The sequence below is a fragment of the Actinokineospora auranticolor genome (assembly GCF_002934265.1).
GTDB lineage: Bacteria > Actinomycetota > Actinomycetes > Mycobacteriales > Pseudonocardiaceae > Actinokineospora > Actinokineospora auranticolor.
This window is the reverse complement of sequence record NZ_PTIX01000039.1, coordinates 1-55,064: the sequence shown is the minus strand read 5'-3', so window position 1 is coordinate 55,064 and position 55,064 is coordinate 1. Positions and strand designations below refer to the sequence as shown.

Here is a 55,064-nt window from a genome sequence, read left to right as displayed (position 1 = left end):
TAGCGCGGGGCGCCAGTGCGCTCCGCGGCGCAACGCCGCTGATCAGGCGGTGCGAACACACGCCGTTCTCAGGCCCGCGCACGTAGTGTTGCGCGTTATGAGCGTGACCGAGAAGCTGGCGTCCCGACTGCCCCGCATCGGCGACCGCGGCGACCGCGCGCCGGTGGTTGCGGTGGTCAAGCTGCACGGCCTGATCACCCCGACGCCGTCGCCGGTGGCCCGGGGCGCGATCAACCTCAACACCGTGGAGTCGGCGTTGACCAGGGCCTTCGACCACGACCGGCTGGTCGCGGTGGCGCTGGCGATCAACTCCCCGGGCGGCGCGCCGACCCAGTCCTCGCTGGTCGCCGAGCGGATCCGCGAGCTGGCCGCGAAGAAGAGCGTGCCGGTGCTGGCCTTCTGCGAGGACGTCGCGGCCTCCGGCGGCTACCTGCTGGCCTGCGCGGGCGACGAGATCCACGCGCACCCGTCGTCGCTGGTCGGGTCGATCGGCGTGGTCTCCTCCGGGTTCGGCCTGGCCGGGCTGCTGGAGCGCTTCGGCGTGGAGCGGCGCGTGCACACCGCGGGCACCCGCAAGGTCCGGCTCGACCCGTTCCAGCCGGAGAAGCCCGAGGACGTGGCCTGGCTGTCCACCCAGCTCGACGAGCTGCACGAGCAGTTCGCCGACTGGGTGCGCGAGCGCCGCGGCGACAAGCTCAAGGGCGGTGCCGAGGACCTGTTCTCCGGCGAGATCTGGACCGGCGCCAAGGCGCACGAGCTCGGCCTCGTCGACGGCCTGGGCAGCCTGCGCTCGGTGGTGGGCGAGCGGTACCCGGACGCGGAGATCGCCGTCGCCGAGCCGCGCCGCCCGCTGCTGGCCCGACTCGGCCTCGGCGGCCCGCCCGGGTTCGCCATGTCCACATCGGACAAGCTGTTCGCGCTGCTGGAGGCGGCGGAGAACCGGGCGGCCTGGTCGCGCTTCGGGCTCTAGCGGCCAGCGCGATCCCGGCACGTGGGGCGACCGGGGGTGCGCCGGGGGTGAGCGCCCTGTCACAATCGCGCGGTATACGTCACCCTGTGGTGGGTGTCCGGCCGACCCACAACCGTCGGCAGGCGCGCACCCGCACCGCCCCGACCGATCGGCAAAGATTGCGCCAACCGTGAGTACAGCGAACAACACCCCTGGCCTCGTCGTCCTCGCCGTCGACGACGAGAAGGCCGGTATGGACGTGCTCGTCGAACGGCTCAACGGCAACCGGCACGTGCGCCGGGTCCTCACCGCGTTCGACGCGACCGAGGCGCTGCTGCAGCTCTCCGGTGACGACCCCGAGTTGGCGGGCCGCAAGGACCAGGGCCTGTCGGTGGTCGACGCGGTGTTCGCCGACCTGGACATGCCCGGGCTCACCGGCATGGAGCTGGCCAAGGTGCTGGCCGGGTTCAAACCCGCGCCGGTGCTGGTCTTCGTCACCGCGCACAGCCACGAGGCGGTGGCCGCCTTCGAGCTCGGCGCGGTCGACTACCTGCTCAAACCGGCCGAGCAGCCGCGGATGGACAAGGCCGTGGAGCGGGTGCTGGCCAAGATCCACCAGAACGGCGGCGGCACCCAGGCGTCGGTGCCCGAGCAGCGCGACGACGAGGTCATCCCGGTCGAACTCGCGGGTACCACCAAGCTGGTCTCGCGGGCCTCGGTGCGCTGGGTCGAGGCGCAGGGCGACTACGCCCGGCTCTACACCTCCGACGGTTCGCACCTGGTGCGCATCCCGCTCGCGCAGCTGGAGGAGCGCTGGGAGAAGGCCGGGTTCGTGCGCATCCACCGCTCCTACCTGGTGCCGATCTCACTGATCACCGAGCTGCGCATGGGCGGCTCCGGCTACTCCGTGGTCATCGGGCACGAGGAGAAGGTGCTGCCGGTCAGCAGGCGGCACACCCGCGAGCTCAAGGACCGGCTGGTGCGGGGCGGCGGGGCGTGACGAAGAACCCGGCGGGCGCGCCCGGGGACCTCCCGCAGTCGAGGCCGCGCCGCAAGAAGGTGATCCTCGCCGACTCGCGGGCACCGGTCACCGTCCTGCGCACGGTGGTCGAGCTGGAGGAGCAGACGAGCTGGGCCGAGGAGGTCGTGCGCTCGTTCATCCGGATCCAGTTCTGGACCTCGGTGCGGTTGGCGCTGGTGATCGGGGTGGCGTTCGGCGCCCTGCCGCTGGTGTTCTACCTGGTGCCCGACATGTCCGATGTGCGGGTGGCGGGTGTTTCGCTGCCGTGGTTGCTGCTGGGAGTCCTGCCGTTCCCCCTGTTGTTCGGCGTCGGCTATTGGTACAACGTGCTAGCCGAGGGCCACGAACGCGACTTCGTCGACATGGTCGAGAAGTAACGGGCCACCCGTTGTACGAGTGGGATCGGGCGAGTTGGAACTGAACCTGTGGGCCGTCGCGGCGATCCTGCTCGTCGGCCTGGCCACGTTCTCCCTCGGCTTCCGCAGCTCCCGGCAGGCCAGCACCACGCAGGACTTCCTGGTCGCGCGGCGCACGGTCCGGTCGCGGCGCAACGCGGCGGCGGTCTCCGGTGAGTACCTGTCCGCGGCGTCGTTCCTCGGTGTCGCGGGCCTGGTCTTCAAGGACGGCGCCGACGCGCTCTGGTACCCGATCGGTTTCACCGGCGGCTACCTCGCGCTGATGCTGTTCGTGGCCGCACCGCTGCGCCGCTCCGGCGCGTACACGCTGCCCGACTTCTGCGAGGCGCGGCTGGGCTCGCCCGGGTTGCGCCAGCTGTCGACGGCGTTCGTGGTGTTCATCGGCATCCTGTACCTGGTGCCGCAGTTCCAGGGCGCCGGGCTGACGGTGCACCAGATCCTGCCGTCGGTGCCGAGTTGGGTGGGCGCGGCGCTGGTCGCGGTGCTGGTGATCGTCAACGTGTTCGGCGGCGGCATGCGCGCGGTGACGGTCGTGCAGGCCTTCCAGTACTGGTTGAAGCTGTTCGCCATCGCCGCGCCGACGTTCGTGCTGTGCGTGATCTTCGTCGGGCAGGGCGGGGTCGCCGGGGTGGACCGGGCGGTCGGGCTGTCTGAGCCGCTGCCGCCGCGGTTCCCCGCCGACGCGACCGTGACCGTCGAGACCGATGTGCAGCTCCGCACGGAAGAAGGGCTGCTGCTGCGCGCGCGCGGCTGGGTGGACGGCGCGCCGGTCGACAGCATCGTGTACTGGGGCAAGGGGGTGCACGCCGTCGAAGAGGGCACCGAGCTGTGGTTCACCGCCGGGTCGCCGACGCCGGTCGTGGACCGCGCGCCGACGGACAACGCGAGCTGGCTGCGGCCGGTGAACGGGTCCGACGACCTGTTCACCACGTACTCGCTGATCATCGCGCTGTTCCTGGGCACGATGGGCCTGCCGCACGTGCTGGTCCGCTTCTACACCAACCCCGATGGGCGCGCGGCCCGCCGCACGACCCTGCACGTCCTGCTGCTGCTGGGGTTGTTCTACATCTTCCCCGTGCTGATCGGCGCCCTGTCCCGGATCTACGTGCCGGAGCTGCTGGTCAGCGGGCGCACGGACGCGGCGGTGCTGGCGCTGCCGATGAAGATCGCGCCGAACCTGACCGGGGAGATCCTGGGCGCGATCACGGCGGCGGGCGCGTTCGCGGCGTTCCTGTCGACGTCGTCGGGTCTGGTCGTGAGCGTCGCCGGGGTGTTGTCGACAGACGTGCTCAAAGGGCGGATCCGGGATTTCCGCTTCGGCGCGGCGTTGGCGGGCAGCGTGCCGTTGGCGTTGGCCTTGGTGCTGCGGCCCGGTGACATCTCGCTGACCGTGGGCCTGTCGTTCGCCCTGGCCGCGTCGACGTTCTGCCCGGTGCTGCTGCTGGGCATCTGGTGGCGCAAGATCACCTGGGTCGGCGCGGTGGCGGGGATGCTGGTCGGCGGCGTGCTGGTGCTGGTGTCACTGGTAATCACGACGGTCAGCGGGTACACGGGCAACTGGGCACCGGAGTTCCTCCAGCAGCCCGCCTTGGTGACGGTGCCCGTGGCGTTCCTCGTTGTTGTTGTGACGAGCAAAGCCACCCAGGGCCGCATCCCGCCGGACACCAACCGGATCCGCATGCGCATGCACGCCCCGGACCGCCTCGGCTTCATCCGCGACCGCGACATCGCCCGCTTCGGCACCGCCGAGGAGCGCACCCGGTTGGCGAACGGTCGCCACCGGCGCTAGCGGGCGGCGGTCGCGGGGCGTTCGGCCCGGGCGGCCTCCGGCGCGCCTTGGACGCGGATCACGCGCAGCAGCCGAACCGACGAGGGTTCGATCGGGGCCAACAGGGTGGTCAGCCGGGTGACGACGCGGGCGGTGAGCACCGCGACGGCCGCGGCGGCGAGGTCGGTGGCCGCGGACAGCAGCACACCGTCGGCCTGGGCCTGCACGGAATCGCGGAAGCGCCAGGCGATGGTCACCGCGCACAGCACGCCCGCGCCCGCCCAGGTGATCCACCACGACTTCAGCAGCGCCGACGGCCGCGGGCGCTGCTCGGCGGAGCGGCGCAGCACCGCGTGCTCCAACTCGGCCAGGACGGCACCGGGCACGACCAGGTTGACGCCGGGGATGAGCAGCCCGGGCAGCAGGTGCCAGTCCGGCCGCGCGGGCAGGTACCCGGCGGACTCGGTGGCCACCCGGCGCGCGGACCCGATCCACCACAGGCAGGTGGCCGCGGCGATCAACCCACCGGCCAGGGACAACACCGAGCCGGTGACGACCAGGCTGTCCGAGATCTGCACGGCGTCCCGCGACAACGCGCCGGTGCGGCTGGCCAGCAGCAGCCCGTACCGCCAGATCTCCGCACCCGCCGCGATCCCGGCGACGACCGCCACCACCCACAGCGCGGACACGGCCAACCGGGCCCGGCTCCGCACCCGCTCGACCGGCGGTTCTGCGGGCCCACCCGCGACCGAGGTCGGCCTGCGCCACGCGAGCGCCGGGAAACCCCAGCGCGGCGGTGTGCGGTAGGCGGGCGGACCGAGGTAGGGCAGCCGGAAACCGTGCGCCGGGGTCGGATCCGCCCCCGGCGGCGGGGTCGCCACCCACTCGAACCGCTGGCCCGGGTACACGGTCAGATGACCTGCGGGTCCGCGCCACCCTCGGCGACCACCTGGTGCCCGAGCGCGTCCCACGACTGCATGCCGCCGTCGACGTTGGTCGCGTCCCACCCGTTGGCGTTGAGGTACTGGGTCACCCGCGCGGAGCGCCCCCCGGACCGGCAGATGACATAGAGGTGCGCGTCCGGCGGCAGGTCGTCCAACCGCTCCGCCAACTCACCCATCGGGATGTGCAACGCCCCCGGCGCGTGCCCCGCGTTCCACTCGTCCGGTTCGCGCACGTCGAGCAGGGTCGCCCCGTTCGGCAGGTCGGGCACGGTCACGGTGGGCACGCTGTTGGGCATCACGCGTCGATGCTGCCACGAACCCCCGTAGCGCGCGGGTGAAGGGGCCGCACCCGGCGGCCACCCGGACGGCGACCTCGGCGGCGACTCGCCAAGTGCGTCGGTGCGCGGCCAAGGCGCTGGGGCACGCACCGCGCGGCCGGGGAGTACCACACCAAGGTGTTTACTCCGGGTGTCCCACTCCCAATACTTAACAAGTATTGGGAGGTTTCCTATATTGCCCGGCGTGGTCATGCGAGAGTAATCGCAATGCTCATTCTTGAGATGTCGATCACACCCGCTTGGTCGCTACCCGATAGAAGCCCCCGTCTATAGGCTCCTTTTTGGCGCAACTGGGGGCGCGTGAAAAGCATGTGCGAGGCTGGCGGTCGCCAGCCCTGCAGTCTTTCTGTGCCTAACCCTGTTTCGTTGCTTTGTCAACCTAAAATTGGGGACGGTAATGGCAAAGTTCAACCCTGTTAGGTATTTCATGATCGCGGCGGCGGCGGTGGGTCTGACCATCGGAACCGCAACGGCGGCGTCGGCCTCGCTCTACATTTGCGACCCGGGCGAGGTGTGCCTCTACGAGGGGTCGTACCAGGGTGGAGGCGGCGCGTTCACGACCCAGACCGCCCTCACTCCGTACACCTCCTACCAGTTCTTGAACAGCTCGGGTCTCTACGTGCCGGGCAACATCAATGACCGGGTCGGTTCCGCGTACAACAACGGAACGACCGGTGGGTACGACAAGGTCGAACTGTTCCGCGACACGAACTACACCGGTGGCCTGGTCGCGAGGTTCGCCCCGGGGCTGTGGCGGAACAACCTGCCGACCTTCCAGGACGCGGGTGTCAGTTCGCACAACTGGGCGAAGTAGTTTCAAGTCGCCATGGTAAGGTCAATGCATTTGTGAGCTTTGGTTCTGCGTTTGCAAGGTCGGCAAGGTCGCAGTGGTGAACGTGCGTGGAGTGCGGCAACCCGGGTTGTCGCACTCCACGTCCCTGGGATGACGTGCAACTGTTCTGGAGGAATCGTGCGGCGGGCGGTCTTGGCACTATCGACGTGCCTTCTTGTGGTTTCCGGTTGCAGCGGCACCGACGGCAGTGCCACGAACCAGGGCAACCTTGGGCCGGAGCCCGCGCTCGGGCCGGGCGCTGATATCAATGACAAGCAGTTCCTGGACCTCCCGCTGGACTTCTACCAGCCGACGCGCGAACAGAACGACCTCATTGTCAAGGCGCAGTTGGTGTTGGTCAACAAGTGCATGGCGCGGTTCGGGTTCGAACCGATCCCGTCGACCACCGAGGACACGCCGCGGATGACGGATGCCCGCTACGGGATCAACGTCGCGGCCGAAGTGCAGCAGTACGGCTACCACCGGGTACCCGAACAGGTCCACAAATCCTCGGGTGGGAAGAAACCGTCCGAGGCGGAGCAGAACATCCTGACCGGTCGGGGGCAATCGGTCCACAACGGGGTCCCGGTGCCTCCTGGTGGTTGCCTCGCCGAGGCCCGGTCGACGATGTCCGGCGTCAAAACCGATGCCGAATCGTATGATGAGAACGTCGCGATCGGGCTCAAGGGCGAGTCCATGGACCGGCTGCGCTCGGACTCCCGAGTGCGTGCGGCCTATGCCAAGTGGACCGAGTGCATGAAACAGTCGGGATTTGATTACCGCGACCCCTGGGCCGCCAACAACGACAGCCAGTGGACCGGCGAATCGGCGAACAAGGAAGAGGTTCGAACGGCGCTCGCCGACCTCGCGTGCCGCAGGCAGGCCGATGTGAACAACGTGAGCTACGCGGTCGACACCGCTTACCAGAAGCAGAGCATCGAGAAGAACGCCGAAGTGCTGCGCGCACAGCGTGCCCTGCTGGAGAACGTCCTGCGCAAGGCAGGCGAGATAGTCGGTGGATAGGGCGATGACGCCGCGCGTGACCGGGACTGGTGGATGACTAGCGTGAACTCAAGACGACGCCGCTTGCTCGCGGTGATCGCCGTCGGCGCGGCGGCAAGTCTCCTCGTGGTCGGCTTCTTCGCGGGTCGGTGGTTCAAATCGCCCGCGCAGGCCGCCCTGGAGGTGGCCCCACCGCCTGAAACGGAACTCACCGCGCCGATCGAGTACCGGGTTCTCCAGGCGACCATCGTCACCCGCGGTGAGGTCGGTGCCAGCGTGGAACTGGGTTTCACCCCGATGAGCGGTGGCGCGACCGCCGCGCAGCCGGTCGTGACCGGTGTGCGGGTGAAGCCCGGTGAGGAGATCGGTGCCGGGCAGGTCGTGATGGAGGTTTCCGGCAGACCGGTCCTCACGTTGCCGGGCGTTGTCCCGGCCTACCGGGACTTGCGGCCGGGCAGTCGGGGCAAGGACGTGGCCCAGCTCAACTCCGCGTTGGTCGGTCTCGGATTCGGACCCACCTCGGCGGGCGAACTGTTCGGGCCGGAGACGAAATCCGCCGTGCAACGGCTTTACGACTCCATCGGGTACCCACCTGCCACAACGGGAGAGTCGGACCAACTGGCGGTCAAGGCGGCCGAGAAGAACGTCACCGCCCTGGAAGACGCCCTCGCCGACCTGCAGGTCGCGGAACCCGGACCGGATGCCGACGGGCTCCAGAAGAAGATCTCGCGCGCCAAGCGGGACCTCAGCGGCGCGCGGTCCGAACTGGCCGAACTCCGCGCCAAGAGCGGGGCCATGCTCCCGCTGTCTGAGTTCCTCTTCGTGCCCAACTACCCGGCGCGGGTGCTGGCCGTACCTTCCCTGGCCGGGGGACCCACCGAGCAGGGTGGAGGGGGCGAGCCGGGCAAGGCGCAAACCGCGGGACTGCGGATCTCCGCGGGCGAGCTCACCGTCACCGCGAAGATCAACTCGTCCGACGGCAGGCGCATCGGTGTCGACCAGCCGGTCGAGGTGTTCTCCGAGGTGCTCGGGAAGTCGTTCACCGGCAAAGTCCTGTCCGTCGGGGAGTTGACCCCCGATGCCGGAGTCCCCCCTTACTACCCGGTGGTGGTGAGACCGGACTCCCCGCTGGAGAGCAAGCTCTCCGGGCAGAACGTGCGCCTGACCTTCACCGGGGCGCCCACACCCGCCAAGGTGTTCGTCGTCCCGATCTCGGCGCTGTTCTCCAAGGCGGACGGCAGCGTCAACATCGTGCGACGTCTGCCGGACGGTCGCCGGGACACGATCGCGGTCACCCCGGGGACGAACGCGAACGGCCTGGTCTCGGTCGAGGCGCTGTCGGCGAAGCTCAACGAGGGGGACCGGGTGCTGATCTCGTCGGCGAACCTGTCCGACACCACCGGACCCCCGCGGTGACCCGGCCCGGCGCGGTCCAGGTTGCCGCGCAGCCGGTGATGGCGCTGCGCGGGTGCGGCCTCACGTACCCGGGTGAGACACCCGTGCACGCTGTCCGCCCTGTCGACCTCGTCATCAACCAGGGCGACCACGTCGCGATCATCGGACCGTCGGGGTCGGGCAAGTCGACTCTGCTGAACATCCTGGGACTGCTGGACCGCCCGACCGAGGGAACCTACGAGCTGACCGGTATAGCCACCGGTGAGCTCTCCGATGTCGCGCGCGCCGGGCTCCGCTCACGGAAGCTGGGTTTCGTCTTCCAGGCGTTCCACCTCATCGCGCACCGCACCGCCGAGGAGAACGTGATGCTGGGACTGCTCTACGGCGGCACCCCTCGACGACTGCGGCGCGGCATCGCTCGCGAAGCGCTGGCGCGGGTGGGGCTCAGCCACCGCGTGGACGCGGTTCCCGCGCGGATGTCCGGTGGCGAGCGCCAGCGGGTGGCGATCGCCCGCGCGCTGGCGGTCCGCCCAGCCCTCCTGCTCTGCGACGAACCGACTGGGAACCTGGATTCGGCCAACGCGGGAGCTGTCCTCAGCCTGGTCGGTGACCTGAACGCCGATGGCATGACGATCGTCACCGTCACGCACGACACGGCGGTCGCCCGGCGGGCCGGTCGCACACTGACCATGCGGGACGGGCACCTGACGGAGTCGGGTCGCCCGCAGGACACGTGGTTGGGAACGGGACATGGGATTCCGTCGTAGCACGCGTGGCGATCGACCACCCACCTTCACCTTTGCCGACCTCCTCGATGAAGCGATCTCCGGAATAGTGCAGCGGCCGAGCAGAACCGCGCTGACCGCGTTGGGCATCGTGCTCGGCGTGGGCACCCTGGTGGCGGTGCTCGGCTTGACGACCACGACGGCGAACCAGATCTCCCAGCGGTTCAACGTGCTGTCGGCGACCGAGGTGCTGGTCAAGGCCCCGGAGGACACCGGAGGCGACGATGGCGCGGGCAGCTCCCGCAGCCTGCTCCCCGAGGACGCCGACGACCGCGCCATGGGCATCCTCGGTGTCGTGAACGCCGGGACGTTCCGGACCGTTCCCGCCGACTTCGTCGGCAAGATCAGCAACACCTCGGTCGACCCCGGGGGCTACCAGGACATCGATGTCGTCGCCGCGACCGCGGGCTTCTTCGACGCCGTGCACCCCACCGAGGTCCAGGGGCGGGTGTTCGACCGGGGGATGCAGGAGCGCGCGGATCGGGTGGTCGTGCTCGGGGTCAATGCGGCTCGTCGACTCGGGATCTCGAACCTCGATCGCGGGCCCGCGATCTTGCTCGGCGGGGTGCCCGCCACCGTCATCGGGATCCTCGGTGACACCGAGCGCAGACCCGAGGTGCTGTCCGCCATCCTGATCCCGATGAGCACGGCGGGCGACCTGTGGCCGACACCCGCCGGTGTGGCGGCCAACGAGCAGATGCTGGTCGACACCAAGATGGGCGCGGCTCCCGTCGTGGCGCGCCAGGTCGCGTTCGCGCTCCGCCCGGACAACCCCTCCGCGCTGAGCGTCACCGCGCCCCCCGACCCGCACGCCCTGCACGACAACGTCGCGGGTGACCTGGGCCAACTCTTCATGATCCTCGCGCTGGTGTGCCTCGTCATCGGTGGGCTCGGCATCGCGAACACGATGCTGGTGTCGGTGCTGGAGCGCACCCCCGAAGTCGGGCTGCGGCGGGCGCTCGGTGCGCACCGCAAGCACATAGCCCTGCAATTCCTCACGGAGAGCGGGATCGTGGGCACGATCGGTGGACTCATCGGCGCTTCGGTCGGCGCCGTGACCGTCACCGTCGTGTCCGTCACCCAGGGTTGGACGCCGGTGATCCAGCCCTGGGCGTTCCTCCCGGCACCGGTTGTGGGAACCCTGATCGGGCTGGCTGCGGGCACGTACCCCGCATTGCGGGCTACCCGCATCGAACCCGTCGAAGCGTTCCGCCGCTAAGCGACCTGGAGCCGTTTGAGACCTCGGATGACGAACTCCGGGCGGCGTTTCGGCGCGGTGGTCAGGTGGAGGTCGGGGAGGTGGGTGGTGAGGGCGCGGAGGGTGGCGGCGACCTCGACGCGGGCCAGCGGCGCGCCGACGCAGTAGTGGATGCCCGCGCCGAAGCCGAGGTGGTTGTTGGGGGTCCGGGTGATGTCGAGGGTGTCGGGGTTCGGGAAGACCTCGGGGTCCCGCGCGGCGGCGCCGAGGAGGGCGGCGATCTTGGTGCCGGGTCGGACGACCGTCCCCGCGATCTCGACCTCGGTGGTGGCGGTCCGCTCGAACAGCTGGAGTGGTGCGTCGTAGCGGACCAGTTCCTCCACGGCGGTGGGGAGCAGATCCGGGTTGGCCACCAAGAGGTCCCACTGGTCGCGGTTGCGCATCAGGGCCAACACGCCGTTGGCGATGACGTTCACGGTCGCCTCGTGGCCCGCCATCAGCAGCAGCACGCAGGTGGCGACCAGTTCGTCCCCGGTGAGCCGGTCCGAGCCGTCGCGGACGGCGACCAGGTCGCTGATCAGGTCGACGCCCGGCTCGGCCGCTCGGCGCGTCGCCAGGTCCTGGAGGTACTCGGTGAACTCGGCGGACGCCTGCTCGGCCGCCACCGCCTGGGCGAGCGGCAGGTCGTACTCGTACATCTTCACGATCGCGTTCGACCAGGGGCGCAGCTGCTGGCGATCCGCCTGGGGAACCCCCAGCAGTTCCCCGATCACCTCGACCGGCAGCGGTCCCGCGACCATGCCCAGCAGGTCGGCCGAGCCGTCCGCCGCGATCCGGTCGGCCAGCCCGCGCACCACCGTGTCCGCCAGTGCCTCCACTCGGGACCGCAACCGTTCCGTGTGGCCCCGGCCGAACGCCGCCGACACCAGCCTGCGGAGGCGGGTGTGCTTCGGGGGTTCGTTCTCCAGCAGGGAATCCCGGTGCAGCTGGTTGAACGCGGGGAACACCAGGCCGCGGTCCGTCCAGACGCGACCCAGCCCGCGGTCGCGCAGGACCGCCGAGCAGGCCGCGTGGGAGACCGCCACCGGGAGGCCCAACTCCTCGTGCCAGTGCACCTCGCCCGCCGCCCGCATGGCCGCGAAGGTCGGGTACGGGTCGGCGATGAACCCCGGGTCCGCTGGGTTGAACGTCACCGGCCCATTGTGCGGCCGCGGGCGCACCCGTGTCGGGTGGTCGGACCCCGTTGGGTAGCGTCCACCGCATCGCTCACCGTTATCCACGAGGAGTCCGCGCGATGTCCAGGCGATCCGCCGTGAAGAACGCCCGCACGCCCAAGGCACCGGACGCGTCGGGCATCGGCCCCCGCCAGCCCTGCCCCTGCGGGTCGGGCAAGCGCTACAAGGCCTGCCACGGTGCCGAGGGCGGCGCCGTCGACATCCCCGTGGCGCGGCCGTTCGAGGGGCTGGCCGCGGAGTGCGAGCTGATCGCGCTGCGCGAGTTCGTGCCGTCCGGTACCGCGGTGCTGCCGCTGGTCGGGGCCGAGCGCGAGGTCGTGCTGGGCACCGTGCTGCCGATGGCCGCCGCCGCGCTGGTGCGCGCAGACGGGGTCGCCTACGTCGGCCTGCAGGTGCAGACCCGCTCCAGCGACGTCAGCCGCGACTTGGCCCGCGCGGTCCGCTGGGTGCTCACCGCCAAGCCGGGTGACGTGCTCGGCGTCGTGGGACCGGACACCGACCCCGGCGACCAGCCCGAGCGGCTGCAGGACCTGGTCGACGTCGACGCCGCCATCGAGGCCGTCGTGCACGCCGACTTCGGCTGGTGGATGCCCGAGGGCAGCGAGCCGACCGGCGAGGTCGCGGTATCGCTCGAACGGGCGAACAGCGCCATCCTGCCCACCGAGCGCATCGGCCCCGCCGCCTACTGGGTGGACGCGGGCGAGCGCGCCCACCTGCGCTGGGTCCGCCCGGAGCCGGAGGAGGAGCTGCTCGCCGCCCTGGCCCGCCTGCACGCCCGCGGCGAGCTGCTGCTCGGCGAGGGCTCCCGGTACGCCGGTTCCTTCCGCGCGCACGGCCTGCTCGTGCCGGTGTGGGACCTCGACCGCGAGTCGCACGCCCGCGAGTGGACCGCGGCCGTCGAGCAGCTCGGCACCCGCCTGGCGGCCGCCCTGGCCTCGCTGGCCGACGAGCCGCTGACCTCCGACGAGCGCCGGGCCCGCGACGGCCTGCTGGGCAGGCAGATCACCATCCGATGATCCTGCACATCCGGCCCGCGGCGGACTGGCCCGCGGCCGAGGTGCGCCCGGACGGGCCCGGTTTCGTGCACTGCGCCGACCCGGGCACCGTGCACATGCCCGCCAACCGGCTCTTCGCGGGTCGCACCGACCTGCTCCTGCTGGAGATCGACACCGCCCGGCTCGGGGTCCCGGTGCGCTGGGAGCCCGGTGACCCGCCGATCCCGGACGGTCCGTGGTTCCCGCACGTCTACGGGCCCATCCCGGCGGCGGCGGTGGTCGCGGTGCACGCGTTCCCGCCGCGCGCGGACGGCACGTTCACCCTGCCGGATTCGGTCGCGCACCGTTAGTCGCAAATACGATCAGGGGTGGCTCACCCAGGTGAGCCACCCCTGATTTCGCGTTATGGGGCTAGAGCGCGCCACCCGCGGCGCGCGGGGCCAGCGGGTCGTCGGAACCGCCGTCGCCGACGCTCTCGCGGGCCAGGTAGTTCTCCACGTCGAAGAGGTTGCCGTCGGCGCGCTTGACGATGTTGAGCAGCGTGGTCATGGCGGCGACCTCCTCGACCTGCTCCTTGAGGAACCACTGCATGAACTGCTCGCCCTTGTAATCGTCCTCGTCGCGCGCGGCCTTGGCCAGCGCGATGATCTCGTCGGTGACCGCGCGTTCCTGCTGCAGCGCCAACGTGATCAGCTCGGCCGGTTCGGCGAACTCGTTGCGCACCTCGTCCACCCCCGGCACGGTGACCTGGTGGCCCGTGTCGAGCATGTACTGGGTGATCATCAGGGCGTGGTTGCGCTCTTCCAGCGCCTGCCGGTAGAAGTGCTTGGCCAGCCTGGGGAAATCCTGCCCGTCGAACCACACCGCGAGCGCGATGTACTGCTGCGACGCCGTGAACTCGTTGCGCACCTGCGCTTGCAGAAGCTTGTGGAACTTGGAGGTCATGGTTCGAACCTACCCCGGAATAGCGCTTTTGACGCGTTTAATCACCCGGGTGGCAGGCTATTTCGATCACGTTAGGCAAGCCTTGGAATTGCTTTTTCAGGATAGGCGTGCCTAACCACAAGGATAGGCATTCCTAACTTCGGCGGTCGAGTTCACCGCATCGGGTAAGTCTTCCACGCTGCGCATCCGCCCGCGAGGTGGAAGGATCGGCCGGTCAGTTCTGCTGAGGAGGTACGTGGCGATATGGAGTCCGACTGGCGTTGGCCCGCGGCGGCCGCGAGCGCGCTGCTCGTGGTGTTCGGGACGCTCGCGTTCCTCACGCTCCGGTGGCTGCTCGCCTGACCCCTAGAGCGCTGCCCGGTGCACGGGGCAGGACATGCACCGCGGCCCGCCGCGACCCGTGCCCAGCTCCGAACCGCTGATCCGCAGCACCTCGATCCCCGCGTCCTCCAGGCGCGCGTTCGTCTCCACGTTGCGCTCGTAGGCCACGACCACGCCCGGCGCCACGGCCAGGGTGTTGTTGCCGTCGTCCCACTGCTCGCGCTCGGCGGTCACCGGGTCGAGGCCGGTGTCGATGACCCGCAGCCGGTCGATGCCCATCGCGGTCGCCGCCGCGTCGAGGAACGGCTCCGGCCCGTCCACCCGCACGCCGCCCGCGCCGTCGGGCCGCAGCGAGTAGGCGCGCAGCGTGTCGCGCACCGCCGGGTACATGACCACGGCGTCGCGGTCGACCATCGTGCACACGGTGTCCAGGTGCATGGTGGCCCGGTCCTGGGCGATCGGCACGGCCAGCACGGTGTGCGCCAGGCCGTCGCGGAAGGCCGAGCGGGCCAGCGACTCGGCGCCCGCGGGCGTGGTGCGCTCGCCGACCCCGATGGCGATCACGCCGGGGGCCAGCAGCAGCACGTCGCCGCCCTCGACGGGGGCCGAGTGCGCGCCGTACGCGCGGCCCGCCGTGCGGAACCGCGGGTGGTAGGCGTAGATCAGGTCCAGCAGCGCGGTCTCCCTGGCCCGCGCGGGCATGGCCAGCGAGGCGATGGCCACCCGGTCGCCGATCCAGACCGACGAGTCGCGGGTGAACAGCAGGTTCGGCAGCGGGTCGACCACGAAGTCGTGCGGGTGGTGCATCTTGCGCACCAGCGACGCGCCCTCGGCGGCGGGCAGTTCCTCGAAGGTCATGCCGCTCATCAGCACGTCGGCTAGACCCTTGGCGTCCACAGTGGACAGGTAGGCGCTGAGCGCGTCGGCCAGCTCGGTGCCCAGCCTGCGCCGGTCGACGGCGGTGGCCGCGGCGGCGGCGTGCGCCCGCTCGTCGGCCAGCGCCACGACCAGGCTGTCCGACAGCAGCATCACCTCGACCCCGCGCCCGGTCAGCACCTCGCCGAAAGCGTCGTGCTCATCCTGTGCGCGGTCGACCCACGGGATGCTGTCGAACAGCAGTTGGTCGTTGTTGCGCGGGGTGAGACGCTTGAGCTCGTTGCCGGGCCGGTGCAGCAACACCGTGCGCAGCGGTCCGACTTCGCTGTCCACCCGGGGTGCGGGCAGGTCGGCATCGGGGACGTCCGGGATGTGGTCGCTCACGGGGTCGAGGGTAGCCAGTGAATTCGCAAACCGCCGCCTGCGCGCGGGTGAAACGGCGAAGAAAGCCGCAGATCGCCGTGCTTGCTGCCGGTTTGTTAAGCAAAGGATGGATTGCATGCGTGGTTTGTTGCGTAGAAGAGTGGTTCGAGTTGGACTTGTTGTCGCGGTGGTGGCCCTGGCGGTGGGGTTGTGGGCTTTCGAACCGTGGCGCCTGTTCACCCGGAGCACGGTGGACGAGGCGTTGCCCGATGCGTTCCAGCCGCCCGCGACCAGCGCACCCGCAACCTCCTCCTCGACGGCAACCACGGCAACCACGACGACCACGACCGTGCCGACGGGTCCCCGGGTGCTCGCCGAGGGTTCCTTCGTCAGCCAGGAACACCCGACGAGTGGCGTGGCCCGGGTGCTCGAATAGGGCGGCGCCCGCGTCCTGCGCTTGGAGGGCTTCTCCACCTCCGACGGCCCGGACGTGCACGTGTGGCTGGCGGAGACCCCCGCGGGCGCCGGCTGGCACGCCTACGACGACGCCCGCACGGTCCCACTGGGCGAGTTGAAGGCCACCGACGGCAACCAGAACTACCCCATCCCGGCCGGTGCGGACCTCAAGGGCCTGCGCAGCGTCGTCATATGGTGCGACCGGTTCAACGTCGCCTTCGGCTCCGCCCCGCTGGAGCTCTAGCGGGGGAGGCGGGGGCCCTTGGTGAGCAGGGGCGCGAAGAGGTCGCCGTGGTCGTCGATGCGGTCCAGGACGTCGTCGGCGGTGAAGGTCAGGTCGGCCGGTTTGCGGCAGCGCTCGACTTCGGGCCAGGTCAGGGGGGTGGAGACCGTGGGGAGGGGGCGGGCGCGCAGGGAGTACGGGGCGACGGTGGTCTTGTGCGGGTTGTTCTGGCTCCAGTCGATGAAGACCTTGCGGGGGCGCAGGTTCTTCGCCATCCGGGAGACGACCAGCTCCGGCATCTCCCGCTCCAGCCGCTCGGCGAGGGCCTTGGCGTACTCCGACGGGCGGGTGGTCGACGTCGTGGTGATCGCGGTGTAGAGCTGCATTCCCTTGGAACCACTGGTTTTCGCGATGGCCTCGAAGCCGTCCTCGGCCAGGAGGTCGCGCAGGCGGCGGGCCACCGCGCAGCACTCGACGACGGTGGCGGGTGGGCCCGGGTCGAGGTCGAACACCAGGCGGTCCGGTGGTTGCTTGCCGCCGCGCGGTCCGATCGTCCACTGTGGAACGTGCAGTTCCAGGCCCGCCAGGTTGGCCGCCCACACCAGGGACGGCAGGTCGCCCAACAGCGCGAAGTCCAGGCTCTCCGCGCCCGTCGAGCTGCCCGGGGTCTCGATGGTGACGGTGCGGATCCAGTCCGGGGCGTGCCGGGCGGCGTTCTTCTCGAAGAAGCCCGGCGCGGCCACGCCGTCGGGGAAGCGGCGGAAGGTGACGGGGCGGTCGAGCAGGTGCGGGGTGAGCACGGGGGCCGCGCGGCTGTAGTAGTTGATCACGTCGGCCTTGCTGAAGCCGTCGTCCGGGTAGAGGAGCTTGTCCAGGTTGGTCAGCTTCAACCGCCTGCCGTCGACGTCGACGAGCACGTCCTCAGCCATCGCCGGTCCACCTCTCCACGTCCGACGGTGCCTTGTCGACCCGCAGCCCGCGCCAGGAGGGCGCGCGCAGCCTGCCGTCGGCCGACCAGGCCAGGAACACCACCTCGCCGACCAGCGTCGGCCGCACCCAGTGCGCGACCCGGGCGCGGTCGGTGGGAACCTCGTTGTGGAACGGCGAAGTCTTGCGCCCCAGGCGGTGCAGCTTGGTCGTCAACAGGCGTAGCGCTTCGTCGGTGAACCCGGTGCCGACGTGGCCGAGGTAGCGCAGCCCCGCCGCGGACGGCTGGCCGACCAGCAACGACCCGAACGCCTCGCTGCGCTTGCCCTCCCCGGGCGTCCACCCGCCGACCACCACCTCCAGCGTGCGGATGTTGGGGATCTTGAGCCAGTCCGCGCCGCGCCTGCCCGGCAGGTAGCGCGACGCCAGCCGCTTGGCGACCACCCCCTCCAGCTCCTGGTCGCGGGAGGTCTCCAGCACCGCGGGGCCCTCGCCGGGGTAGCTGGGTGAGGTGTTCCAGTGCGGGCCGCGGATGCCCAGGCCCACCAGCAGTTCCCGGCGCTGCGCGTAGGTCAGGTCAAGGCACGGGCGGCCGTCGAGGTGCAGGACGTCGAACACGACGTAGGTCACCGGGTACTCGGCGGCCAGCTTGCGGGTCAGCCGCTCGTGGTCGACGTGGATGCGCTTCTGCAGCGCGGGGAACGACGGCTTGCCGTCGACGAACGCCACCACCTCGCCGTCGAGCCAGACCTGCGTGCTGCCCAGCTCCTCGCCCAGCGCGCGCAGCTCGGGGTAGCTGTCGGTGATGTTGTTCCCCTTGCGGGAGAACAACTGGATGCGTCCACCTGCCACGCGGGCCAGCGCGCGGACACCGTCCCATTTGAACTCGTACGCCCAGTCGTCGTCGTTCTCCGGTCGCGGCAACTGGCCGGGTACCGCGAGCATCGGCTCGAACGCGGTGGGCAGCGGCACCCAGTCGTCGCGCTGCGGCGGGTCGGAGCGGCGGACCATCCAGTCCTTGTCCGAGCGGCCCGAGCGGAAGAACGTGTACTTGCCGCGCACGCGCTCGCCGGTGAAGACCACCGCCACCTCGCGGTCGCTCCACTTCACCGTTTCGTAGGTGCCCCGGTCCCAGATGAACATGCGACCGCCGCCGTACTCGCCCTTCGGGATCTCGCCCTCGAAGGTCGCGTACTCCATGGGGTGGTCCTCGGTGTGCACGGCGAGCCGGATGTCGCCGGGTTCGGTCGGCAGCCCTTTCGGCACGGCCCAGCTCACCAGCACGCCGTCGCGCTCCAGGCGCACGTCCCAGTGCAGCCTGCTGGCGTGGTGCTCCTGGATGACGAAGGTGTCGTCGTCGCCCCGCGGGAGCGCGTCACCGGCGGGCACGGGCTCGGGGGTGCGCCCCGCGTCCCGCTTGCGTCGGTACTCGCCCAGCCCGGCCATGGCCCCTTGCTACCCGGACCGACGGCCTCCCGCCAGCCTAAACTCTTGAAACACTGTTACGTAACGATGTAATATTTCTGGCATGATCACCCTCACCGATCCCAGCCGCTACCTCGCGGGCGCGGTCCTGCTCACCATCGTCGGCATCGAGTTCGGCGGCTGGTTCCTCATGCGCGTGGCCCGGGGGCAGCAGAAGCTCACGCCGTTCCAGCAGAAGTTCGCCCGCGCGGGGCACGCGCACGCCGGCGTCCTGGTCACCCTCGGCCTCGTCTGCCTGCTCTTAGCCGACGCGGCCGGGCTCGACGGCGCGATCGGGTGGGCCGCGCGGCTCGGCGTGCCCGTCGCGGCGGCGCTCATCTCCGCCGGGTTCTTCTTCTCGTCGATGGGGCGCGGCGAGGTGACCAGGCCGAACCGGCTGATCGCGTTGATCTGGCTCGGCGCGGTGTCGCTGGCCGTCGGGGTGGTGTCGATCGGGGTGGGGCTACTGGCCGGTGGCCACTAGGACGACCGTGTTCTCGACCAGGTAGGCCGTGGTCTGCCAGCCCTGGGAGGAGAACATGGCGTCGAGGGACTTGCCGGTTCGGTAGGGGCCCGCGGGGAGGTGGCCCCGGAGACCTTCGACGACGGCGGGAGTTTCCGTGCCTTGGACATCCCCGTCGGTGATCGTCGTCTGGGGGAGGGTGACGATCGCGTCGATCCAGTACGTGGACGGTCCGGGGACGCGGTCGTCGCCCAGGGTGCCGGACATCCACACGGCTTTTGTGGCCCCGGCCAGCGCCGGGAAGCGCTTGACGAGCGGGTCGAGGTCGGTGCGGAGTTCGCCGGTGCCCGACTTCCGGGGTGCGGGAGGTGCGCTGTCGCAGGCGGTCGCGAGCAGCAGGAGCGCGACGGCGGCGATCCGGGTCACGGCAGCCATGAGACCTTCCCGCGCAGCAGGGAGTAGCCGACGAAGGCGATGAAGTCGAGCAGGGTGTGCGCGATGACCAGCGGCCACAACCGGTTGGTGCGCTGCCACACCCGGCCGAAGACCAGGCCCATGACGACGTTCCCGAGGAAGCCGCCGAAGCCCTGGTAGAGGTGGTACGAACCGCGCAGGACGGCGGCGAAGACGAGCGAGCCGTTCTCCTTGAGGCCGAGGTGGCGCAGGCGGGTGATCAGGTAGCCGACCACCAGGACCTCCTCGGCCCAGGCGTTGCCCGCCGCGAGGAGCGTCAGCGCGACGGGGCGCCACCACGAGTCGTCCAGGGTCGACGGGGCGACCGCGAGGTTGAGCCCCATGGCGTGCGCGACCAGGTAGAACGCCAGACCGGGCAGGCCGATCAGGGCGGCCAGGCCGACACCACCCGCCGAGTCCCGGCCCTTGCGGGTGCCGTCGAGGCCGATCGCGGGCAGGCGGGTGCCCGCGCGGTAGAGCAGGTACAGGCCCAACGCGCCCCACGCGGTCAGCCGGACCACGCCGAGCAGCTGCTTGAGCAGGTCGATCAGCCCGATGTCGGCCTGCGGCACGTTGATCGCGACCGACTGCTGGTCCAGCGCCACCGGCTGCAGCAGCGCGTCCACAAGGGACAGCAGGCTGCTCAGCCCGGACAGGCCGAGGGTGACGGCGAAGACGATGAGCAGCTCGATCCGCACCAGCCGCCGCTGCTCGGGATCGGTGATCAGGTCGTCGCCGGGTCGCTCCGGCGCGAGCCACGCCCGCAGGTTCGCCACCAGCGGGAAGCTACCCGGTGCGGCGCGCCGCCAGGAACGGGCAACCCACCAGGCGGCGCAGCTCGGCGCTGAGCTCACCCGGCGTGCGCACCGGGCGGGAGAAGGCCAGCCGCACGTCGTGGTCGGCGTCGATGGCCTCGACCCGCAGCCGCAGGCCGAACCGGTCCAGGCCGAGCGGGCGGACGTGGCCGCCGCGCAGGTCCTCGGGGAGGTGGCGGACCAGGGCGCCGACGACGTCGGTGTGCGAGAGCTCCAGGTGGCGGAGCCAGCCCGCCTCGAAGGTGGCGAACGGGTCGGGCTCGGCCTCGGCGAAGGCGGCCAGCGACACCGAGTGCGACCCCTCGGCGTCGGCGAGGACGAGGGAGGCGGGGACCAGGCGCAGCAGCGTGGCACCGTGGCCGACGTCGAGCAGCCGCGGGTCGGGGCGGTCGTCGGCGACCAGGACGGCCTGCTCGCGCGCCTCGTCGTCGCTGAGCGCGCGGAGCCAGCCGGTGATCCAGAGCAGGCCGCGGATGGGCTCGCGCAACGGGACGGGAGCGGCGTCGGCCAACTCGACCATCGTCGCCACCTCCCCCCGCGGTGCCTGCCACGCGGTCGCGACCAGGTGGTGGTCGGCGGGCAGCAGGACGCTCACGGAGCCGTCGCAGTGCACGTGGTGCAGCAGTGGGGAAACCCGATCGGCCGACTCGGCCTCGGCCACCTCGGCGGCGGGGACGAGCGTCGCCCGGCCACCCAACGTGGCCATCGTCCGAGCCCGCTCGGCCGGGTGCGGGGCCGGGGGACGCGGCGCGTCCGTTCTGGTCACGTCCACCTCCTGTGGTTAGGTCACCCTAACTTGCGGTTGGCCCCGAAGGGAAGCGGAGATTCGCTGTTCCCACCGATCGGTTGGCACGCCCGGCTTCCCGCAGGCGGGCATCACCCGGGCCGAACGAGCCTAGCGCCGGGTTTGGGCCCCGTGCGTGGGTAGCCGGATATTCCAGCAGTTGAGACAGGGAAAGGCTGATTGCAACATGCGGTCGGTGATCGGTCGGGCCGCGCGGGGCGGACAACCGAAAGTCACGATCAGGATGCACTGCGCATGCGAACCGGGCAAGCAGCGGCCCATCGCGGTCGGTGCTTTGCCTTGAGCGGCGGGCAATGCGGAGTTGTCGGTGTTGGCCCGCTTGTTGCCGCGGGGTTGCCGTGGGAAGTGCGGCTCCCGGCTCCCGGCTCTGCAACGCCCGAACCCGCGAGGACGCCCGAACCCGCGAGGACGCCCGAACCCGCGAGGACGCCCGAACCCGCGAGGACGCCCGAACCCGCGAGGACGCCCGAACCCCACGAGGGCAGCCCCCGCCCTTCCTCTGGGGGACGGCCCTGTTCCAGTCTATCGGCGGCGGGGCGGGGGAAACGGGTTGGCGATTCGCTGTGGATGGGTGTGGGGGATGTGGATAAGTCGTGGTTGGAGAAAGCCCAGGTGGGGAGGGGGTTGGGGGATGAGGGGGCTGGGGGTGTGGATGGAAAGCACTCGATCGGGGAGGTTGCCGGGCGGTCTGTGGGGGTGGCGCGGGTTGCTGTGCGTAGGGGAGAGCAGGGCTGCGGGGAGTGCGGCGGGATGTGAGGACCAGGCGGTCGGGGGTGAGGGGTTGGTGGGGTGGAGGGGAGCGGGCGGGGACTGGTTGAGGTTGCGATGGTTCGTGGGTTTGGTGGGGCTGGGTGGTGCGGTGGGATGTGGAGACGAGGCGGCTGTGGGGGGGCGAGGGTGGGGTGAGGGCGGGGTGCCGGCGGCGTCTTCCGCCATGCCAACCCGCGAGGTGGTGGCGGAGGGCGGGGAGGGGCTGAGGGCGGAGCCTGTCCTGGTGGGGTTTGGGCTGGCTGGGGGTGTGGGGGTGGGTTGGCTGAGTGGGTGTCGTGGGGTGGGTGGTGGCTAGGCTGCGCTGGCGTCGGCGGATGGAGGGGTGATGGGGAAGGCCAGCCAGCGGGAGGCGGCGGTGGTTGAGGCGCCGGTTGACGGGGTGGCGGTTGCCGACCCGGCTACGCGGCGGGCGCTGTCGGGGTTGCGGATGCCGTTGATCGGGTTGCCGTTGGCCGGTGTGGTGTTGGGGGTGCCCTCGGTGTGGCTCGCGATGGTGGGCGCGGGGTGGATCGGGGTTGTGGTGCTTGGGGTTTGCGCGGCGGCGTTCCTGTTCACCGCCGTGCTCGCGTTGCAGGTCACCGGGTTGTGGATCGGGCCCGCGGGGCGCCTGCTCCGCGCTCAGCCGTGGCGGGTGGCTTCGGTGAAGGTGTTTCGGCCGCGGCGGGGGGTGTTGCCGAAGGCGCGGTTGTTGGTGCGGGCCGAGGGGGAGGAGCCGGTGCATCTCCTGGCGCCGTTGTTGCCTTGGGCGGCGCAGCAGGTTTTGGCGCGGACGGGGAAGATCTGGCTGGTCGGGCCCGATGCGCAGGGGTGGGTGGCGATTCGGTCCGCCGGGCTCGTGCTGCCGCTGGGGCAGGCACGGGTCAGCCCGGCCGGGTTCACCGACGAGGTCGAGATCGACGTGGCGCAGACCGCGCCGGTGCGCATCCCGCTGGCTAGTGGGGACGCGGTTCTCTCCCGGGTCATCTCGGCGCCGCGGAAGCGGTCGCGGACGGACCTGGTGACGCCGATCCTGCTGCTCGTCTTCGCGGGCATCGTGCTGGTCGACCTGCTCAACCGGGGGATCAAGGCCGACCAGGTCGGGTTGGCGGTCGGCGTTTTCGCGGGCACGCTGGCCATCGTCGGACTGCTGGCCTGGCGCGTGCGGCGGCTGCGGTTCTGGCTCCAGGTCGACCGGCACCTCGCCGACGGCCCGTGGACGTCGGTGCCCGTCGAACTCCCCGACCTCACCGAGGCCCGCCGCGAGACGGTGGCCGGGCGGGCGACGCTGCCCGGCGGGCGCGAGGTCTCGGTGACGCTGCCGCGGGCCGGGCACGCCCTCCGCGCGAACATCACCGAGACCGGCACCCTGTGGACCGCGGGCACCCCGGCCGCCGGAAAGCGAGCGGTCGTCGGTATTCCGGGATACCCGTTCGTCGCCCTCGCGAACTTCGGCGAATGACCATCCAACAGGCGGAAATCAGACATCGATTCCCGCCCGGGTAATTCGATTCAGCCGACCGTGCGGCGGACGGTTTCCTCGGTCTCGGCGACACCCGCGCGGATGCCTTCGAGTTGGTCGGTCAGATCGGTGATCAGGTTGCCGTCGACCGCCGGGTAGTCGGCGGTGGTGGCCGACAGTTCGACCACGCGGACCACCAGACCCTCCAGGCCGATCGTGCCGGACTCCAACTGCGCCATCAGCCGCTCGTACGCGGCGGTGAGCCGCTCGTGCACGGCCAACTGCGAGCGCACCGACTCCAGCGACCGGTCCAGTTCCGCGCGCACCCCGCTGCCCGCCTGCTTGCGGGCCTTGAGCAGCCTGCGCTCGTCGGCGGCCAGCGCGGCCGGGTCGAGGCGGGCGATGGCCCGGCCCGTGGTGACCGCGCGGCTGGCCAGCCGGTTGAGCCCGCGCACCGTGTCGTCGATGCCGCCCGCCATGCCGTTGACCTGGTCGGCCAGCGGACCCGCGGCCAGCGACCCGGCGATCGAGGCGAAGTCCTCCTGCGCGCCCGCGGCCCGCAGCAGCCACTGCGCCTCCGGGGTGTCCGCCTCGATCTCGATCACCCGCGGCTCGGGTACCTCCTCCACGCGCGACGACCAGCCCGCCACGGCCGCGCGGGCGGCCAGGACGACCACCCCGACACCGAGGGTGGCCGCGACCGGTAAGTGGATGGCCCAGGCCACCCCCGTGGCGCTGGCTGCCAGCAACAGACCCCACGGGTCCGCCAGTTCTCTCGCGTAGCTCATGCCCATCTCTCGCCAAGCGGTGGGTGATGACGACGAATGATCCTAGGCGCACGACCCGATGCATTGGTCGGCACCAATACCGGGTTGTTGCCTTTCCGACACCCGGTACCACCTCCCGCCATTCTTGTTGGTGAATCCCTGGCTTTTCGCGTGAATCAGAAGTTGGAGATGACGGCGGTGAATACTTGATCGATCGTGTCCGGCTTGGACGAGTCGTACGCGGCCGCGTCGGTCGCCTCGGCGATGCGGCGCAGCACCGACAGGTCGGCATCACCACCGTAGGCGATGGTGAACAGCCGCACCGCGTCGTTGCCGCCTTCCGTCCGCAACCGGCCCAGCAGGTCGTCGAGCACGATGCCGTTCGAGTCCTCGTTCTTGCCGTCGGTGAGCACCACGACCGCGTTGATCGCCTTCGGGTCCAGGTTGGCCTTCAGGTACTCGTGCGCGGCCAGGGCGGTGTCGTACAGGCCCGTGCCCGAGGTCGGCACCAGTCCCTCCAGCCGCCCGCGTAACTGCTCGCGGTTGGTCGACATGGGACCGGTGGGCACCAGTTGCAGGTAGTCCTTCTCGCCGTCCAGGCGGGTGGAGAACATCCACAGGCCGACCTTGTCCGTGTCCGCGAACTGGCTCAGCGAGTTGATCGCGGCCTGCTTGGCCAGGTCCAGCCGGGTCTTGCCGGTGCCCGGCACATCGCTGCTCATCGAGCCGGACACGTCGACCACCAGCAGCACGTTCGCCTGCTTGCGCAGCTGCCCCCACGACGTGAGCAGCTTGTCCAGCACCGGCGGCGCGGGCGGGGTCAGCGCGTTGAGCCGCACATCGGGCAGCACGCCGTTGTCCCGGTTGACCTCGCCGTCGGCCTTGCCGTCGAAGGAGCGGAAACCCTCGTTGGCGAAGCGCTTCTGCTGGTCGGCGCCGCGCAGGTAGGCCAGGAAGTCGGCGGCCACCTGCTTGCGGGTGTCATCGGCCCAGGCGAGCACGGTGAACGGGTGGTCGGAGACCAGGGTGCCGTCGCTGGGGTAGATCGCGGCCAGCGGCACCTTCGGCTTGCCGTGCTGGCCGCGCGTCGCCGGGTTGCCCGTCGGGTTGCCCTGGTTGTACGCGACCAGGGAGTTCTCCTCCACGGCCACCGCGGAGATGTACGACAGCGCCGCGCCCCGGTCGTCGGCGCGCTGGAGGTTGCTGAGGAAGGTGAGCGTCGTGTCGCCGTAGTGCACGATCGACTGCTCCACCCCGCGCACGAACGCCTGCACGTCCGGCTGGTTCAGCACGTTCTCGGTGAGGTCCGACGACGTGCCCGTGGCCGCGAAGTACGCGCCGATCGTGGCGTTGAGGCCCGAGGTGGACAGGTTCGGGTTGGTCTTGCCCAGCCGGAAGGCGCCCCACTCCGGGTGCCCGTACTTGGCCCAGCCCGCCGGGTCGCCCGCCAGCGCCACCAGGTCGCGCCAGCCCAGCGGCTTGTCCGGCCAGCCGAGCGCCTCGGCCATCGGCCGCGGCATGGCGATCACCAGCGGCGCGGTGACGATCGACTCCGGCTTGGCGTCGGTGACCACGCCCGACCGGTCCGCCTTGATCAGCCGCTGGCGCAGCAGCGTGACCCACCCCGACGCGGCGGGCGTCCACACGTCCGGGCGCGGCCCGTCGACCGCCTCGTTCCAGCCCTGGGCCAGCGCCTGCATCGCCGCGCCGGAGCTCTTGGCCTGCACCAGCACGTCCACGCAGCGCCCGGCCACCGTGCGGCCGCTGTAGTCGGCCGCGAGCTGCTGCAGCAGCCCCGCCTTCTCCGGCGAGGCCGCCACCCGCAGCTGCACCGAGTCGCCCGCGCACTTGGTCGGCTCGGCCGCCGTCTCGTCCGAGGTCGAGGTGAGCAGGCGCAGACCGACGATGAGCCCGATCGCGAGCGCGACGGCTACGACGAACGAGATCACCTTGCGTCTGCTCGACCCAGCGCTGGTCATCCGGCCTCCCCTGGTAGACCGCCATTATGGGGTCAGCGCGGGGTGCGGGGCCGGGAGTTGTCCACAGGCTAGCCCGTCAGGCCCAATCGGGTCCCCGCTTGCTCCACGACCAGGCGTAGCGCGGGTCCTCGCTGTCCGCGGCGGCCTCGCCGAGGTCGAGCGGGCGGAAGGTGTCGACCATGACTGCGGTCTCGTCGAAGAAGTCCGCGCCGATCGATGCCTCCGCCGCGCCCGGCTGCGGGCCGTGGGTGAAGCCGGAGGGGTGCAGCGACAGCGAGCCGATGCCGATGCCGGAGCCCTTGCGCGCCTCGTAGTTGCCGCCGACGTAGAACATCAGCTCGTCGGAGTCGACGTTGGCGTGGTTGTACGGCACCGGGATCGCGTCGGGGTGGTAGTCGACCTTGCGCGGCATGAACGAGCACACCACGAAGTTCGGGCCCTCGAAGGTCTGGTGCACGGGCGGCGGCTGGTGGACCCGGCCGGTGATCGGCTCGAAGTCGCTGATGTGGAACGCCCACGGGTACAGGCATCCGTCCCAGCCGACCACGTCGAACGGGTGGTTCGCGTAGGTGAACCTGGTCAGGCCCGCGCGGTGGCGGACCAGCACGTCGACGTCCTCGCCGTCGACCAGCAGCGGCGCGGTCGGCCCGCGCTGGTCGCGTTCGCAGTAGGGGGAGTGCTCCAGGAACTGGCCTTTGGTCGACAGGTAGCGCTTCGGTGGGCCGATGTGGCCTGCGGCCTCGACGATGAAGAGGCGGACCTCGCTGTCGGGCACCACGCGGTAGGTGGTCGACGTGGGAATGACCAGGTAGTCGCCGTCCGCGACGCGTAGTGCGCCGTAGACCGTCTCGACCGTTGCGGAGCCGCCTTGCACGTAGAACAGCTCGTCGCCGACCGCGTTGCGGTAGAGCGGGCTCGGCGCGGTCGCCACTACGAACCCGATGACCACGTCCGCGTTGCCGAACAGCGTCCGCCGACCGGTGACCGCGTTGGTGTCGGCGGCGAACTTCAGGTCCTGGCTGCGGAAGTGCCGGGGCTTGAGCGGGTGGTTGGGCACCAGCGGGCCGCGGAAGTCCTCGACGACCTCGGCGTTGACGATCGCCGTCGGCAGGTGCCGGTGGTAGAGCAGCGCGGAGTCCGAGGAGAAGCCCTCCACGCCCATCAGCTCTTCTGCGTAGAGCTTGCCCTCGGGGGACCGGAACTGGGTGTGCCTCTTGCGGGGGATCTCCCCGACGCTGCGGTAGTGCGGCATTGCTCCTCCGAGATCCGAGCGAGGTGTACCGAAATTCTGTCCGGAAAGCGGACATCTTTGTTCAGTTGGCGGTACGCTACTAGCGTGTCAGCCGTGTCAAGCGCAGCTCCCCTCCCAGCGCCCGGTCCGCGAGGCATTCCGCCGCTGTTCGCGCGGCTTGTCGACGACGCAGCACTGTTCCCCCCGGGCAACGCGCCCATGCCCGACGCGGTGCGCATGCACCTCGAAGGGCGCGAGGGCGAGCACGCGGGCGTGATGGGTCTGTTCCTGTGCCAGGCCTCCCGACTCCCCGAGCTGATCACCGAACTGGTGAAGGCGAAACCCACCAAACCGGTGGCGTTGTCACTGGTGATCGACACCGGGCTGGGCGGGGTGCCCAAGGCGCTGTCGATCGTCGAGTCGCGAGCCGAGTTGCTCGCGCTGCGGATGGTCGAGATGCCCGCCCCCTCCGACGTCGACGACGTGTGGCTGGAGCGGGTCAGCGAGTTCGTGCCGGAGGACGTCATCCGGGTGGTCGAGCCGCGCCGCGGCGGCCAGGAGTGGCTCGCGGGCATCCGCCGGGTCGTCGACCACGGCAGCTGGCCCAAGATCCGCTGCGGTGGGCTGAGCCGCGAGGCCTTCCCCAGCGTGGCCGAGGTCGCCGACTTCCTGGCGGTGATCAGCTCCGGGGAGGCGTCGTTCAAGGCCACCGCGGGCCTGCACAACGCCGTCCGGCACACCGACCACGAGACCGGGTTCGAGCACCACGGGTTCCTGAACCTGCTGGTCGCCACCGCCCGGCTGCTCGCGGGCGGCGACGTGCGCGGCGCGCTGGCCGAGACCGACGGCGCCGTGCTGGCCGAGGAGGCCAAGGGCCTGTCCGACCAGGCCGCGCACGCGGTGCGCGCGGTGTTCGGCTCGTACGGGTCGTGCTCGCTGAGCGAGCCGGTCGAGGACCTGGAAGGGCTGGGCCTGCTGTGAGCTGGATCGACGACCCCGAGTTCGCCGCCGACCGGCCGTTCGGCCCGCAGACGCTGCCCTACGGCGTCGTGGAGACCGCGGACGGGCCCGCCGTCGCCGTGCGCGTCGGCGACCACGCGCTGCCGCTGCGCCCGATCGCCGACGAGTTCACCGCCGAGCTGGCGGAGCTGGTGTCGGCGGACTCCCTCGACCCGCTGCTCGCCGCCGGGCGGTCCGCCTGGTCGGCACTGCGCGCGCGGCTGGGTGAGCTGGTGAACGCGACGGCGGCGCCGGAAGGTGCAGTCCTGCTGCCGTTGGCGGAGACCCGCACGCGGTTGGCCTTTACCGTCGGCGACTACGTCGACTTCTACTCCTCGCGCAACCACGCGGAGAACGTCGGCCGCATCTTCCGCCCCGACGGCGACGCGCTGTTCCCGAACTGGAGCCACCTGCCGGTGGGCTACCACGGCCGCTCGGGGACCATCGTGGTCTCGGGGACGGACGTGGTCCGCCCGCACGGCCAGCGCAAGGGCGACGACGCCCCGGTGTTCGGCCCGAGCGTCCGGCTGGACATCGAGGCGGAGATCGGCTTCGTCTGCGGCGGCCCGGTCGCCCGGCGGGTGCCGACCTCGGCGGCGGCGGAGCACATCTTCGGCGTGGCCGTCGTCAACGACTGGTCGGCGCGCGACATCCAGGCGTGGGAGTACGTGCCGCTCGGCCCGAACCTGGGCAAGTCGTTCGCCACGTCGATCGGCGCGTGGATCACCCCGCTGGAGGCCTTCACCGCGGCGCGTGTGCCGGTGCCGGACCCGGGCCACCCCCGGCTGCCGTACCTGGTCGAGGACGCCGACTGGGGCCTCGACATCCACCTGCGGGTGGAGTGGAACGGCACGGTCGTGTCCCGGCCCGAGTTCGCGGACATGGCGTTCTCGTGCGCGCAACAACTGGCCCACATGACCGTCAACGGCGCCACCGTCCGCCCCGGGGACCTGTTCGCCTCCGGCACCGTCTCCGGCGCGGAGAAGCACCAGCGCGGCTCCTTCCTGGAGCTGAGCTGGGGCGGCAAGGAACCGCTCAAGCTGGACGACGGCACCGAGCGCACCTTCCTGGTGGACGGTGACACGGTGTCGATCACCGCCACCGCCCCCGGCCCGGACGGATCGGTCATCGGCCTGTCCGAGGTCGTCGGCACCATCGTGGCGGCGGAGGACTGACGTGCCAGGCATCCGGTCGACGGGTCCGGTCACCCGCCAGACGAGCTCCCCGGTCGCGAAGGAGAGCTCGCTGACCCTCGACCGCGGCCTGGCACTCCTGCAGGCGGTGGCCGACTCGGACACCGAGGCCCCGACCATAAGCGACCTCGCGACTGCGATCGGCGCCAGCCGGGCCGCGGTCTACCGGTTGCTCGTGCCGTTGCAGGCCCGCGGCCTGGTGCGCCGGGAGGGCTCCAAGGTCCGGCTCGGGCTCGGGCTGCTGCAATTGGCCGCGAAGGTGGCGCCCCAGCTCCGCGTGGCCGCCCTGCCCGCCCTGCGCGAGCTGGCCGAGTCCGTGGGCGCGACGGCGCACCTGACCGTCGCGGACGGGGACGAGGCCCAGGCCATCGCGGTGGTGGAGCCGTCGTGGACCACCTACCACGTGGCCTACCGGGTGGGGACCAGGCACTCGCTGTTCAAGGGCGCGGCGGGCAAGGCGATCACGCTGCGGCCCGGCGACCAGGGCTGGATCGGGTCGGTCGGCGAACTCCAGCCGGGCGCCTACGGGATCGCGGCCCCCGTGCGCGGGGTGACCGACCTGCGGGCGAGCGTGGGCGTGGTGACGTTCGAACCGCTGGACGGGACCGTGGTCGGCCCGCGGGTCGTGCAGGCCGCCGCCGCCATCGCCGAAGCACTGCGCTGACCTGGTGCGCCTTGGTCGGACCGACCAAGGCGCACCAGGTCAGGCCCGGCGGGTGGGGTCGGCGAGCAGGCCGTTGAGGTACGTGGCCCAGGCGTGGGCGCTCGGTCGGTGCGCCGGGCGGTCCGCCAAGGCCCTCGTCAGCATGTCGAGTCCAGCGGCGTCGAGGACTCCCGCAGCGGCCACCGGGTCTCGCTTCGTCGAGGTCAGCACGCCGGGCGTCAGGGTGCGCAGCACGAAGAGTCCGAGTTTGTAGAGATCGGTGGCCTGGCTGAGCCCGTCGTGGTGTTCGGGTGGGTCCCAGTCGGGGCTGTCGATCTGGCGGGTGGTGGCTGTCGAGCCGGTGGGGCGCATCTCGTCGCCGCCCGTGAACATGACCATGGGCCGGGCGCTGAGCCGGTACAGGGCGTCACGGTGGTTGATGTCGCCGACTACGATGCCGAGGACGTGCAGGAAGTCCAGGGCGTCCGCGAAGTCCGCGCACACCAGCAGCCGCTGCGTCGCCGTCGGCAGGACGCGGCCGATCCGGGCGGGTTCGACGAAGAGGTACTGCACCTCGCGCGGGGCCTTCTTGCGGTTCCCCGACGGCAGCGTGATGTCGTCGAAGTAGGAGTCGGGGATTCGCGGTACCACGACTCCGACGGTGTCGACTCCGCGTCGGACGACGCGCACCGGCCACGTGGTGATCCGGTCGAGCCAAGCCCGTGACGGCTGGTCGAGTTCGGCCCTTAGGGCCACGAGGTCCGCGGCGGAGTCCGGAACCCGGCGGTGGTGCTTGAACACCAGGCCGCCGGGTACGTCGGGGAGTCCGTAGTCGGGCAGTGCGTAGACGATGGCCTGACCGCCTCGCCCGAGCACGGGGCCGAGCCGCCCGAGTTGGTCGATGTGGACCGCGGTGTCCCCGCCTGGGCTCGGCACGTGCTCGGCGCTCCTCGGTGCGATCAGGTGTGGGCACCCATCCTGGACCGGTGGTCGCTGTGGCGGGCCCAGATGACCAGCAGGACCGCTGTCGCCAGGGCGCCGAGGACGAGCATCGGGCCGCCCAGGTGCAGGCCCCAGGGCATGCCCGGGTCCGCGGTGGGGGCGAAGTCGTTGTCGGTGGCCGCGTCCCGGGTGATGGCCCAGTACTCGCGCCAGCCGCCGACGGTGATGAAGGGGAGGGCGTAGACGGTGGTCAGCCAGGCTGCTACCAGGGAACGTCCGAGTTGGACGAAGCCGGTGAGCACCGCCAAGCCGACCACCGACACCGCGAGGACGAACACCGATACCCGCGTGTCCAGTTGCGCCACGGCCTCGCCGAGGTCGGCGTCGGGTAGGTGCTTGCGTCGGATGACCGCTGTCGCCGCGTCCCAGTGGTGCAGGGTCCACAGCGACTCGGCGATCTGCACGAGCAGGCCGACCGCCCAAACGGCGATGGCCCCCCAGACTCGGTGGATCACGCCGCGACCCTAGCTCAGCCGAAGAGGGCCTCGTAGGTCGCGAACAGGGCAAACGCCGCGAAGACGACGCCCGCGACGCGTTGGATCAGGTGCGGCTTGATCCGTTCGGCGATCTTGCGGCCGATCAGGACCGCGATGCCCGCCACGGACACCAGGGCCAGCCACGCGCCGAGGCCGACCCAGAACGGCTCCGCGTACCGGGCCGACAACCCGGCCGTGGCGATCTGGGACGCGTCGCCCCACTCGGCGGCGAACAGCACGCCGAAGGAGGTCAGGGCGACTCGGCGGAAGGACACCGGGGCGGTCGGGCCCGCGTCCTCGACCTCCTCCTCCGCCTTCGAGAAACCCTCCTTGAGCAGCAGGAAGGCGCCGATGGCGAACAGCGCCGCGACCACCCCCGCCACCACCCGGTCCGGCAGCAGCGTCAGCACGCCGCCGAAGGCCGCGGCGATCAGGCACTGGACGGCGAAGGCGGCGCTGACCCCGACGAACACCGGCCACGGCCGGTAGCGCGTCGTGAGGATCAGGGTGGCGACCAGCGTCTTGTCCGGCAGCTCCACGACGAGCACCAGCGCGAAGGCCGCGGCCAGGGCGATCAGGGCGGTTCCCATGCGGTGAACACTAGGCGGGGGTGGCGCCGCTCACGGGACCTACGTCCCGTCTCAAGAGGACTCGCGCGCCTTTAGCTGGGTCGCGCGGAGGACGATATTCATCCACGTGGACGTACTAGATCTGGCGAGGTGGCAGTTCGGCATCACCACCGTCTACCACTTCCTGATGGTGCCGCTGACCATCGGCCTCTCGCTGCTGGTCGCCGGGATGCAGACGGCGTGGGTGCGCACGGCGAACCCGAAGTACCTGCGGATGACGAAGTTCTGGGGCAAGCTGTTGCTGATCAACTTCGCCATGGGCGTGGTGACCGGCATCGTGCAGGAGTTCCAGTTCGGCATGTCCTGGAGCGCCTACTCGCGGTTCGTCGGCGACGTGTTCGGCGCGCCGCTGGCGATGGAGGGGCTGGTCGCCTTCTTCGTCGAGTCCACCTTCCTCGGTCTGTGGATCTTCGGCTGGGACCGGCTGCCCAAGCGGGTGCACCTGGCGTGCGCCTGGGCGTTCAGCCTGGCGACGATGGTCTCGGCGTACTTCATCCTCGCGGCGAACTCGTGGATGCAGCACCCGGTCGGCGTCGAGTTCGTCGACGGGAAGCCGCGGCTGACCTCGATCTGGGCGGTGCTGACGAACAACACCGCGCTGGCCGCGATCCCGCACACCATCTTCGGCACCTTCGCCGTGGCGGGCGCGTTCCTGGTCGGCATCGCCGCCTGGCACCTGTGGCGGCGGCGCGACGACGACGCGCCCGTGTGGCGGGCGTCGGTGAAGTTCGGCGCCTGGGTCGGCGCGGTGGCCTTCGCCGGGTTGGCGATCACCGGTGACGTGCAGGGCAAGCTGATGTTCGAGCAGCAGCCGATGAAGATGGCCGCCGCCGAGGCGCTGTGCCACACCGAGGCGCCCGCCGCGTTCTCGATCTTCGCGATCGGCGACGTCAGCAGGCCCGACTGTGAGAACGTCAAGTCGATCACGGTGCCCGCGCTGCTGTCCTTCCTGGCGCACAACGACTTCAGCACCGAGGTGCGCGGCATCGAGGACCTGGTCACCGAGTACCAGCAGCGCTACGGCACCAACTACCCGGTCGACCCCCAGTTGGGTGAGCTGTCGGGCAAGCCGATCGACTACGTGCCCAACCTGCCGGTGACCTACTGGGGCTTCCGGCTGATGATCGGCTTCGGCGCCATCGGCGCGCTGGTCGGCCTGGCCGTGCTGTGGCTGACCCGCGGCGGGCGCATCCCGCGCACCAGGTGGTTCCCGCGGTTGGCGCTGGCGGGCATCGCGACCCCGTTCCTGGCCAACAGCTTCGGCTGGATCTTCACCGAGATGGGGCGCCAGCCGTTCGTCGTGGTGCCCAACCCGTCCGGTGTGGACGGGGTGTGGATGTTCACCGCGCGGGGCGTCTCGGCGCTGACCACCGGTGAGGCGTGGACGTCGCTGATCACGCTGACCCTGCTCTACGGCGTCCTCGCGGTGCTCGAGGTCTTCCTCCTCGCCCGCTACGTGCGCGGCGGCGTGGCCGGGGTCATGCCACCCGAGAAGCCCGACGGCGAGAAGTCCGACGACCGACTCGCGTTCGCGTACTAGGGGAGTCCACAGTGGATCTCGCGGATCTCTGGTTCTGCATCATCGCCCTGCTGTGGCTGGGCTACCTGTTCCTCGAGGGCTTCGACTTCGGTGTCGGCATGCTGCTCCCGGTGCTGTCCGAGGACGAGACCGACCGCCGGGTCATGGTCAACACCATCGGACCGGTGTGGGACGGCAACGAGGTCTGGCTGCTGGTCGCCGGTGGTGCCACCTTCGCCGCCTTCCCCGGTTGGTACGCCTCGCTGTTCAGCTCCGCGTTCCTGCCGCTGCTGCTGTTCCTGGTCGCGCTCATCTGCCGCGGTGTCTCGTTCGAGTACCGGGGCAAGGTCGACAGCGTCCGGTGGCGCCGCAACTGGGACCTGGTCATCACGACCTCGTCGTGGGTCGCGACGCTCGGCGTGGGGCTGGTGCTGACGTGGAACGTGCTCGGCCTGCCGCTGGACGCCGAGGGCAACCGGGTCGGCTCGCCGTTCGCCGCGATCACCCTGCCGACGCTGCTCGGCGCGCTCGCCGTCGCCGGGTTCGCCCTGGTCCACGGCGCCGCGTTCACCGCGCTGAAGACCGACGGCGAGCTGAGCGAGCGGGCCCGCCGGTTCGCCGCCCGCTGGGCGCCGGTCGCGTTGCTGCCGCTGGCCGCGTTGCTGGTCCTGGTGCAGCTCCGCGAGGGTTCGGGGTGGACGTGGGTGCCGCTGGGTGTCGTGGTCGTGGCGGCCGCGACCGCCGTGGCGCGGCTGCGCGCCGGGCGTGACGGGCAGGCGTTCTCCGCGCTCGGAGTGGCCGTGGCCGCGACCGTGGTGACGCTGTTCGGGGCGCTGTACCCGAACGTGCTGCCGTCGACGATCGACGCCGCCAATTCGCTGACCGTGGCCGACACCGCGTCGAGCCCGTACACGCTGGAGGTCATGAGCTGGGTGGCGCTGTTCGGCACCCCGGCCGTGCTGGTCTACCAGGGCTGGACGTACTGGGTCTTCCGCAAGCGGGTCAGCCGGGCGCACATCCCGCCGGTGCACGTGCCGTGACCGCCAAGATCTCTCCTGGGAAGTCTCGACCCGCCAGTCGTCCCGGGAGGGGCCCGCTCGGCGCGTTGCCGGGGTTGTCCCCGTCAGCGCGCCGGGCACTGGCCCTGTGCGGTGTTCTCGCGGTGCTCACCGCAGTTGCCGTAGTGGTGCAGGCGTGGGCTCTGGCCGCTGCGTTGACGGCGGGCAGGTCGCCGACCACCGAGCTGGCGGTGCTGACCGGGGCCGTGCTCGTCCGCGCGCTGCTGGGCTGGGCGACGCAGGTCGTGGCGGCCCGGGCCGCGGCGGGGGCGAAGGAGGAGCTGCGCGGTGTCCTGCTGGACCGGGCGCTGGCCCAGGGGCCGGAGTGGATCGCCGAGCGGGGCGCGGGGGAGCTGACCGCGCTGGCGACCCGGGGGCTCGACGCGCTGGACGCCTACTTCGGCACGTACCTGCCCGCGCTGGTCACCGCGGCCGTCGCGCCGCTGGGGGTCGGCGCGGTGGTCTTGGCGGTGGACTGGCCGTCGGCGCTGGTGGTGGCGTTGACCGTGCCGCTGATCCCGCTGTTCGCCATCGTCATCGGCCGCTACACCGAGGACCGCGTGGGACCGGCCGCCGCCGCGACCGAGCGGTTGTCGGGGAACCTGCTGGAACTGGTCCGCGCGCTGCCGGTCCTCACCGCGTTCCGCCGGGCGTCGGCGCAGGCGGAGACCGTCCGCAAGGTCTCGGAGGCGCACCGCCGCGGCACGCTCGGCGTGCTCCGGGTGGCGTTCTCGTCGGCGTTCGCGCTGGAACTGGTCGCGACCCTGTCGGTGGCGCTGGTCGCGGTGGTGATCGGCCTCCGCCTGGTCACGGGCGACCTCACGCTGTTCGTGGGGCTGTTCGTGCTGATCGTGGTCCCGGAGTGCTACCTGCCGCTGCGCGCGGCGGGTGCCGCGCACCACGCCAGCGAGGACGGTCTCGAAGCCGTCCGCCGCGTCGCCGAGGTCCCGAGCGCGCCCGTGTCGACGGGTGATCGGCCCGTCGAGGGGTTCGCCGAGCTGCGGATCTCCGACCTCCGGGTCGCGCGGCGCGGGGGGTTCGCGCCGGACGGGCTGTCGGTGGTGGTCCGGCCGGGCGAGGTCGTCCGGCTCGATTCGCCAAGCGGGAGCGGGAAGTCGACCGCGTTCGGGGTGCTGCTCGGGTTCGTGGCGCCCGCGTCGGGGGTCGTGCTGGTCGACGGGGTGCCGCTGGCCGATCTCGACATGTCGACTTGGCGACAAATCGTCACGTGGGTACCGCAGCGGCCCGCCTTCGCCGAGGAAACCGTTCGTGAGGCCGTCGGCGAGCCTGGGGGTCTCGCCGGCGAACTGGGCATCGAGCATTTCCTCGACCGGCGGGTGGACGAGCTCTCGGTCGGGGAGCGGCAGCGGGTCGCGCTGCTGCGGGCGCTGGCCCGGCCCGGGACCCGGCTTCTCCTCCTCGACGAACCCACAGCCCACCTCGACCCGGCCACCGCCGCGCGGGTCACGCGGGTCATCCACAAGGTGGCGGACCAGGGGGTCGCCGTCCTGATGGCGACGCACCGGGTGGTCGAGGGCACGGCCGCGCCTGCCGCCGAAGACGAGGTCGTCGAGGTGGTGCGGGCGCCGGAGGCCGTGGTGCGGAACCGCACGCTGGTCACCCCGCGGCTGCTGGCCGGGGCGGCGCTCGGGTCGGCCGCGCTGGTCTGCGGGGTCGTGCTGACCGCGTTGTCCGCGTGGCTGATCGCGAAGGCCGCGCAGCAGCCGCCGATCCTCGCGCTGTCCGTCGCCGTGGTCGGCGTGCGGACGTTCGGGCTCGGGCGGGCCGCGCTGCGCTACGTCGAACGGCTCGCCGTGCACGACGCGGCCTTCCGGACCGCGACCGCGCTGCGGGTGCGGCTCTGGAACGCCTTGGTGGCGATCGGTCCCGCGCGGACCCTCGGACTGCGCCGAGGCGAAGGGCTGCGACGGTTGGTGGACGACGTGGACACCGTCCGAGACCTGACCCCGCGCGTGATCGTGCCGCCGCTGGTCGCTCTAGGCGCGTGTGTCGCGGCAGTGGTCATTCAGGCGGTGGTGCTTCCCAGCGCCGGGTTGGTGCTTGCCATCGCGGTCGCTGTCGCGGGAATCGGGGCGCCATTGGTCGCTGCGGCGGTCGAGCGTCGTGCGACTACGGCGATGGCCGACGGACGTCGCACGATCGCAGCCGGAGTCCTGACCCTCCTGGAAGGCGCAGCGGACCTCATCGCGTTCGGTAGGCACACCGCGCGTCGGAAGGCACTGGCTGACGCGGACACCGATCTCGCCCGGATCGCTAAGAGGCAGGCGGTAGGCGCGGGTGCGGCTCTTGCGCTAATCACGCTCGCCTTGGGTCTGGCGGCGGTAGTGAGCACTTACCTCGCCACGCAAGCCCACCTCGATCCGGTGCTCGTCCCGATCGTCGCACTGGTCCCACTCGCCCTGGCCGAGGCGCTGGCGCTGCTGCCACCGGCGGTCACCCACCTGGCCGCGCTGCGAGCCGCCCACGGACGGGTCTTGGCCCTGGAAGGCGCCGAACCCGCTGTCGCCACCGAACCGCGGCGTACCGACCACATCGGTCTCGACGGCGTCGACGTGCGCTGGCCCGGCACCGGCAAGCCCGCGCTCACCGACGTCACCCTGCGCGTCGACCCCGGAACCCACGTCGCCGTCGTGGGACCGTCGGGTTCCGGCAAGTCGACCCTGGTCGCCCTCCTGCTCGGCTTCCTCGGCCCCGAACGCGGCACGCTGACCCGTCCCGCGACCGTCGCCTGGTGCCCGCAGGAGCCCATGCTCGTCTCGACCAGCGTCCGCGAGAACCTCCGCCTCGCCGCCCCCGAGGCCGACGACTCCGTCCTCGCGGACGCGCTGACCCGGGCCGGGCTGCCCGGGTTCGACCTCGAAGCCCAGGCCACCGCCGTCTCCGGCGGCGAAGGCCAGCGGATCGCGCTCGCCCGCGCCCTGCTCGCCGACGCCGACGTCGTCCTGCTCGACGAGCCCACCGCGCATCTGGACGTCCCCACCGCGAACGCCGTCCTGGCCACGGTTAGGGAAGCGCTGTCCGACCGCATCGTGGTCCACGTGACGCATCGCCCCGAAGAGGCCCGGCAAGCCGATCTGGTCCTAGAGGTGAACGGGGGCGCTATCCGCCAAGCAGTGGGGACGTAACCTTCATGAAGGCCATGGACCCCACTCTTGCGGCGCGCACCCTCACTGCGTCCACCGAGATCGCGACAGCGGCGCTGGCGGGCAACGACCCCGACGCGGTGCTGCACCTCGTCGTCCGCGCCGCCGCCGAACTCGCCGAGGCCGACCTGGGCCTGCTGATGGCCGCCGCCGAGGACGGGTCGCTCACCGTCGAGGCCGCGCACGGCGCGCGCGAGCCCGACCCCGTCGGCCTGGTCCTGTCGCCGCGCTCCTCCGCCGCGAGGGTCGCGCGCGGCGGCGTCCCGATCGTGGCCGACGACGTCACCACCGACCCGCGCACCGCCCCGTACGTCCCCGCCGAACTACGCGTCTACGGCCCGTTCGCCGCCGCCCCCTTCGGCACCCGCGAGACCCGGCTCGGCGCGCTCACGGTCTACCGCAGGCGCAGCGCGAAGCCGTTCACCAGCGCCACCGTCGAGGTGCTCACCGCGTTCGCCGCGCAGGCCGGGCTGCTGTTCGTCCTCGCCGAGGGGCACAACGCGCGCGAACGCGTCGGCCTCTACGAGGAGCGCGAACGCATCGCCCGCGACCTGCACGACGTCATCGTCCAGCGCCTCTACGCCGCGGGCATGCAGCTCGACCTGCTGTCCCGCCGCTCCCGGCGGCTGGCCCGCGCCGACGCGACCCGGCTCGCCGACGCCGTCGACCAGCTCGACGCGGCCATCGCCGACGTCCGCTCCGTGGTCCGCACGCTGCGCAACCCCGACCCGAAGCCGCCCGCAGCGGACCTCGCCGAGTCGGTCCGCGCGGAGGTCGCCACGGCGCGCGAGCTGCTCGGCTTCGAGCCGTCGGTCGACCTGACCGACGACATCGCCGACGTCCCGCCCGAGATCGCCGACCACTTCCGCGCCGCGCTGCGGGAGGCGCTGTCCAACGTCGTCCGGCACGCGGGCGCGCTGCGCGTCGCCGTGCACCTGCGCCGCGACCGGCACAACCTCCGCCTCACCGTGGCCGACGACGGCTGCGGCATCCCGCGGGGCGTCAGCCAGCGCGGCCTGAAGAACCTGCGGGAACGCGCCGAGCAGGTGGGCGGTGTCTGCGAGGTGCGCTCCTCGCCCCGCAGCGGCACCACGGTGACCTGGCAGGTCCCCCTACCGCGGGCCTGACCCCTGCTGCCTGCGGGCGAACCACGCTACCGCCTGCGTGCGCCGCTCCAGCCCGAGCTTGGCCAGCACCGAGGTCACGTAGTTCTTCACGGTCTTCTCCGCCAGGAACAGCCGCTCGGCGATCTCCCGGTTCGACATGCCCTCGCCGACCAGCTCCAGCACCGCCCGCTCCCGCTCGGAGAACGACGCCAGCTCGTCCTTGCGGCGCATCCGGTCCAGCACCCGCGCGGTGGTCACCGGGTCCAGCAGCGACCGGCCCGCCGCCACCTCCCGCACGGCGTTGACCAGGTCCTGGCCGCGCACCTGCTTGAGCAGGTAGCCCGCCGCGCCCGCCATGATCGCCTCGACCAGCGCCTGCTCGTCGTCGAAGGCGGTCAGCACCAGGCACGCGGGCGCGGGGTCCAGCGACCGCAGCGACCGGCACAGCGACACCCCGTCGCCGTCGGGCAGCCGCACGTCCACGACCGCGACGTCGACCGGGGTGGCGGTCGCCCTGGTCAGCGCCTCCGCGACGGTGCCCGCCTGGGCGGTGACCTCGATGCCGGGTTCGCCGTCGAGCAGGTCGCGCAGGCCCCGCCGGACCACCTCGTGGTCGTCGACGAGCAGCACGCGGATCACGGGATCAGAGCTTACGGAGCCGGACGCGGCTGATCCGGTGGTCGGGGCCCTTGCGCAGCACCAGGGTGGCCCGCGGCCGGGTCGGCAGGATGTTGTTGATCAGGTTCGGCTCGTTGATCTGCCGCCACAGCGTGCGGGCCTCGGCCTGGGCCTGCTCGTCGGTGAGCCGGGCGTAGTGGTGGAAGTGCGAGGCCGGGTCCGCGAAGGCCGTGCCGCGCAGGGCCAGGAACCGGTCGATGTACCAGCGCTCGATGTCCTCGGGGTTGGCGTCGACGTAGAGGGAGAAGTCGAACAGGTCCGACACCGCGAGCCGGGCGGCCGGTTGCAGCACGTTGAGGCCCTCGACGATCAGGATGTCCGGCTTGCGGACCACCTGCTCCTCGCCGGGCACGATGTCGTACGCCAGGTGCGAGTAGACCGGCGCCCGCACCTCCTCCGCGCCCGCCTTCACCTCGGAGACGAACCGCAGCAGCGCGCGCCGGTCGTAGCTCTCCGGGAAGCCCTTGCGGCTCATCAGACCCCGGCGGGTCAGCTCGGCCGCCGGGAACAGGAAGCCGTCGGTGGTCACCAGGTCCACGTGCGGGTGGTCGGGCCAGCGGGCCAGCAGCAGGCGCAGCAGCCGGGCGGTCGTCGACTTGCCGACCGCGACGCTGCCCGCCACGCCGATGACGAACGGGACCTTGGGCGCGGTGCGGCGGTCCTCGCCGAGGAACTCGACCGTGGCGTCGTAGAGCCGCTGGCGGGCCGCGACCTGCAGGGAGATCAGCCGCGAGAGCGGGAGGTAGACGTCGACCACCTCGTCGAGGTCGACCGGGTCGCGCAGGCCGCGCAGCGCGACCAGCTCCTCCAGGGTCAGCGGCAGCGGTGTTGCCTCGCGCAGCTCCCGCCACTGCTCGCGGCGCAGCTCGACGTACGGGCTCAGCTCGCGCACCCGCGCCATGTGCGCCTCCTCGCGCTGGGAAGTGGGGCCTACCCGCGTCAACGTAGGCGCTCCTGTGGGTCAAGCGCTGTGACGCACTGCACCGTCGGACGGACTGGAGGTGTGGCGCACGTGACGTGCGCGCGTATTTGACATGGCGCCCGCGCGGCGGGGCGTCACGCCGCGCCGAACACGGCGTCCCAGGCCGCCGCCACCTGTCGCCCGCACACCTGCGGGGGTACCCCGCCGACACCGGTGCCCAACCCGGGTGTCGCGATGGTGCCGACCACGGCCCGCACGGGCGTGCCGTCCTCCAGCGCGCCGTCGCGCCACAGCCGGAACACCGCGCGGGCCGCCAGGTACGGGTGCACGGTCTCGGCCGCCAGCGACTCGCTGGGCTCGCGCATGGTCGGCGCGGTGATCAGCCAGGCGGGCTCGTCGGTGCCGGTCGGCACGATCAGCGCCTCGCCCACCGGCAGCTCGCCGCCGTGCAGGGCCAGGACCGCGCTGCGCACGTGCTGCTCCACCGCCGGGAACCGCTGGGCGTAGACGGCGTCGATGCCACCCCGCATGTACCCGTACGAGTTGGCGGGCGACACCACCGCCTGGGCGGACACGTCGAGGACGGAGCCCCGGTGCACCCGGATGTCCGGCCGCTGCGCGGCGACCTCGTCCCAGACGTCGGCCAGCGGTTCCTCCCGCGCGCACAGCACCAGCTCGAGTGCGCCGGCGACCCGGCGGGGCGCCGCCGCCATCCCGGTGTCCGAATCCGCGGTCACGGTTCCAGCATGGCACTTGTCGGACACCCGGGTAACCGCCGTTTGGCAACCGCCACACCCGTTCCGCGCCCACTGCGTACTGTGGTCGGGTGCCGAGCATCGCCTACTTCGGGCCAGAGGGAACGTTCACCGAGCAAGCCGCCCGGGCGCTGGCGCCCGACGCGGACCTGCTGCCGATGCCGACCATCCCGGACGCGGTGGCCGCGGTGCGCGCGGGCAGGACCGACCTGGCGTGCGTGCCGGTGGAGAACTCCATCGAGGGCGCGGTGTCGGCCACCATGGACTCGTTGGCCGCCGACCTGCTGACCACGGACACAGCCACCCGGCCGGTGGTGGCGCTGGCCGAGCACCTGCTGCCGATCCGGTTCTCCGTGCTAGTCCGCCCCGGCCTCGCTGCCGCGGACGTGCGCACGGTGGCCAGTCACCCGCACGCGTTGGCCCAGGTGCAGCGGTGGGTGCGCGCGAACCTGCCCAACGCCGAGCCGCGCGTCGCGGCCTCGACGGCCGCCGCCGCGGTGGGCGTGGTCAAGGGCGAGTTCGACGCCGCCGTGACCGCGCCGGTGGCGAGCAGGCACTACGAACTCGACGTGCTGGCCACCGGCGTCGCCGACGAGTCGGACGCGATCACCCGGTTCCTGCTGCTGTCGCGCCCCACCGCGCCGCCCGCGCCCACGGGCGCCGACCGGACGTCGGTGATCCTGGTGGTGTCCCACCGACCGGGTGAACTCGCGGCGGTGCTGGCCGAGCTGGCCACGCGCGGTCTCAACCTGACCCGCATCGAGTCCCGCCCGCTGCGCGACCGCTTCGGCGAGTACCGCTTCTACCTGGACCTCGATGGCCACATCGGCGAGCAGCGGGTGGCCGACGCGCTCGCCGCGCTGCGCAGGCGGAGTCAACACGTGTTGTTCCTCGGCTCGTACCCGAAGGCGGAAGGCGTTGCGGCGGCCGTGGAATCGCCCTTCCGCGACTCGGACTACGCCGATTCCGCCGCGTGGGTAACGGCGATAGCGCGCGGGGAGAACGTATGACCGTGCGCCTGATGCTCACCCGCCACGGGGAAACGCCGTCCAACCTCCGCCACGCCCTCGACTCCCGGCCGCCCGGCCCGTCGCTGACCGAGATGGGGCACCGGCAGGCGTCGGCGCTCGCCGACCGGCTCGCCGGGGACCGGGTGGTGGCCGTCTACGCGAGCATCGCCGTGCGGGCACAGGAAACCGCCGCGCCGGTGGCCCGGCGGCACGGGCTGGCCGTCGAGGTCGTCGAGGGCATCCACGAGCTGCAGGTGGGTGACCTGGAGGGACTGTCGGACGAGGACTCGTTGCGGCGCTTCGGCCTGGTGTACGACCGGTGGACGCGGGGCGACCTCGCGGCGTCGATGCCCGGTGGGGAGTCGGGGGAGCAGCTGCGCGCGCGGTATCTGTCCACACTGGAGCAGATCTGCGCCAAGCACGACGACGGGCTGGTCGTCGTGGTCAGCCACGGCGGGATCATCCGGCTGGGCGCCGAGTGGCTGGCCGACAACGTCGGCGCGCGGCTGGCGGGCGCGAAGCTGCTGCCGAACACCGGGCACGTGCTGCTGGAGCCCCGGGACGCGGGCTGGCACTGCCTGGAGTGGACCGGAGTGGACCTCTAGCGAACCCGGCGTGACCACCCGGTCGGGGTGATCGGCCTTGTGGGTTATGTCCGGTGTGGGAAAATCGCACCGCGTTTGTCAGTGCGCGGGTCTACCCTGCTGGCCCGTAACCCAATCGGACTATCCAGGGAGGGCACATGCCCCCGCCCGCGTCCTCTATCGCCGTGCGCGCGGAGGCGCTGGTGAAGACCTTCGGGTCCACCCGCGCCCTCGACGGAGTCGACCTAGAGATCCCCGCAGGCACAGTCCTCGGTCTGCTCGGCCCCAACGGCGCCGGGAAGACCACAACCGTACGCATCCTGACCACGCTGCTGCGACCGGATTCCGGCCGGGCGTTCGTGGCGGGCCACGACGTGCTCGCCGACCCGGACGCGGTCCGTCGCTCGATCGGGTTGTCCGGGCAGTACGCGGCCGTCGACGAGCACCTGACCGCCAACGAGAACCTGTACATGGTCGGCAGGCTCTACGGGATGAGCACCAGCGACGCCCGCGCCCGGGCGAAGGAGCTGGTCAACCGGTTCCGGCTGCAGGACGCGGCCGACCGGCCCGCCCGCACCTACTCCGGCGGCATGCGCCGCAGGCTCGACCTCGCGGGCGCGCTGGTCGCCGAGCCCGCGGTGGTCGTGCTCGACGAGCCGACCACGGGGCTGGACCCGCGCGGTCGCCTCGACACCTGGGAGGTCATCGGTGAGCTGGTCGCCGACGGCGCCACCGTGCTGCTGACCACCCAGTACCTGGAAGAGGCCGACCAGTTGGCCAACACGATCCTGGTCATCGACCACGGCAAGGTCATCGCCAACGGCAGCGCCGACCAGCTCAAGGCGCAGGTCGGCGGCGAGCGGCTGGACATCGTGGTCGCGGAGGCGGCCGAGCTGCCCGCCACGGCCCGCGTCCTCGCCGAGGTCGGCGCGGACGAGCCGGTCGTCGAGGAGCACCAGCGGCGGGTCCACGTCAAGGTCGAGACCGGGCCGAAGTCCCTGGTGGAGGCGCTGCGCAGGCTCGACCAGGAGAGCGTGAACGTGCTCGACGTCGCGCTGCACCGCCCCACCCTCGACGACGTGTTCCTCTCGCTGACCGGCCACGCGGCCGAGGAGGAGCAGCCCGCCGAGCCGGAAGGCAAGAGCAAGGGCAGGAAGGCGAAGTCCCGATGAGCGTCATCACCGCGGGCGCCCGCGACAGCAGTGTGGTCACCTGGCGCAACCTGATGAACGTGCGCCGCCAGCCGGACCTGCTGCTCGGCGCCACCCTCCAGCCGATCATGTTCGTGCTGCTGTTCGCGTTCGTGTTCGGCAACAGCATCGGCGACGACCCGGACGCGTACCGGCAGTTCCTGATGGGCGGCATCTTCGCCCAGACGGTCGCGTTCAACTCCGCCTACACCACCATCGGCATGGCGGCCGACCTGGAGAAGGGCGTCATCGACCGGTTCCGGTCGCTGCCCATGTCCCGCTCGGCCGTGCTGATCGGGCGCACCACCTCCGACCTGGTGGTGAGCGCGCTAGGGCTGGTCGTGATGTCGATCTGCGGCCTGATCGTGGGCTGGCGGATCAGCGGCGGCTTCCTGGAGGCGGTCGCCGCGTACGCGATCATGCTGCTGTTCTCCTTCGCGATGTCCTGGATCGGCGCGTGGATCGGCATGGTGTCCGGCAGCGTCCAGGTCGCGCAGAGCGCCGGGTTCATCTGGATGTTCCCGGTCAGCTTCATCTCGTCGGCGTTCGTGTCGGCGTCGAGCATGCCGGGCCCGCTCAAGGTCATCGCCGAGTGGAACCCGATCACCGCGGTCGCCGACGCGGCCCGCGACCTGTTCGGCAACCAGCGGCCGGGCGTGCTCGCGACCTCGGACGTGTGGCCCGCGCAGCACGCGGTGCTGTACGCGATCCTGTCGTGCATCGGGGTGCTGGTGATCTTCGCGCCGCTCGCGGTGTCGAAGTACCGCAAGGTGGCCAGCAAGTAGGTCCGCGGCTTGGTCGACGGGGGCGGTGCTTCGGTGCCGCCCCCGTTGCTATGCCCCGGCTGTCGCGCTCTCGTCCGCGACGGGTTCCCTGGCCGGGGTGGGCTCGGGCCGCGTCGGTTCCGGGGTGGGCGCGGGCATGACCTGCTCGTGCCGGATCGGCTCGGGGTCGTCCGGTTCGGGTTCGTCGGCGTCGAGCGCGGCGATCTCGCGCTGGTAGTGGCCCAGGACCAGCCACAGCGCGCCCGCGAGGCCCAGTTGCAGCACGCCGGAGACGAGGAAGACCGCGCGCACGTCCAGCCAGGCGGCGAGCGCGCCGCCGAGCAGCGCGCCGACCGGGATCGCGCCCCAGACCGCCGTCCGCCACACGCCGAGGACCCGGCCGAACAGGTGCTCGGGGATCAGCGCGTGCCGCAGCGCCCCGATGATCACGTTGAGCACCACGATGCAGGCGGCGAAGAGGCCGAACAGGATGCTCGCGCTGATCGGTTCGGTGACCAGGCCCATGGCGGTGAACGCGGCGCCGCAGCCGACGACTGACAGCGCCAGCACCGTGCGCCGCGGCATCGCCCTGGTCAACCGCGCGGTGAGGGCCGCGCCGAGCAGACCGCCGACCCCGCCGACGAGCGCGAAGACGCCGAACGCGGCCTCGTTGAGGCGCAGCCCGTCCAGCGCGTAGAGCACCAGCAGCGCCTGGGCCAGTTCGGAGATCGCGGCCAGCGCGGCGGCGAAGACGAGCAGCCGGACCATCAACGGGCGTCGACGAACCCAGCCCAGGCCCTCGCCGAGCTGCGTGCGCAGCCGCGGGGCGGGCCCGACGACCCGGGGCCGGTACTGGCCGCGGATGGCGAGCAGGAACAGCGCGGCGAGCGCGAAGCCGACGGAGTTGAGCAGGAAGGGCAGCGACGCGCCCGCGACGAAGGTGAGGCTGCCGAGCGGGCCGCCGAGGAAGGTCTGGCCGACGATCTCGGCGGACTGGAGCTTCCCGTTCGCGGACTCCAGTCCGGACCGCGAGACCACGGCGGGGATCAGCGCCTGCGCCGCGCTGTCGGCCACGGTCTCGACGGTGCCGATGAGCAGCGCCATGACGTAGAGCAACCAGATCGTCGTCGCGTCGAACAGCACGAGCAGGGCCAGCGCGCCGACCAGCGCGGCGCGGGCCGAGTTGGCCAGCAACATCGCTCTACGCCGGTCGACGCGGTCCAACATGGCGCCGCTGACCAGGGAGAACAACAACCAGGGGAGGAACGCGGTGGCGGAGAGGCCACCGATGAGCACCGGATCGCGCGTCAGGCTGGCACCCAGCAGCGGGAAGGCGGTTTTCCCGATGCCGTCGCCCAGGTTGGACAGCGCGCTGGAGGACAGCAGCCACCCCAGCCGTCGATCAGGTGAACCCCTCAAGCCGCCGCCCCCCTGCTAGCGACGGGCGATAATCGTGTCGACGCAGGTCCCGCCATGCCGCGACGCTACTGTCCGCGCTCAGCGGGTAACTACCCCCGAATGGGCGGCAATTCTTACCAAGCCCGGTTCACCGTTGTGAACCCCGCCCAGGTGGCGGTCAGTGGAAGAGTGGCCCATCGTGTGGTCATGAGGTGGGCAACCAACCGCTTGGGGATCGGGACCGCGCTGGCGCTGACGTGCCTGGTGGCGGGCTGTGGCAAGCAGCAATCCGCCACGCCCCCACCATCGGTTCCGATGGTCAGCGCCACCGCGACGACAGCCGCCCCACCCACCACCACCGAGGGCGCCGCCCCCGGGGGCGGCGACGAGAGCCCGGCCGAGTGGTACTGCAAGGTCGACGACCTCACCCTGACCCTCCGCGACGGGGACGCGGCGGCCGGAACCGTCTACCGAATCCTGGTCTTCACCAACAAGGGTGGACGAACCTGCGTCATCCAAGGCTTCCCCGGGGTGTCCTATGTGGCAGGTGAGGACGGCCACCAGGTAGGCCCGGCCGCCTTCCGCGAGGGAGCCAAGGGCGGCCCGATCACCCTGGCCCCAGGCCAAGACGCCACGGCGGCCGTCGGTTTCGTCAACGTAGCCAACTACGACCCGGCGGTCTGCAAACCAACGGAAGTCCGAGGCCTGCGCGTCTACCCACCCCACGACACGGCATCGGCCTTCGTCCCGATCGCAGGCACCGGTTGCGCGGGCACACCCCCGGGCAACCAGCTGACCGTCCACACGGTCGTCTCGTAACCCTTCCCGCCCAACCCGTCGAGTTGTCCACAGGCTTGATCATCAGCACCCGCTTCTGTCGGTACCCGCCACTGGCATGGATACCGGGGCCAGAGGTGCGCGTCGATCAACACGACAGGTCGCGGCCACGCCATCTCGCACGAACCGAGCGACCGTGCCCACACCCGAACCGGTTGTCCACAGGCTTGATCATCTTTGGCCGAACCTGTCGGTGCCCGCCGGTAGAATGGAAATCGGGGGTCGGAGGCACGCCTTGATCAATTGCCGCCCATCAGCTGCGGAGCAAGCCCGCGCGCCGCCAGAGGCGTTTGGACGGGCCGCCGATCATGTCGGTCTCCGTCAGGAAGTCGATGACCTTCTCGACCATCCAGCGCCTGGTTTCGCGGAAGTGAGGGTTGGCCAAGGCTGCCGCTCGTCCTTCGCGCGGGTCGATCCCCACCGAGCGGTAGACCCGTGGGTGTACCAAGGCGTCCATCACCGCGATGGCGGTTGCCGCCGTCATAACGCGGTGCCATTCCAGTTCCGCGCGGTTGAGCTTCGGTGTCGAGCGGACCACCTCTTCCCGCGCGTACCGGACGTGCCGGGCCTCCTCGATCACGTGGATCCGGTTCACCATCCGGATCAGCGGTTGCATCTCCGGGTCGTCCATAGTGGACCGCTGTAGCCGGTCTGTCGCCTCTTCCGCCACCAGCACCGAAGCGAACATCGACGGCCCGCCCGCGATCGTCTTGTAGACGCGGCCCAGGTTGTGCAGGAGTCTTCCCGGGCCGTAGTTCGGGACGCCGAAGCGTTCGATGGCCTTGGCGAACATGATCGAGTGGCGGGTCTCGTCGCCGACCTCGGTCAGGGCGTACTGGGCGTGCGGGCTGCGCGGGTCCAGGTCGTAGGCGTAGCGGACGAGCAGTTGGATCAGGATGATCTCGAACCACAGGCCCACGCTCGCGATGCTGGCGATCTCGTGCTTCGACAGCTCGATCCGCTGCGCAGGCGTCAGCCGCTCCCACAGCGCCGTGCCGTACAGCGACACCCGCTCCAGCGGCATGTACGCCTTGTCCGCCGCCAGCGGCGCCGCCCAGTCGATGTCCAGGTGCGGGTCGTAGGTGTTGCGGACCGACGCTTCCAGCAGGCGGGCGCCGACCTGGTCGCGGTCCTTGGGGCGTAGCGCACGGGCCATGATCGCCTCACATGTAACTAGTAGTAACAGTTACTTGTCGTCCAGGTTGATCGGTCCCGGGCCGGTTGTCAAGCGGTCGACCACCGCCGCGGCGACTAGCGTTGACCGGCATGAGCACTGCCACGAAGGTCCTCGACACGGTGCTCGACCGCACCGTGGTGCCCGGCTACTCGAAGATCGGGTACGCGGTGCGCAGCCGGTTCTGGCCCGCCGACCCGGCGCCCGGCGCTCTTGCGGGCAAGACCGCGCTGGTCACCGGTGCGAACTCCGGGCTCGGCAAGGCCGCTGTTGCGGGGTTGGCCCGGCTCGGTGCGAGCGTGCACCTGGTCGTTCGCAACACGGAGAAGGGCGAGCAAGCCCGGCAGGAGATCGTCAACGAGATCCCGCAGGCGCACCTCGAAGTGCACCGTTGCGACATCTCCAGCCTCGCCGACGTCCGCGCCTTCGCCGAGGGATTCGCCCCGGACACCCTCGACGTCCTCGTGCACAACGCGGGCGCGCTGCCGCCGTCGCGCGCGGAGACGCCCGAGGGCAACGAGACCACCCTGGCCACGCACGTCCTCGGCCCGTTCCTGCTCACCGGCCTGCTCCGCCCCGCCCTCGCCGCCGCGCGTGGCCGGGTAGTCTTCGTCAGCTCCGGCGGCATGTACACCGCGAAGCTGCGCAGCGACGACCCCCAGTACCGCGAGGGCGAGTACGCGGGCGCCAAGGCGTACGCGCGGACCAAGCGCATGCAGGTCGTGCTCGCCGAGCAGTGGGCCGCCCGCCTCGCCGACGACGGCGTCACCGTGCACAGCACCCACCCCGGCTGGGCCGACACCCCCGGCGTCACCGGGTCGCTGCCCGGCTTCAACAAGATCATGGGCCCGCTCCTGCGCACCCCCGACCAGGGCGCCGACACCATCGTCTGGCTCGCCGCCGCCGACGAGCCGACCCGCGCGTCCGGCCACTTCTGGCACGACCGCCGCGTCCGCCCGACCCACTACCTCCCCTGGCAGCACGACACCCCCGAGGCCCGCAAGCGCCTCTGGGACCTCTGCGTCGAGGAGACCGGCCTGGTGATCTAGTCGGCCGGACCTGGTCGCTCGACCGGGTGACCCCGGATTGCGAGCCCGCCCCGGCCGTCTGACGCTCGATCGCATGAGACGACACCTTGTTCATGCGGTCGGGGCGCTCGCGCTCGCGGCCTGCGCGTTGCTGCCCGCCCAACCCGCGGGCGCCCGACCCGCCGTGGTCGACCAGGCCGCGGTGCACGAGCAAGCGCTGCGCACCTCCGACGGCGAGTTCCTGCGGACCATCGAGCCGATCGCGCGGGCCGTGGCCGGGGAGTTCCGCGTCCCGGCGTCGGTCACGGCGGGCCAGTCGATCCTGGAGTCGTCGTGGGGGCAAAGCCGGTTGGCGGTCAACGACAGAAACTTCTTCGGATTCAAGTGCCTGGGCGACAAGCCGGGCCCGATCGCCATCGGCTGCCACGACTACCCGACCTCCGAATGCACCCCCGACTGCCACCAGGTGCAGGCGCTGTTCCGGGTCTACGACTCGCTGCAGGCGTCCTTCCGCGACTACGGCCGCGTGCTCTCCACCAGCGCGAACTACGCCGAGGCGCGCCCGCTGGCCGGTGACCCGCGGGCCTTCGTCACCGCGGTGGCGCGCAAGTACGCGACCGATCCGAACTACGCGGCGAAGGTCATCCGGATCATGGACGAGAACGACCTCTACCGGCTCGACCGGCCGCTGCCGTAGGCATTTCCGTACCTCTCGGTAACCGCTTCATCGCTTTCCGTCTAAAAGTAACGAAGACGTGACGAACGCGCCGAAAATAGGGCCGGTCGTCCTGTATTTCGTCCGGGGCACCGCGCTCTGTTAGGGGTGAGAGACAACGCCCTGGCGCGGGAGGAACGCGATGTTGTGCACGGTGGAGCTGGACGATGAGCTTGCCGCCCTCGAGGCGTCGCTGGTCAGCGTGCCCGAGCAAGCCACCTACGGGGTCCGCACGCCGACCCCCGCGGACCGCGACAACCTCGACACCGTCGTCGCCGCCGCGATCACGGGCGACTCCTGCGCCACCGAGCAACTGCTGATCTTCCTGCGACCGCTGGTCGTGCGCTACTGCCGCGCCAAGCTGGGCAGGCTGCCGCACTCGTTCAGCAGCGCCGACGACGTCGCCCAGGAGGTGTGCGTCGCGGTGTTCCGCGCGCTGCCGACCTACCAGCAGCTCGGCAGGCCGTTCCTCTCCTTCGTCTACGGCATCGCCGCGCACAAGATCGCCGACGTGCACCGCGCCAACTCGCGCGACAAGTCCGACCCGATCGCCGAGACCCCGGACACGATGAGCCTGGACGACGGCCCGGAGCAGATCACCCTGCGGCACGAGCTGGCCGAGCAGACCGGCGCCCTGCTGCGCACGCTCACCCAGCGCCAGCGCGACATCCTGATCATGCGGGTGGTCATGGGCATGTCCGCCCAGGAGACCGCCGACGTCGTCGGCACCACCGCCGAGGCGATCCGCGTCGCCCAGCACCGCGCGCTGAACCGGCTGCGCAAGACGGTCGCGCGGGTCTGAGGCAACGCGGGGTGCCGCCGGGACGTCACTGAGAAGACCCGAGGGCGGGAGACCGCCGGTCGTGGCCCGAGCGGGGGAGGCCGGGCCACGACCGGCGCGGGAACCGCACCGCGCCGGTCGCCTCGCTACCCGGTCAGCTGTCCCGCTCGACCTTGTCCAGCGCCCCCTTTCCCACGCCCGCCGGGAAGCGGACCTCATTGCGGTCGATCTTGGCGTGGCCCGCGGCGAGCAGGTCGACCCCCAGGACGTCGGCCAACCGGACGAGGTAGAGCAGCACGTCGGCCAGCTCGTCCTCGATGCGGGCACGGGTCGCCGGGTCGTCCGGTGCGGCGGTTGCCTCGTCCGGGGTGAGCCACTGGAACAGCTCCGTCAGTTCGCCCACCTCCCCGGACAACGCCATGACCAGGTTCTTCGGGGTGTGGAACGGGCCCCAGGCGCGGGCGTCGCTGAACGCGCGTTGGCGGGCGGAGAGCTCTTCCAGGGTCACGCGCCCATCTTGGCGCACGGGCTACTCGGACTTCTTCTTCGACCGCAGCAGGATCTTGTCCGACTGCGGGATCACGGTGCCCGCCGCCGGTACCTGCTCGACGACCACCCAGTTGCTGTCGTTGATCAGCAGCCTGCCCCGGCCGGTCGCGTCCTCTTCGGTGAGGAAGTAGAAGCCCGCGGCCTGCATCGCGTCCTGGGCCTTCTGGTGGTTCATGCCGACCACGTTCGGCACAGCGGCCGCCTTGGCCGAGGTCCCCGGGAACGAGACGGGCGGCATGGTGGCGCTGGCAGGCGCGCCCCCGGTCGGCGCGGTAGTGCCGGGCGGGCCGGGTTTGCCGTCCACGCACCCGGCCAGTGCGACGAGGGCGAGCGACAGGACAGCGCACATGCGGCGCATAGGACCCCCTAGGTCGAGGTGGGGACCCTTCCATGATCACCGATGGTGATCGTTCCCGCCACCGATCCCGTGCTCAGCCGCGGTGATCGTTCCCGCCACGACCCCGCGCGCCCGGCGCTTGGGGACGATCGTCGGCCCCCAGGCCAGCACCATCAGCAACACCACACCCAGTCCGATCCAGCTCCACAGCATGTCGTCCCCCGAAGGCTCGTAGTTCGTCCTGCTCACAGCATGTTCGGAGCGGGGATGCGCGCGAATCGGCCGATGGCCCATTCCCGCCTACACCGCTCGGCCGGGCCCGGTCGCGGCCGGGTCAGCCGATCGGCCGATGCGGACGCGCCGCACGACTGAGGCGGGCATCGGCCCGTGGTCTTACTTTTGTGGCTCATGGAGCTCCTAAGGTCCGCCCGGCTGTGGGTGGCGGGCGCGGTGGCCGCGGCGTACCTGTTCGACTTGGCGCAGTTCACGCTGGGGCAGGTGAACGCGGTGACGGCCTTCGTGCCGGTACCGCTGCTCATGTGCGTGGTGTTGGCGCTGTACCAGCCGGTGTGGGGTGCGATGGTCGGCGCGGCGTGGGTGATCGCCGGGTCGGCCGCGATGCACGCCCTCGGGGCGGTCCCGTCCGGCCGGTTCACCATCGATCACCTGACCATGCCGGAGGTCGTCGGGGGTGCCTCGCTGGTCGTCATGGTGGTGTGGCGGTGCCGGGGGTGGGTCGCCTCCGGTTTGGTGGCCCTGCTGGGTGCGGCGGGTATCGGCGCCCTGGGGATTCGGCAGCAGACCGAGCTCGCGAACTTCCGCACGCTGTACCCCAGCTATTCGGGGGGGCAGCAGCTGCTCATCTCGGGGAGCATGGGCTTGCTGGTGCTGCTGTGCGCGGTCGTCGCGGGCTTCGCCCTGCGCGCCCACGAGGGCCGGGGAATGCCGCCCGCCATTCGGCAGCTGGTCCGCAGGCAGTGGCCGATGGCTGGTGCCTTGCTCCTGCTGACGGTATTCGACCTGGTGAACACCGTCAGCGACTACTACGGCACGGGCGTGGTTTCCCTGCTCCCCTTGGCGCTCATGCTGGCCACGGCGGTGTGCGCGGTGCTCGGTCCGATGAACCCGCTGAAGTGGGCGGTGGTCGCCGCGGCGCTCGTCGGCTTCGGCTTGGCGGCGCACGTCTCCCTCGGCTTGGCCGACGGCGACTCCCCGCCGCTGCCGGTGCCGACCACCGTCGTCGCCGCGCACATGGCGCTGGTCTGCTACCTCGTCCGCTACGTCGACCGGGAGCGGGCGGTGTGGGGTGCCGGCGCGCTCGTCGGGATCGACGTGTTCACCCTGTCCATGACCCGGACGGGGGGCATGCGGGAGGCGTTGCTGGTCGCCGCCTTCCTACTGGTGGTCGCGGCGGCGACGGGCGAGTACTTCCGGGCGCGGGACCGCGAACGCACCCGGACCGTGCAGGTCGCGGTGACCGGCGCGCAGCAGGCCGAGCGGATGGCGCTGGCCAGGGAGTTGCACGACGTGGTCGCCCACCACGTGACCGGCATCGTCGTCGCCGCCCAGGCCGCCCGGTTGGTGGGGGAGACCAACCCGCAGGCGGCGGTGTCGGCGCTGGACCGGATCGAGGGCGCGGGCATCGAGGCGCTGGCCGCCATGCGGATGCTGGTCGGCAGCATGCGCGGCGCGCCGGTCGCGGGGGCGGAGGGCCAGGCGACCATGGACCTGGCGTTCGACCTGCGGGCCCTCGCCGAGAACTTCCCCGGCCCGGTCGTGGTGATGGACGTGGAGCTGCCCCCGTCGCTACCGCCCGAAGCAGGAAGGTCCGTGCTGCGGATAGTGCAAGAGGCCCTGACCAACATCGGTAAGCACGCCCACGACGCGAAGTCCGTCGAAGTCACGATTAGGACTGACGGCGACGACCTGCACCTACGCGTCGTCGACGACGCGACAACACAAAACCCCCAACCGGCGTGCGGTACAGGCGGATACGGGCTCGTGGGGATGCGCGAGCGGATAGACCTGTTGGGTGGCCGGTTCGAGGCGGGACCGGGCGAACAGGCAGGCTGGGTGGTAGACGCCCGTTTCCCCCTGCGCCGGGAGGACCTGTGATCCGCATCCTGATCGCCGACGACCAGGAGATGGTCCGCGCCGGTTTCCGGATGATCCTGGAAACCCAGGACGACATGACCGTGGTGGCCGACGTCGCCGACGGCATCTCGGCGGTGCGCAAGGCGCGGGAACTGCGCCCGGACGTGTGCCTGGTCGACATCCGCATGCCCGGCCTGGACGGCTTGGCGGTGACCAAGACCCTGGCCGGACCGGACGTGGCCGAGCCGCTCAAGGTCGTCGTCGTGACCACGTTCGACCTGGACGAGTACGTGCACACGGCGTTGACCAACGGTGCCAGCGGCTTCCTGCTCAAGGACGCGGGCCCGGCCCTGCTGATGGAGGCGGTCCGCGCCGCCAGCCGGGGAGACGCCCTGGTCTCCCCGCAGATCACGGTGCGGCTGCTGAAGCACTTCGCCGCACCGTCGAAGGGGCCGAACCCGCTGACGGAGCGGGAGACGGAGGTCGTCCGGGCGGCGGCCAGGGGGCTGACGAACACCGAGATCGGGCAGGAGCTGTTCCTGTCGCTGTCCACGGTGAAGACCCACCTGGCCGCGGTGCAGACCAAGATCGGCGCCCGCAACCGGGTGGAAGTCGCCGCCTGGGCCTGGCGCACCGGATTGATGGGCGACTAGGCCGACTTGGCCAGTTCGGCCCGGGCCTGGGTGGCGACGTCGATGAGCCGCTCAAGGCCCTGAATCCCGAAGGTGATCTCGAAGCTCTCGAAGCGCCCACCGAAGTGCAGCGACATGGCCTTGGCTCCGTCGGGGGCGAAGGAGATGTCACATCCGTCGTCGACCCGTGCCCAGGCGTTGACGGTGAAGTTGCTGTCCATGGATTCCTCCTGCGTGAGTGGGAACGCCGCAATACAAGGATGTGAGTGCTCGGGATGCAAGCTTTCAGATCGGGCTTTCACCCGAAAGGATGCTCATTCAGAGATTGCATTTCAGCAGGAGTGCTCCGATACTTTCAGATCGGGTGAAACATCTCCCCGATCTGAGAGGCTGGAAATTGACCGAAGGCACGACCGGGTCGACCGTCCCCCGCAGGCAACTCGGTCGACACCTCCGCGACCTCCGCGGCCAAGCCCGCCTCACCGTCAAGGCTGCGGCGACCGCCCTGGAGTGGTCGGAGGCCCAATGCCACTAACTTAAGCAAGAAGCTGCTATTATTTTCGGGTGGCTCGCGTGGTGCAGGTTCGTGGTGGTGTCGTTGATTCGTCGGCTGTTCGGTTGACCGATCGGATCTCGTTGGGTGTGTTGGCGG

59 protein-coding genes (1 of these 59 running past the window's edge) are annotated in these 55,064 nt (G+C 71.1%); 34 read left to right on the top strand and 25 right to left on the bottom strand.

The features are described 5' to 3' along the window. From CLV40_RS35580 to CLV40_RS35560, 5 genes are all read left to right on the top strand, one after another. Nucleotides 1-3 carry the final stretch of a histidine kinase gene (locus CLV40_RS35580; RefSeq protein WP_245931794.1) on the top strand. The gene continues 1,254 nt to the left of window position 1, outside the view, so only the last 3 of its 1,257 coding nucleotides appear in the window; the start codon falls outside the window, past its left edge; the stop codon is at nucleotides 1-3. 94 nt (nucleotides 4-97) lie between these two features. After that, entirely contained in the window at nucleotides 98-970 is an 873-nt protein-coding gene (locus CLV40_RS35575) for a S49 family peptidase (protein ID WP_104483422.1), read from the top strand. Nucleotides 971-1,139: 169 nt separating this feature from the next. After that, nucleotides 1,140-1,949, top strand: a complete 810-nt coding sequence (locus CLV40_RS35570; protein WP_104483421.1) for a LytR/AlgR family response regulator transcription factor — start codon at nucleotides 1,140-1,142, stop codon at nucleotides 1,947-1,949. Then, complete coding sequence (locus CLV40_RS35565; RefSeq protein WP_104483420.1) at nucleotides 1,946-2,347, top strand: hypothetical protein; 402 nt, start codon at nucleotides 1,946-1,948, stop codon at nucleotides 2,345-2,347. Before CLV40_RS35570 ends, CLV40_RS35565 begins: the two co-directional genes overlap by 4 nt. A 34-nt stretch (nucleotides 2,348-2,381) precedes the next feature. Further along, entirely contained in the window at nucleotides 2,382-4,175 is a 1,794-nt protein-coding gene (locus tag CLV40_RS35560; RefSeq protein WP_104483435.1) for a sodium/solute symporter, read from the top strand. On the opposite strand, the gene CLV40_RS35555 is transcribed toward CLV40_RS35560, so the two are convergent. After that, a complete protein-coding gene (locus CLV40_RS35555) occupies nucleotides 4,172-5,062 on the bottom strand; it encodes a DUF4328 domain-containing protein (protein ID WP_104483419.1) in 891 nt (296 codons plus the stop codon). The two genes, CLV40_RS35560 and CLV40_RS35555, sit on opposite strands and share 4 nt — an antisense overlap. Before the next feature lie 2 nt (nucleotides 5,063-5,064). Continuing rightward, nucleotides 5,065-5,394 (bottom strand): rhodanese-like domain-containing protein, encoded by a 330-nt coding sequence (locus CLV40_RS35550; RefSeq protein ID WP_104483418.1) that lies wholly within the window; start codon nucleotides 5,392-5,394, stop codon nucleotides 5,065-5,067. 439 nt (nucleotides 5,395-5,833) lie between these two features. On the opposite strand from CLV40_RS35550, the gene CLV40_RS35545 reads away from it, so the two are divergent. The 5 genes from CLV40_RS35545 (at nucleotide 5,834) to CLV40_RS35525 (ending at nucleotide 10,669) form a co-directional block, all read left to right on the top strand. Further along, on the top strand, nucleotides 5,834-6,250 hold the full coding sequence (locus CLV40_RS35545; protein WP_104483417.1) for a peptidase inhibitor family I36 protein: 417 nt from the start codon (nucleotides 5,834-5,836) through the stop codon (nucleotides 6,248-6,250). Between the two features lie 156 nt (nucleotides 6,251-6,406). Beyond that, on the top strand, nucleotides 6,407-7,291 hold the full coding sequence (locus CLV40_RS35540; protein WP_146108399.1) for a hypothetical protein: 885 nt from the start codon (nucleotides 6,407-6,409) through the stop codon (nucleotides 7,289-7,291). 42 nt (nucleotides 7,292-7,333) lie between these two features. Continuing rightward, the gene (locus tag CLV40_RS35535) at nucleotides 7,334-8,686 is read left to right on the top strand and encodes an RND family efflux transporter (protein WP_146108398.1); all 1,353 of its coding nucleotides are present in this window, start codon (nucleotides 7,334-7,336) and stop codon (nucleotides 8,684-8,686) included. Beyond that, nucleotides 8,683-9,432 carry an ABC transporter ATP-binding protein gene (locus CLV40_RS35530; RefSeq protein WP_281261704.1) on the top strand — a complete coding sequence of 250 codons (750 nt, stop codon included), beginning with the start codon at nucleotides 8,683-8,685 and terminating at the stop codon, nucleotides 9,430-9,432. Before CLV40_RS35535 ends, CLV40_RS35530 begins: the two co-directional genes overlap by 4 nt. A gap of 67 nt (nucleotides 9,433-9,499) precedes the next feature. After that, a complete protein-coding gene (locus tag CLV40_RS35525; protein WP_219824204.1) occupies nucleotides 9,500-10,669 on the top strand; it encodes an ABC transporter permease in 1,170 nt (389 codons plus the stop codon). On the opposite strand, the gene CLV40_RS35520 is transcribed toward CLV40_RS35525, so the two are convergent. Beyond that, the gene (locus CLV40_RS35520) at nucleotides 10,666-11,781 is read right to left on the bottom strand and encodes a cytochrome P450 (protein WP_104483433.1); all 1,116 of its coding nucleotides are present in this window, start codon (nucleotides 11,779-11,781) and stop codon (nucleotides 10,666-10,668) included. The genes CLV40_RS35525 and CLV40_RS35520 overlap by 4 nt on opposite strands. A gap of 161 nt (nucleotides 11,782-11,942) precedes the next feature. On the opposite strand from CLV40_RS35520, the gene CLV40_RS35515 reads away from it, so the two are divergent. Together CLV40_RS35515 and CLV40_RS35510 are read left to right on the top strand one after the other, a co-directional pair. Further along, entirely contained in the window at nucleotides 11,943-12,899 is a 957-nt protein-coding gene (locus CLV40_RS35515; RefSeq protein WP_104483413.1) for a DUF5926 family protein, read from the top strand. Further along, nucleotides 12,896-13,228: a DUF952 domain-containing protein gene (locus tag CLV40_RS35510; protein WP_104483412.1), complete on the top strand. Its 333-nt coding sequence runs from the start codon at nucleotides 12,896-12,898 to the stop codon at nucleotides 13,226-13,228. The genes CLV40_RS35515 and CLV40_RS35510 overlap by 4 nt, the downstream gene beginning before the upstream one ends. A gap of 61 nt (nucleotides 13,229-13,289) precedes the next feature. On the opposite strand, the gene CLV40_RS35505 is transcribed toward CLV40_RS35510, so the two are convergent. Beyond that, nucleotides 13,290-13,823, bottom strand: coding sequence for a ferritin (locus tag CLV40_RS35505; protein WP_104483411.1), 534 nt, complete (start codon nucleotides 13,821-13,823; stop codon nucleotides 13,290-13,292). A gap of 345 nt (nucleotides 13,824-14,168) precedes the next feature. After that, nucleotides 14,169-15,404 carry an arginine deiminase gene (locus CLV40_RS35500; RefSeq protein WP_374065136.1) on the bottom strand — a complete coding sequence of 412 codons (1,236 nt, stop codon included), beginning with the start codon at nucleotides 15,402-15,404 and terminating at the stop codon, nucleotides 14,169-14,171. A gap of 115 nt (nucleotides 15,405-15,519) precedes the next feature. Here CLV40_RS35500 and CLV40_RS40130 point away from each other — a divergent pair, with 115 nt between their 5' ends. Both CLV40_RS40130 and CLV40_RS40125 read left to right on the top strand, forming a co-directional pair. Continuing rightward, a complete protein-coding gene (locus tag CLV40_RS40130) occupies nucleotides 15,520-15,819 on the top strand; it encodes a hypothetical protein (protein ID WP_245931793.1) in 300 nt (99 codons plus the stop codon). A 21-nt stretch (nucleotides 15,820-15,840) separates the two neighbouring features. Next, on the top strand, nucleotides 15,841-16,083 hold the full coding sequence (locus CLV40_RS40125) for a DM13 domain-containing protein (RefSeq protein WP_245931792.1): 243 nt from the start codon (nucleotides 15,841-15,843) through the stop codon (nucleotides 16,081-16,083). Here the strand turns inward: CLV40_RS40125 and ligD (CLV40_RS35490) are convergent. After that, a complete protein-coding gene (gene ligD / locus CLV40_RS35490) occupies nucleotides 16,080-16,991 on the bottom strand; it encodes a non-homologous end-joining DNA ligase (RefSeq protein ID WP_104483410.1) in 912 nt (303 codons plus the stop codon). The two genes, CLV40_RS40125 and ligD (CLV40_RS35490), sit on opposite strands and share 4 nt — an antisense overlap. After that, nucleotides 16,984-18,435, bottom strand: coding sequence for a non-homologous end-joining DNA ligase (ligD, locus tag CLV40_RS35485; RefSeq protein WP_104483409.1), 1,452 nt, complete (start codon nucleotides 18,433-18,435; stop codon nucleotides 16,984-16,986). The genes ligD (CLV40_RS35490) and ligD (CLV40_RS35485) overlap by 8 nt, the downstream gene beginning before the upstream one ends. 82 nt (nucleotides 18,436-18,517) lie before the next feature. On the opposite strand from ligD (CLV40_RS35485), the gene CLV40_RS35480 reads away from it, so the two are divergent. Then, nucleotides 18,518-18,937, top strand: coding sequence for a hypothetical protein (locus CLV40_RS35480; RefSeq protein WP_104483408.1), 420 nt, complete (start codon nucleotides 18,518-18,520; stop codon nucleotides 18,935-18,937). On the opposite strand, the gene CLV40_RS35475 is transcribed toward CLV40_RS35480, so the two are convergent. Genes CLV40_RS35475 through CLV40_RS35465 form a run of 3 tightly spaced genes read right to left on the bottom strand, consistent with a single transcriptional unit; the run spans nucleotide 18,917 to nucleotide 20,890 of the window. Next, nucleotides 18,917-19,351 carry a hypothetical protein gene (locus CLV40_RS35475; RefSeq protein WP_104483407.1) on the bottom strand — a complete coding sequence of 145 codons (435 nt, stop codon included), beginning with the start codon at nucleotides 19,349-19,351 and terminating at the stop codon, nucleotides 18,917-18,919. The genes CLV40_RS35480 and CLV40_RS35475 overlap by 21 nt on opposite strands. Next, on the bottom strand, nucleotides 19,339-20,145 hold the full coding sequence (locus CLV40_RS35470) for a CPBP family intramembrane glutamic endopeptidase (RefSeq protein ID WP_104483406.1): 807 nt from the start codon (nucleotides 20,143-20,145) through the stop codon (nucleotides 19,339-19,341). The genes CLV40_RS35475 and CLV40_RS35470 overlap by 13 nt, the downstream gene beginning before the upstream one ends. 10 nt (nucleotides 20,146-20,155) lie before the next feature. Continuing rightward, the gene (locus CLV40_RS35465) at nucleotides 20,156-20,890 is read right to left on the bottom strand and encodes a DUF2470 domain-containing protein (protein ID WP_104483405.1); all 735 of its coding nucleotides are present in this window, start codon (nucleotides 20,888-20,890) and stop codon (nucleotides 20,156-20,158) included. A gap of 1,195 nt (nucleotides 20,891-22,085) precedes the next feature. On the opposite strand from CLV40_RS35465, the gene CLV40_RS35455 reads away from it, so the two are divergent. Then, nucleotides 22,086-23,198: a hypothetical protein gene (locus CLV40_RS35455; protein ID WP_104483403.1), complete on the top strand. Its 1,113-nt coding sequence runs from the start codon at nucleotides 22,086-22,088 to the stop codon at nucleotides 23,196-23,198. 50 nt (nucleotides 23,199-23,248) lie between these two features. Here the strand turns inward: CLV40_RS35455 and CLV40_RS35450 are convergent, their stop codons facing one another. From CLV40_RS35450 to CLV40_RS35440, 3 genes are all read right to left on the bottom strand, one after another. After that, nucleotides 23,249-23,986 carry a hypothetical protein gene (locus CLV40_RS35450; RefSeq protein WP_104483431.1) on the bottom strand — a complete coding sequence of 246 codons (738 nt, stop codon included), beginning with the start codon at nucleotides 23,984-23,986 and terminating at the stop codon, nucleotides 23,249-23,251. 155 nt (nucleotides 23,987-24,141) lie between these two features. Beyond that, nucleotides 24,142-25,944, bottom strand: a complete 1,803-nt coding sequence (locus CLV40_RS35445) for a substrate-binding and VWA domain-containing protein (RefSeq protein ID WP_104483402.1) — start codon at nucleotides 25,942-25,944, stop codon at nucleotides 24,142-24,144. A 76-nt stretch (nucleotides 25,945-26,020) separates the two neighbouring features. Then, entirely contained in the window at nucleotides 26,021-27,196 is a 1,176-nt protein-coding gene (locus tag CLV40_RS35440) for a homogentisate 1,2-dioxygenase (protein WP_104483401.1), read from the bottom strand. 93 nt (nucleotides 27,197-27,289) lie between these two features. On the opposite strand from CLV40_RS35440, the gene CLV40_RS35435 reads away from it, so the two are divergent. Genes CLV40_RS35435 through CLV40_RS35425 form a run of 3 tightly spaced genes read left to right on the top strand, consistent with a single transcriptional unit; the run spans nucleotide 27,290 to nucleotide 30,031 of the window. Next, complete coding sequence (locus tag CLV40_RS35435; RefSeq protein WP_281261703.1) at nucleotides 27,290-28,156, top strand: hypothetical protein; 867 nt, start codon at nucleotides 27,290-27,292, stop codon at nucleotides 28,154-28,156. After that, on the top strand, nucleotides 28,153-29,349 hold the full coding sequence (fahA, locus tag CLV40_RS35430) for a fumarylacetoacetase (RefSeq protein WP_104483399.1): 1,197 nt from the start codon (nucleotides 28,153-28,155) through the stop codon (nucleotides 29,347-29,349). Before CLV40_RS35435 ends, fahA begins: the two co-directional genes overlap by 4 nt. 1 nt (nucleotide 29,350) lies before the next feature. Next, nucleotides 29,351-30,031 (top strand): helix-turn-helix domain-containing protein, encoded by a 681-nt coding sequence (locus CLV40_RS35425; protein ID WP_104483398.1) that lies wholly within the window; start codon nucleotides 29,351-29,353, stop codon nucleotides 30,029-30,031. A 39-nt stretch (nucleotides 30,032-30,070) separates the two neighbouring features. On the opposite strand, the gene CLV40_RS35420 is transcribed toward CLV40_RS35425, so the two are convergent. Genes CLV40_RS35420 through CLV40_RS35410 form a run of 3 tightly spaced genes read right to left on the bottom strand, consistent with a single transcriptional unit; the run spans nucleotide 30,071 to nucleotide 32,078 of the window. Beyond that, a complete protein-coding gene (locus CLV40_RS35420; protein WP_104483397.1) occupies nucleotides 30,071-30,946 on the bottom strand; it encodes a protein kinase family protein in 876 nt (291 codons plus the stop codon). Between the two features lie 23 nt (nucleotides 30,947-30,969). Continuing rightward, nucleotides 30,970-31,467, bottom strand: coding sequence for a hypothetical protein (locus tag CLV40_RS35415; RefSeq protein WP_104483396.1), 498 nt, complete (start codon nucleotides 31,465-31,467; stop codon nucleotides 30,970-30,972). A 14-nt stretch (nucleotides 31,468-31,481) separates the two neighbouring features. Then, nucleotides 31,482-32,078 carry a TMEM165/GDT1 family protein gene (locus CLV40_RS35410; protein WP_245931791.1) on the bottom strand — a complete coding sequence of 199 codons (597 nt, stop codon included), beginning with the start codon at nucleotides 32,076-32,078 and terminating at the stop codon, nucleotides 31,482-31,484. Nucleotides 32,079-32,184: 106 nt separating this feature from the next. Here CLV40_RS35410 and CLV40_RS35405 point away from each other — a divergent pair, with 106 nt between their 5' ends. From CLV40_RS35405 to CLV40_RS35390, 4 genes are read left to right on the top strand one after another with little or no spacing between them, the layout of a single operon-like run. Then, on the top strand, nucleotides 32,185-33,657 hold the full coding sequence (locus tag CLV40_RS35405) for a cytochrome ubiquinol oxidase subunit I (RefSeq protein ID WP_104483395.1): 1,473 nt from the start codon (nucleotides 32,185-32,187) through the stop codon (nucleotides 33,655-33,657). Nucleotides 33,658-33,668: 11 nt separating this feature from the next. Next, nucleotides 33,669-34,676, top strand: coding sequence for a cytochrome d ubiquinol oxidase subunit II (gene cydB / locus CLV40_RS35400; RefSeq protein ID WP_104483394.1), 1,008 nt, complete (start codon nucleotides 33,669-33,671; stop codon nucleotides 34,674-34,676). Continuing rightward, complete coding sequence (gene cydC / locus CLV40_RS35395) at nucleotides 34,673-37,840, top strand: thiol reductant ABC exporter subunit CydC (RefSeq protein WP_374065137.1); 3,168 nt, start codon at nucleotides 34,673-34,675, stop codon at nucleotides 37,838-37,840. Before cydB ends, cydC begins: the two co-directional genes overlap by 4 nt. Before the next feature lie 14 nt (nucleotides 37,841-37,854). Beyond that, entirely contained in the window at nucleotides 37,855-38,985 is a 1,131-nt protein-coding gene (locus CLV40_RS35390; protein WP_104483429.1) for a GAF domain-containing sensor histidine kinase, read from the top strand. Here CLV40_RS35390 and CLV40_RS35385 read toward each other — a convergent pair. From CLV40_RS35385 to CLV40_RS35375, 3 genes are all read right to left on the bottom strand, one after another. After that, complete coding sequence (locus tag CLV40_RS35385) at nucleotides 38,971-39,600, bottom strand: response regulator transcription factor (RefSeq protein ID WP_104483428.1); 630 nt, start codon at nucleotides 39,598-39,600, stop codon at nucleotides 38,971-38,973. The genes CLV40_RS35390 and CLV40_RS35385 overlap by 15 nt on opposite strands. A 7-nt stretch (nucleotides 39,601-39,607) precedes the next feature. Further along, a complete protein-coding gene (gene coaA / locus CLV40_RS35380) occupies nucleotides 39,608-40,543 on the bottom strand; it encodes a type I pantothenate kinase (protein WP_104483392.1) in 936 nt (311 codons plus the stop codon). 155 nt (nucleotides 40,544-40,698) lie between these two features. Next, a complete protein-coding gene (locus tag CLV40_RS35375; protein ID WP_374065138.1) occupies nucleotides 40,699-41,301 on the bottom strand; it encodes a macro domain-containing protein in 603 nt (200 codons plus the stop codon). Between the two features lie 89 nt (nucleotides 41,302-41,390). Between CLV40_RS35375 and pheA the strand changes: the two genes are divergently transcribed. From pheA to CLV40_RS35355, 4 genes are all read left to right on the top strand, one after another. Further along, nucleotides 41,391-42,329, top strand: coding sequence for a prephenate dehydratase (gene pheA, locus CLV40_RS35370; RefSeq protein WP_104483391.1), 939 nt, complete (start codon nucleotides 41,391-41,393; stop codon nucleotides 42,327-42,329). Between the two features lie 2 nt (nucleotides 42,330-42,331). Beyond that, the gene (locus CLV40_RS35365; protein ID WP_181043950.1) at nucleotides 42,332-42,934 is read left to right on the top strand and encodes a histidine phosphatase family protein; all 603 of its coding nucleotides are present in this window, start codon (nucleotides 42,332-42,334) and stop codon (nucleotides 42,932-42,934) included. A gap of 137 nt (nucleotides 42,935-43,071) precedes the next feature. Beyond that, entirely contained in the window at nucleotides 43,072-44,085 is a 1,014-nt protein-coding gene (locus tag CLV40_RS35360) for an ATP-binding cassette domain-containing protein (RefSeq protein ID WP_181043948.1), read from the top strand. Further along, nucleotides 44,082-44,888 (top strand): ABC transporter permease, encoded by an 807-nt coding sequence (locus CLV40_RS35355; RefSeq protein WP_104483389.1) that lies wholly within the window; start codon nucleotides 44,082-44,084, stop codon nucleotides 44,886-44,888. The genes CLV40_RS35360 and CLV40_RS35355 overlap by 4 nt, the downstream gene beginning before the upstream one ends. A 48-nt stretch (nucleotides 44,889-44,936) precedes the next feature. Here the strand turns inward: CLV40_RS35355 and CLV40_RS35350 are convergent, their stop codons facing one another. Next, a complete protein-coding gene (locus CLV40_RS35350; protein ID WP_104483388.1) occupies nucleotides 44,937-46,286 on the bottom strand; it encodes an MFS transporter in 1,350 nt (449 codons plus the stop codon). A 186-nt stretch (nucleotides 46,287-46,472) separates the two neighbouring features. Between CLV40_RS35350 and CLV40_RS35345 the strand changes: the two genes are divergently transcribed. Beyond that, nucleotides 46,473-47,084 carry a DUF4232 domain-containing protein gene (locus tag CLV40_RS35345; protein WP_104483425.1) on the top strand — a complete coding sequence of 204 codons (612 nt, stop codon included), beginning with the start codon at nucleotides 46,473-46,475 and terminating at the stop codon, nucleotides 47,082-47,084. A gap of 271 nt (nucleotides 47,085-47,355) precedes the next feature. Here CLV40_RS35345 and CLV40_RS35340 read toward each other — a convergent pair whose 3' ends face one another. Beyond that, nucleotides 47,356-48,258: an AurF N-oxygenase family protein gene (locus tag CLV40_RS35340; RefSeq protein WP_104483387.1), complete on the bottom strand. Its 903-nt coding sequence runs from the start codon at nucleotides 48,256-48,258 to the stop codon at nucleotides 47,356-47,358. A 110-nt stretch (nucleotides 48,259-48,368) separates the two neighbouring features. Here CLV40_RS35340 and CLV40_RS35335 point away from each other — a divergent pair, with 110 nt between their 5' ends. The 3 genes from CLV40_RS35335 (at nucleotide 48,369) to CLV40_RS35325 (ending at nucleotide 50,821) form a co-directional block, all read left to right on the top strand. Continuing rightward, on the top strand, nucleotides 48,369-49,325 hold the full coding sequence (locus CLV40_RS35335; RefSeq protein WP_104483386.1) for an SDR family NAD(P)-dependent oxidoreductase: 957 nt from the start codon (nucleotides 48,369-48,371) through the stop codon (nucleotides 49,323-49,325). A 73-nt stretch (nucleotides 49,326-49,398) separates the two neighbouring features. After that, nucleotides 49,399-50,001, top strand: coding sequence for a glucosaminidase domain-containing protein (locus CLV40_RS35330; protein WP_104483385.1), 603 nt, complete (start codon nucleotides 49,399-49,401; stop codon nucleotides 49,999-50,001). 160 nt (nucleotides 50,002-50,161) lie between these two features. Beyond that, the gene (locus CLV40_RS35325) at nucleotides 50,162-50,821 is read left to right on the top strand and encodes a sigma-70 family RNA polymerase sigma factor (protein ID WP_104483384.1); all 660 of its coding nucleotides are present in this window, start codon (nucleotides 50,162-50,164) and stop codon (nucleotides 50,819-50,821) included. A gap of 133 nt (nucleotides 50,822-50,954) precedes the next feature. On the opposite strand, the gene CLV40_RS35320 is transcribed toward CLV40_RS35325, so the two are convergent. From CLV40_RS35320 to CLV40_RS37600, 3 genes are read right to left on the bottom strand one after another with little or no spacing between them, the layout of a single operon-like run. Next, on the bottom strand, nucleotides 50,955-51,308 hold the full coding sequence (locus tag CLV40_RS35320) for a nucleotide pyrophosphohydrolase (protein WP_104483383.1): 354 nt from the start codon (nucleotides 51,306-51,308) through the stop codon (nucleotides 50,955-50,957). Between the two features lie 21 nt (nucleotides 51,309-51,329). Next, nucleotides 51,330-51,698 (bottom strand): PASTA domain-containing protein, encoded by a 369-nt coding sequence (locus tag CLV40_RS35315; protein ID WP_245931790.1) that lies wholly within the window; start codon nucleotides 51,696-51,698, stop codon nucleotides 51,330-51,332. 45 nt (nucleotides 51,699-51,743) lie between these two features. Further along, nucleotides 51,744-51,935, bottom strand: coding sequence for a hypothetical protein (locus tag CLV40_RS37600; RefSeq protein ID WP_146108397.1), 192 nt, complete (start codon nucleotides 51,933-51,935; stop codon nucleotides 51,744-51,746). Between the two features lie 159 nt (nucleotides 51,936-52,094). Between CLV40_RS37600 and CLV40_RS38640 the strand changes: the two genes are divergently transcribed. Together CLV40_RS38640 and CLV40_RS35305 are read left to right on the top strand one after the other, a co-directional pair. Continuing rightward, nucleotides 52,095-53,801 (top strand): sensor histidine kinase, encoded by a 1,707-nt coding sequence (locus CLV40_RS38640; RefSeq protein ID WP_181043947.1) that lies wholly within the window; start codon nucleotides 52,095-52,097, stop codon nucleotides 53,799-53,801. Beyond that, entirely contained in the window at nucleotides 53,798-54,433 is a 636-nt protein-coding gene (locus CLV40_RS35305; RefSeq protein WP_104483381.1) for a response regulator, read from the top strand. The genes CLV40_RS38640 and CLV40_RS35305 overlap by 4 nt, the downstream gene beginning before the upstream one ends. Here CLV40_RS35305 and CLV40_RS35300 read toward each other — a convergent pair. Beyond that, nucleotides 54,430-54,633, bottom strand: a complete 204-nt coding sequence (locus CLV40_RS35300) for a hypothetical protein (protein ID WP_104483380.1) — start codon at nucleotides 54,631-54,633, stop codon at nucleotides 54,430-54,432. The two genes, CLV40_RS35305 and CLV40_RS35300, sit on opposite strands and share 4 nt — an antisense overlap. A gap of 89 nt (nucleotides 54,634-54,722) precedes the next feature. On the opposite strand from CLV40_RS35300, the gene CLV40_RS41010 reads away from it, so the two are divergent. Next, nucleotides 54,723-54,947, top strand: a complete 225-nt coding sequence (locus CLV40_RS41010; RefSeq protein WP_483860558.1) for a helix-turn-helix domain-containing protein — start codon at nucleotides 54,723-54,725, stop codon at nucleotides 54,945-54,947. The last annotated feature ends 117 nt before the right edge of the window (nucleotides 54,948-55,064 follow it).

Coding starts and splice junctions, on each gene's coding strand:
- CLV40_RS35340 (WP_104483387.1), bottom strand. CDS start 48,258: ATGGCCCGTGCGCTACGCCCCAAGGACCGCGACCAGGTCGGCGCCCGC.
- CLV40_RS35330 (WP_104483385.1), top strand. CDS start 49,399: ATGAGACGACACCTTGTTCATGCGGTCGGGGCGCTCGCGCTCGCGGCC.
- CLV40_RS35300 (WP_104483380.1), bottom strand. CDS start 54,633: ATGGACAGCAACTTCACCGTCAACGCCTGGGCACGGGTCGACGACGGA.
- CLV40_RS35515 (WP_104483413.1), top strand. CDS start 11,943: ATGTCCAGGCGATCCGCCGTGAAGAACGCCCGCACGCCCAAGGCACCG.
- ligD (WP_104483410.1), bottom strand. CDS start 16,991: ATGGCTGAGGACGTGCTCGTCGACGTCGACGGCAGGCGGTTGAAGCTG.
- CLV40_RS35345 (WP_104483425.1), top strand. CDS start 46,473: ATGAGGTGGGCAACCAACCGCTTGGGGATCGGGACCGCGCTGGCGCTG.
- CLV40_RS35510 (WP_104483412.1), top strand. CDS start 12,896: ATGATCCTGCACATCCGGCCCGCGGCGGACTGGCCCGCGGCCGAGGTG.
- CLV40_RS35445 (WP_104483402.1), bottom strand. CDS start 25,944: ATGACCAGCGCTGGGTCGAGCAGACGCAAGGTGATCTCGTTCGTCGTA.
- CLV40_RS38640 (WP_181043947.1), top strand. CDS start 52,095: ATGGAGCTCCTAAGGTCCGCCCGGCTGTGGGTGGCGGGCGCGGTGGCC.
- CLV40_RS35550 (WP_104483418.1), bottom strand. CDS start 5,394: ATGCCCAACAGCGTGCCCACCGTGACCGTGCCCGACCTGCCGAACGGG.
- CLV40_RS40130 (WP_245931793.1), top strand. CDS start 15,520: ATGCGTGGTTTGTTGCGTAGAAGAGTGGTTCGAGTTGGACTTGTTGTC.
- CLV40_RS35575 (WP_104483422.1), top strand. CDS start 98: ATGAGCGTGACCGAGAAGCTGGCGTCCCGACTGCCCCGCATCGGCGAC.
- ligD (WP_104483409.1), bottom strand. CDS start 18,435: ATGGCCGGGCTGGGCGAGTACCGACGCAAGCGGGACGCGGGGCGCACC.
- CLV40_RS35315 (WP_245931790.1), bottom strand. CDS start 51,698: ATGTGCGCTGTCCTGTCGCTCGCCCTCGTCGCACTGGCCGGGTGCGTG.
- CLV40_RS35545 (WP_104483417.1), top strand. CDS start 5,834: ATGGCAAAGTTCAACCCTGTTAGGTATTTCATGATCGCGGCGGCGGCG.
- CLV40_RS35390 (WP_104483429.1), top strand. CDS start 37,855: ATGGACCCCACTCTTGCGGCGCGCACCCTCACTGCGTCCACCGAGATC.
- CLV40_RS35335 (WP_104483386.1), top strand. CDS start 48,369: ATGAGCACTGCCACGAAGGTCCTCGACACGGTGCTCGACCGCACCGTG.
- CLV40_RS35355 (WP_104483389.1), top strand. CDS start 44,082: ATGAGCGTCATCACCGCGGGCGCCCGCGACAGCAGTGTGGTCACCTGG.
- CLV40_RS35520 (WP_104483433.1), bottom strand. CDS start 11,781: ATGCGGGCGGCGGGCGAGGTGCACTGGCACGAGGAGTTGGGCCTCCCG.
- CLV40_RS35325 (WP_104483384.1), top strand. CDS start 50,162: ATGTTGTGCACGGTGGAGCTGGACGATGAGCTTGCCGCCCTCGAGGCG.
- CLV40_RS35450 (WP_104483431.1), bottom strand. CDS start 23,986: ATGAGCTACGCGAGAGAACTGGCGGACCCGTGGGGTCTGTTGCTGGCA.
- CLV40_RS41010 (WP_483860558.1), top strand. CDS start 54,723: ATGCTCATTCAGAGATTGCATTTCAGCAGGAGTGCTCCGATACTTTCA.
- CLV40_RS35440 (WP_104483401.1), bottom strand. CDS start 27,196: ATGCCGCACTACCGCAGCGTCGGGGAGATCCCCCGCAAGAGGCACACC.
- CLV40_RS35505 (WP_104483411.1), bottom strand. CDS start 13,823: ATGACCTCCAAGTTCCACAAGCTTCTGCAAGCGCAGGTGCGCAACGAG.
- CLV40_RS35475 (WP_104483407.1), bottom strand. CDS start 19,351: ATGGCTGCCGTGACCCGGATCGCCGCCGTCGCGCTCCTGCTGCTCGCG.
- CLV40_RS35465 (WP_104483405.1), bottom strand. CDS start 20,890: ATGGCCACGTTGGGTGGCCGGGCGACGCTCGTCCCCGCCGCCGAGGTG.
- CLV40_RS35455 (WP_104483403.1), top strand. CDS start 22,086: ATGGGGAAGGCCAGCCAGCGGGAGGCGGCGGTGGTTGAGGCGCCGGTT.
- CLV40_RS35360 (WP_181043948.1), top strand. CDS start 43,072: ATGCCCCCGCCCGCGTCCTCTATCGCCGTGCGCGCGGAGGCGCTGGTG.
- CLV40_RS35410 (WP_245931791.1), bottom strand. CDS start 32,078: ATGGGAACCGCCCTGATCGCCCTGGCCGCGGCCTTCGCGCTGGTGCTC.
- coaA (WP_104483392.1), bottom strand. CDS start 40,543: ATGGCGCGGGTGCGCGAGCTGAGCCCGTACGTCGAGCTGCGCCGCGAG.
- CLV40_RS35480 (WP_104483408.1), top strand. CDS start 18,518: ATGATCACCCTCACCGATCCCAGCCGCTACCTCGCGGGCGCGGTCCTG.